We start from the raw sequence: 57,671 nt of genomic DNA, 5'->3' as shown, positions 1-57,671 counted from the left end.
TATAATAAGAAATATTGACAAAGATTTTATCTGTTCAAAGACTTTATTTATGTTTAACTTTTCTCGTTATAATTTTAATAAAGAAAATTTATTACGAAAAGATAAAAATAAACCACATAATAAAACAGAAAACCGTGGAAAAGTTAATAATTGTCGAACAATTATTTAACGTAATATTGAATTTCCAAATATTAAAGCAATAAATGTTTTTGGTCATCTAGAAGGAGATACTATAGTTGGTGAAAACCATAAAATAGCAATTATAACTTTGGTTGATATATGATTTAAAACATCAATCCTGTTAGTAACTAAATACTAGCAAAAGCAAAGATGTCATAGAAAGTATAATAAAATTTATTTTAAACAAACCACCTGGCACAATAAAAACAATTACATTTGATCGTGATAAAGAATTTAATAAGTGAAAAAACTTTAAAATATTTATAAAATAAAAGTTTATTTTGCTTATGATGGTTGTCCTGGCTAAAGAGAATTAAACGAAAATAATGTAAATTATTAACCAAAACAAAAAAACTGTTGAACGTTTTTTAATATGTTTAACGTTTTTTAATTTGTTAAATTAACTATACTTTGTTCTAAAAATTTAAATGTTTTCTTCCCAATAATGACTTTTTTCTCCGTTTCACCACTAATTTGATAAATAATTTTATTAAACACACCATTAATATCAATCCCAATTATTTGTGATAACATAATTTCTTCATCTAAAAAGAAAAATGTTGTTTGATTCAACTTAATTCATAGACTATTATTAACTAACGTATGAACAATTAAATAACTTAAAATTAAAGCATAATTACAAATTGCAATAATAAAAAATAAATAAGCAAAAGTATCTGAAATATCAGTTAAAATCATTAACAAAATATAATCAATAATAATAAAAATATTAATCGGTGTTAAAATAACATAAATTGTAATAAAAATAAAAAGGATCATTCCCTTTCATTTACATTCTTTAATACTATCCTTATTTTCTTTTTGTTTTTTATAATTAAGGAAAAATAAAGTATGAAAAGTATACAAAGTTAACATTAAAATTAATAAAAAAATGATAATAATATGCATTTTCATTACCAAATTATCCTCCTTTTTCTTGCCATGCTTTAAAAATTATTATTGATATTTTAACATCATTTGTTATAAAACAATAAATTTTTTCAGATGTACTAATAAAAAAACCAAGTTGATAAAATCCATTCCAATTAAAAACACTTGGTAGGGCAAAATTGATATCTTTTAATCGAATTATTACATTTTGATCTTTAGTTTGTCACAACACCAAGTGTTGATTTGTTACATAAAGTGTTCCGGCCATGGTTTCCCTGCTCCTATTTGTGGTTAAGTTTAAATAACCAGCCAGGTTTTCAACATAATATTTATTTTGCATTTGTTGACTTAAATAATAAGCGTTTTGTTTCTTTTCTTTTTTCTTAGTGATTTCATAGCCACTAATTGTTGCTTGATAATAACATGTTTCATCTTTTGGCAATTCATATTTAATTTGTACTTCATTTAATGGATCAGTTAATAATGGTTGATTATCATCAATCATCTTTTGTAGTTCATGTTTTTTTTGTTTAAAATGCTTAATTTTTTGTTGTTGGAAAAAAGCTAAAATAAGCACAATAATGGTACCGCATCCTAAAATACTTCCAAATAAAATAAAAGCAATTAAATAACTATTGTTCATTTTTTTTCACACCTTATAAATTAGATATGGTGTTTCTAACCCTTTTACAATGATTATAAAGCACTTTTTGTTGCATATATAAATACCCACACACCCAAAAGCCCCCCCTCCTGGACACCTGACACAATAAAAGAAGAAAAAATAATATTATTAATGCAAAAGATGCTTAATTCAAGATTGTTAATTTGTGTTAACGGTCAAATCGTTGTAATCTTCTCATTAATAATTAAAATTCGTTGGTTCGTAATAAACATATGACCATTTTGAAAAGGAATTTGACCATTTCTTTATTTTTTACCATTTCCATAACCAACACTAATACCATTTTCAAATGGAATAGTATATTTTGAGTGGATTTGACCAGCATTCTTTTTCGTTTACCCTTGGCGGTATAAGTTGTTACTGAAATATTGCTAAAAAACTTTTCACCAGGTTCTAACTTAGATTTAACAGCAATTTTCTTGTAAAAGTAAGTTTGCTAATTTATTATTAATATATTCCTGATTTTCCAATTCTAATTGTTTATAAATTTCAAAAAAAGTTGTTTTTTCTTTTGATAAAATCGTCATAAAAAACCACTAAATATAATTAATAAACTAAGTAAAAAAACAATTATAATTAACCCTGCGATTGTCATTTTCATCAACTTCCTATTTTAAAATATTAATGCCATTATTAAAATTATTAATAAAAGTTTGCAACATTAATTCTTCTGCCGAATTTCATGGTTGTTCAAAGCGATTATAATAATAAATATTAATTAAATCTTTTGTTTTTTGGTTAAATTTATCATAATATTTTTTATCAATTAAAAAATGGGTTCCTTGGTTAATGATAATACTTGAAATATAATTTTCTCATTGTTTTTCATTTTTATTCTTTTCGTCTCATTTGGCAAAATAAATATTAAGGATTCGATTATTTTTATGATAAATAAAGTGGACTTCCCCTTTTTTATCCTTATTAACTAATCATGCGTATAAAATTTTATTTGGCAAAAAGGGATTATTTGGCTAATTAATTGCTTGAAAAGTAATTGGTGTTAATTGAACTAATAAAATATCATTAAAAACAAGCGAATTAATTGGCTTTGATAAAATAATTTTTTTAGTAACATATCTATGTTGTTGATTGTTTAAATTGTTAAGTAATCATGATAACTCGAATTGATAAATTAAAGATAATTTCATAAGACGACGAAGTTTAATCGTTAATATTACTTGTTCAGCAACACTTAACCTATAATAATAATTAACATATGTTTCATAAAGCTCTTTATGATCAATTAAATTATCATTTATATTAATTAATAATGCTTCTAGTTGTGGTGCTAGGACCTTGTCTGTTTTAAGATACTCATTAAGATGTTTACAACAAAAAACATTAAAATAATATGCCGTTTTATCATCCTTAGTAGCATCTAAAAATGGTGTTTTAATACTTTTAAAAAAATGCTTTGAATAATAACGATTTAAATAATACCTATTTTTACTAATTTCAAGTGAATACAAGTCATATTGAGAAACTTTATTGTCACAATCTGGCAAAATACATGTTTGTTTAGCACAATTTTTTAAAACTTGTTGATAATGTTTTGTTTCTTGTTGCAAATAAAGTTCTTAAAAAGTCGAATCCCCCACCGCTTGTAAAATTGAAATATATTCTGTTCGGTTTTTAGTTGAACTTAAGACATTTGGTTTGCAACAAACATCATATTTTTCTTTGCTTAAACAAATACATTCTTCATTATCATCAAAAGTAAAAATTGGGCGGTAATGTCGGTGTAAATAATCTAATTGGTTATCATCTAAAAAATAACTTTTTAATAAAGCATCAGGCATCACTTGTTCTGAGTTTTTAAAATTATCTTCTATCTGATTTTCTAATCCTTTTTGCATCGTAAAATACGTCTCCTCTAATTTTATCTTCTAAGTATAGTTATAAACTTATCTAATTAATTTTGCTATAAAAAAACTTAACATCAAAAAAGGAGTGAGTATAAGTAATGAAAATTAATAATCAACAACAAATTTGTAATGTTAATAATTGTCGTAAAGCAATATCATTCATTACCTCGTTTAGAGATTGTTTTATTTCAAATAAGAAAACAACCCTAACAATAGTTATTTTTTGTCGCTTCATCGTACACGATGCCTAAATTAAAAGCATTTACTAACTTGCCAACAACTGCTCTCCCTTCTCTCCCGACTAAATCTCAGCTCCACCACCAATAATTAAAAATCAATGGTTGTTTTAATGGTTGCTGAAATAGTCTCAGTCATTTTTTTCGTTGTAATAAACAACCGACAAGGGCAAATAATCCGGTTAAGATGGCTGGGGTAATCCCAATAAACTATTTAAATAAATTTAAAATATAATCTACTATTGTTAAAGATAAAAAATTATACATTCTCATCCCATCTTGCTAATTATCATTTTGTTATAATTAAAAAACGAGGTACAATTCTAACGGTTTAAATCAACATAACATATTTCCATATGCCTATTATGATTTTATTTTTTCTTAATACTTTGCAATTTGTTTTCCTTTTTTGGTACTAAATGAGCTGCTTGTAAATTTTTGCAAATTTTAGTTAAATTATCGTTGAAAGGTAATTTTAACATAATAAAAATACATCTTAGTTCATCACAAATGAACTAAGATGTATTTTTATTATTAGCAATAATCTATTTTGCTCGTTTCATTGAGTTCATAACTTTTTTAATATCTACTTCCGAAGGTTTTCTCCCCATTTGCATATACATTGCCCGAATTTGTTTTTCAGTAATTGGGGGATTATCACGTAATTGTTTTTGAACAATCTTTTTAGTAATTAAAAATCCTAAAACCCCACCAATAACTAAAGAACCAATCCCAATAATAAGTCCTCCTCATCAAGGCATTTTTATTGTCCTCCTTTTTATCCTAATAATTAAATAATTATTATAACAATTCTTATAATATTTTAACATATTTTTTAAAATAAGTCTTATTTATCCGTGCTAATTTAAAAACCAGGTTAACAATAGCTCACCTCCCTTATTTTACTAAAATTCTTGGCGGGTAACGGGAAACTGCATAATCTGGTTTTATTATTTTAATTTAACGCCTAATTCATCCAGTTGTTTTGCATCAGCTGGACTTGGTGAAGATGTCATTGGGTCAGTTCCCGCGGCATTCTTGGGAAAAGCAATTACATCCCTAACTGACTCACTATTTGTTAAAATCATTGCTAAACGATCAATGCCAAAGGCAATTCCGCCATGTGGTGGTACACCATAATTAAAAGCATTTAAGAATCATCCAAATTTACTTTCAATTTCGGCTTTTGATAATTGTAAAGATTTAAACATGCGTTCTTGGATTTCGCTTTGATGAATTCGAATGCTACCCCCACCAATTTCATATCCATTTAAAACAAGATCATAAGCATCAGCTCGTGCAATGGTGTTGTTGTCTAGTTGTTGATCAAAGTTATCTAAAAAAACTACGGTTGGGGCCGTAAAAGGATGGTGCACTGTTTTATAACGTTGTGTTTCGTCTGATCATTCGTATAATGGTCAATTAACAATTCATAAGAAATTATATTGATTGGGTGGAATTAAATCAAACATTTTTGCTAAAGCAACCCGAACTGCGCCCAAAGCTTGACAAGTAATAGTTTTTTTATCACTGATAAAAAAGAATGTCCCTGTTTGATTGTTACTTTTTTGTAATAACTTTGCTTTTTCTGCCGCACTAAGAACTTTCGACAAGGGCCCCTCTCAATTACTATTTTCTTGTTTAACTCATGATAATCCTTTTGATTTATTTTGTTGGACAATGCGGGTTAATTCCTCAACTTGTTTTTTTGTTACTAACTGGGGAATAAAAATTCCTTTTAAACTCATTCCTTCTTTTAAAGCGGTGGCAAAGATTGTAAAAGTAGTTTTATTAAAAATGGTACTAGCCTCAAATAATTTTAAATCATAACGAGTATCGGGTTTATCAGTACCATATGTTTCAATTGCAACATCATAATCCATTTGAATAAATGGTGTTTTAATATTAACTTGCATTACATCATACATAATTGTTTTAAATAATGTTTCTACTAACTTAATAATATCGTCTCGTTCAACAAAACTCATTTCTAAGTCTAATTGGGTAAACTCTGGTTGACGATCACTTCGTAAATCTTCATCACGAAAACATTTGGCAATTTGAAAATATTGGTCAAAGCCAGCTAACATTAATAATTGTTTAAATAATTGCGGTGATTGTGGTAAAGCATAAAAATTATGTTGATTTAATCTTGATGGTACTAAAAAATCGCGAGCCCCTTCTGGTGTTGATTTATTTAAAATTGGTGTTTCAATATCAATAAATTTATGGGCTTGTAAAAATTGGCGAATGGTTTGAATTAATTGATTACGTAGCATAATTTTTTGTTGCATTATTGGTCGGCGTAAATCTAAGTATCGATACTTCATACGAACATCTTCTAAAGCATCAGTAACATCATTAATAATTAATGGTGGGGTTTGTGCTTTTGATAAAATGGTAATCTTATTAGCAACAACTTCAATTGCTCCCGTTACTAATTCAGGGTTTTTACTTTTACGTTCAATAACAACCCCTTCCACGCCAATAACAAATTCATTACGAATGGTATTAATCATTTCATATTGTTGGTGCTTTGGTTGGACAACAATTTGGGTAATACCATCACGATCACGTAAATCCAAGAAAATAATTCCACCTAAGCGTCTATTCTTCGCTACTCAACCATTTAAAACTACTTTTTTTTTAACATCTTGTAATGTTAATTCTCCGCAGGTATGTGTTCTTTTCATTATTTATTCTCCTTATTTAAAAAGGTAATAATTTTTTCAAATTTAACCTCTTGTTTCTTGTTTTTTTTATATAATTTTTAATTTTAATAACATTTTTTTAAATTATTAATCAATAATAATAATTGCGTGCTTCGCTTTTAACCCATCTAAAGATTTAAACTGTGCTTTAACACTGCGTGCTAAATAATCGCAATCCACTCCGTAAACAAATAGCACGTAACATTAATAAAATAGAAACAGCTAAATGACGCGCGTGATTTGATAAACAAATTAAAAATAAGCATCAAGATATGGTTCATCAGCCAAAGTATAATGTTCTATTCTGATAATGTTAACAATAAAAATTCTAAATCCAACAGTGTGATAATAAAAAACTTGGTTCAAAAGTATGAACCAATTTATCATATCTCTATCCGCCTAATAGGGTTAGTTCTCGTTCTTGTTTATCAATAACAATTTCAAAAACAACCCCTGTATAATAATCTAATCCGCGAACTAGTTTATAATATAAAACAAAAGGGACTTCTAATTTTGTTAAAAGACTTTGTAAGACTTTAAATTCATTATTTTCTTCTTCTGTTTAATAATCATAAATTTTAGGTGCTGTATCAAATTTATTTTTGTCAATCTTACAATCCAATACATGTAAAGGGTTTTTAAACGCGAATTTGACAATCAACACATATAATTCTTGTTGTTGGAAGAAAGCTGTTAAAACAACAAGATACTTTGTTCGCTCAGCACCAATGATTAAATAATTTAATTTTAAGGTTAAATAATTTAATTTTAAGGTTAAATAATTTAATTTTAAGGTTAAATAATTTAACTCAATTGTTTTTAAAAAAGTATACCCAAGTAAAATAACTTCAACATCTAATAAATAGTTCTTGCCTCAACAACTTCAACACTAAACTGATTAAATTGACGTAAACATCCATGTTGTGGTAGTTCATAACAAAACATATTGCCAAGATAAAATAATTTTAATGGTAATTCATATTTCCTATATAATTTATATTCAATAATACTACGAATTACAGGGACTGTTCCTTCTGGTCGTAAAAACAAATTATCGTTCTTTTTTTGTCTAATAACTCAAACATTTCTTTACTAACAATATCTGTTTCAGTTCCGACCGAACGAACAAATAAATTTTTTGCTTCAAAAATTAGCGTTCTAATTTTATAATAATTATATTGCATTGCAAGACTACGCAGCATTAATTATAAGGCACTTAATTCCATTGCTTTTCATAATATATGTCTTCTGTTCCGCATGATTTTTGAATATTCATAATTAATTTTCCTTCTAAATAAAAAACTAAAAAAATGCTTAGGAACGAAAAAAATCGCGGTGCCATCCTATTTTCATTATCTTTTAGTTAATGCACTTTATTGTCAAAATCTATTAAATTTTATCATAATGTTTTCAAAATATTTTAAAAAATTAAAATAGTTTCCACCAACCACTATTTATATGTTAAATTATTGTAAAAATAATTTCTTTCAATTAAAATTATACCTATTTTTAAGAAAAGTAAAATAAATTAACAATTTTTAAATAAGTTAAAAATTAAAAATACTATGAAAATTTAGCAGAACTATTTTCATATTTAAATATTTTTATATTATATTTTTTACACGTATTTATAAAATCATCTGGAAGATCTATTATATTAACATCATATTAAAAAATAATAATCTTAACAATATTTTCCATTAAATTTAATTTAGTTTTATTTTTGCCAAATAATACAGGGTATTCATAAAATAAATTGGTCGTATAAATTATCTTGGGTATTAAATTAATACCTTAAAAATTGTGGAATAATATAACAATTACTTAATTAGATTATATTACTTTCAATTTTATTGTCAATATATTTTTATATTTTTTTAAATTTTTCCACAACAAAAATACATTTTTATTAAAATTATTTAATTTCTTATATGAAAATAATAAAAATATAAGCTTAATTGTAAATTATTATTTACAAAATTATTAACTGAATAATTAAATTTATTTTCATCTAATAGTTGTTCGCTAATATTAAATAAATCAATTTTATTTTTTTAATCCCATCATATTAACATTTAATTTATTTCTAATAGTTTTTTCGCTATAAATTGTTTTTTTAAAAATAGTGCCTTTTAAATAATGAAAAATATCATCCTCCATATGACAACCAACATTATTTCATAGTGTTTGATTTGTGGCTCCTTATTTATTATTTTTAATTAATTTAATAGTTTTATTCAAAAAATCTAATTTAGAATCACTTATAAAGTGTTTACTATATTCTAATAATTGTAATAATTATTCATATTTATCATTATAAAAATAATCAACGGCTTTATGATATGCTTCTCTATTTTCCTTATTTTTATTTTGATAAGGATATAATTTTTTTAAATCTAATTATAAGATGAATTTTATCTATTGTATGATTAGTTTTATTTTTAGGAAAATATTTATACATAAAATTTTTAGTATTTTTAATTAATAATACATCATCACCTAAAATCCATAATTTCAATATTGGGTATCATGTTGTAATGAGTTTAAATTAAAGTAAATAATTTTATAAGAAATGGTTTTAAATTTGCCTCTTTTTTAAAGATAATCTGGAATATTATCCATTTAAAAAACACCTAATTTATTTGCAATTGCAGGTCTTTTACGGTATATTTTTCTTCATCATATCCCAGCCATGTACAGTAGATACTATAGTTGTGTTTTTTTTCTAATTTTTTGTTTTTTTTTTTTTTTTGCATCTAACATTTTCAAATAAGTACCTTCCATTTGAATATATAAAGTATACGGAATATCTATTTTTTTATTAGTTTTATTAACGTAATATTCTTCATCTGTTTTTGCGTTTTTCATAATATTAAATATTGTCATTAAACTAATTTTTACATGTTCCATAGTATTTAAAATATCATTATATATTTTTTTATCAGTAATAAATTATAATATTTTTTCTTTAACATCATTAGTTACTCTTTTCATTTTTCAATTCCAACAATTAAATCTAAAAGAAAAACATATTATTCTTTACCTATTTCTGGATTAATTTTATAATATCTTCTTCTTTTAAAGTTATTTATCCTTTTAAAATTATTACTGTTATTTCAATTTTGTTTTTTACTTTATATTATTTCAAACTTTTATCATTCTTATAATTTTTAAAAATTAATTTAATATAATTTTCTAAATTTTGTTTAATCAAATTGATACTTTGTTTATCTAATAAAATATTATAGTTGTTAAAAAGTTTTCATCAATATTTATCATTTTTTACCATTTTTCCATAGTTTAGGATTTTATTATAAAAAATAATAAAAATGCAAAAAAATAATAATTTTTATTTAGTATGTTACAATTTAAGCGTTAATTATTAGCAAATTAATTTAACTGAAAAAAGTAAAGTAATAGACTGCACCCTAAAAAGTAAGTAAAATAAAAAAAGATTTTACTAAATTTTTATAGGGTAGCATTTTTATATAGCAAGAAAATAACAAAAATATAACAAATATACATCATAATTTATAAAAAAAGTAATTAAGGAAATTAAACAAAAAAGTTATTGAATAGTATCAAAACAATATAATATAAATGCAAATACAGTAAAATCTTGATGAGCAAATCATAAAAAAGGAATTTTAAACACTAAAAAGGGCCAAAAAACCATTTGGAAAAAAAAGATTTAAATTATTACAAAGTTAGGTATTAATTACTAAAAAAGCTCCATGACTTTTACAATTAAGCAAACCAATAATCATCTCTTTTATTAAACAAAATTGTTGTGAATACTCAATAAAATTATTATTAGAAGTAACAGGGTTAAAACGTAGTTATTGAGATAAATATAAAAATTATGACAGTAGCAAAAAATAAAAAAGCAATAAATGATATTGCAAAAGTATATGAAGAAAATTTAAAACAATTTGAATATCGAATAAGTACTAAATATTTAAATGAAGATTATGATATAAAATATAATTCAAAAAAAGTTTTAATAATTATGATTCATAATCAAATACAACCTGAATATATAAGAAAAATGAGAAGAAAAATAAGTATAAACAGAATAAAGAAAAAAGTTTATTACAAATATCCTGATTTAATTAATTGTAAATTCAATGATATAAAAACAAGGTTTTCAATGCTATATACTGATGTAGCATATTTAATTTAAAAAGGAGAAAGATATTATCAATCAACAATTATTGATAAATATACTAAAGAAATAGTTGATGTAAAGTGATCTAAATATAACAAAAATAAATTAGTAATAGATAATTTAAATGATGCAATTAATAAAATAAAATTGATAAAAAAGATCTGAATGACATAATAATTCACCTCAGATCACGGATATCAATATAAATTCGCTATTTATCACGATAAATGTTTATCTAACGTAACGGTATTATAATTTCAATAAGGGAAAATTACCACTATGCAGATAATATTGTTATAAAAAGTTTTCATTCATTACTTAAGAAAGCTACAATAAATAAGAAAATATATAATTCACACGAAGAATATATAAAAGATGTTATAAAATGAAATACATGGTATTCAAACCATAAAGAAAAAGATATACTAAAAAATAGTAAATACTTTTTATTAGTACTTACTAAAATGGGTGTAGTCTTTTTACAAAGTAGTTTTTTATTACAAAATTAAGGGAACTATTTGCTATAAATTAGGATTAGGATAGGTTGATAATTATGATAATTAAGCATAAAATATTAACAAACATATGGGAAAGAATGAAAAATGATAACAAAATTATCGTTAAAAGAACAATTTGAAATTTTACCAAACAAACCAGGGTGCTATTTATTTTACAATAGTTATCATCAAGTATTATATGTTGGCAAAGCAAAAAATTTACGAAGTCGGGTTAGTTATTATTTTAATAAAGTTTATAATTACAAAACAACTCGCTTAATGCAAAAAACTGTGCGCTTAGAGACAATCATTACCAAAACGGAAAAAGAATCGTTAATTTTAGAACACAACTTAATTAAACAATATAAACCAAAATATAATATTTTGTTAAATGATGATAAACATTACCCGTACATTGTTATTACTAAAGAAAAAGATCCCCAATATTTATATGTCCGTAATATTCGTCAAAAGTACAACCATTCTTACGGACCATTCCCAGAAGGCAGTCACGCCCGAGAAATTATTAAAGTTTTAGAGCGATTATATCCGTTGCGCCGTTGTAAAATGAAAATAAGGAAACCTTGTCTTTATTATCATATTAATCAATGTTCTGGTGCTTGTTTTAAAGTGGTTCCACCGGAATATTACACCAAGATGATAAAAAAAATTCATACTTTTTTTAAGGGTAATTTTACCGAAACAAAAACATTGTTAGAAAAACAAATGTTACAAGCGGCAGATAATTTACAATTTGAAGAAGCACAAAAGTTAAAAGTGTTAATTCGTAATTTAGATTGAACATTATCATCACAAATGGTTGAAATGTTAAATCAAAAGGATGATTTAGATGTGATTAGTTTGTATCAAACGGAAAAACACTTAGTTTTAACAACCTTATTTTATCGAGCGGGTAAATTAAGTTATAAAGATTATGAATATTATCACCTTGATTTTCCCAAAGATTGTCAAAAATTATATAGGTTATATTTACAAAATATTTATCAAAAAAATATTTTGCCAACAAAAATTATTGTTAATAAAAAGATTGCTTTACCAGAGTTAAATTTATTGTTTAATAATCATGTTTATCACCCAAAAACACAAGTTGAAAAAACTATTATGCAATTAGCAACCACCAATAGTTATGAATCTTATTTACAATATCAAACAACGGCGCAACGTGAATTTAATAATGCGGAAGTTTTAAAAGAATTACAAACATTCTTATTATTAAAAGAATTGCCATATTTAATTGAAATGATTGATATTGCAAACATTAATGATGAATTTGTCACAGGGGATGTAATTGTTTATAAAAATGGTCGCCCATCTCGGAATGATTATCGAAAATATAATTTAAACATCCCTTATCAAGATGATACACATCGTATTGCGGCAGTTGTGGCGCGACGTTATCGAGAAAAATAATCGAGGAAGAGCAACCCCTGCCTAATTTAATTATTATTGATGGTGGGATTCAACAAGTTAACGCTTGTTTAAAAGAATTAGCAGCGTTAAATTTAACGGTCCCCGTTATTGGTTTAATTAAAAATAATAAGCATAAAACGGATCATTTATTAAATTTAAATAAAGAAAAAGTATCATTAAATAAAAGTAGTCGATTATTTTTGTTTTTAACAAGAATGCAAGATGATGTTCATCATTATGATATTACTAGTTTTCGCCGCCGCCAAACAAAAGCTTTAACAACAAGCATTTTAGAAACAATTCCGGGGTTAGGTAAGCAGCGGATTACATTATTAAATCGGCACTTTGAAAGTATAAGGGAAATGCAAAAAGTAAATTATGATTAATTGTACAAAATATTACATAATAAAAAACTTGTTGAAAATATCCAAAAATTTTTTGAAGATTTTGGCAAATAATATTTTTGGTTATAATGATGTATTATTCATTATTATTATGTTTTTAATAAATTTAACCCAATTAAAATACAAATTATTTTTCACTTACGATTAAATGATAACAAAATTTATAAAAAATTCAATTTTTTAAAAATATAATTTTTAGTTGAAGAAATAATTTATAAATTTATGAATTTTTACAAACTAAAAAATACTTTTTAAAGTTATTACTGATTTTAAAAGGTTTTTTATTTTTTATAAAACATGAATTGTAAAATTAAATGGAACAGTTAAACAAATAAAAATATTGTGTTAAAATCCAAATTTAAAAAATGTATAAGTTCCGATAAGTTGAATCATATTTATATTAACTTTCAAATAAAATATAATTATGAAGAAAGTAAGAATATAAAAATAGGAAGAAATTCATCGTTATATTAATTTAAAAAAATTGTTTTACTTTATCAAAATGGCAAAACCATTCTTGAAATTTTTAAGGAATATAAGGTGTCAAAATCATCTGTATATCAGTGAATTGAAAAATTTCATAATTCTGGATTTTTTAAAGCAAAAAATAATCGCACTGTTGAAAAAATTAACTGATTGCCTTGCGGAAAGAATTAATCTAATTACGAATGGAAAAACAACCTTTTAAAGCAAGCGGTGCTAATGGTTGATAAAAAATAGAAATTATTAACAATAATAAAGAAAAATATTCCATGCGAAAAATTGGTCAAATAGGATCAAAATTAAAGATAGCAAAATCAACATATTACTATCAAATTAATAAATGTGGCTATTGTTGATGTTAATAATTATGAACAAAAAGTTATCAGCGCATTTAAGCTAATCGCCAAAATTTATAGAGATTGTAAAGTTAAAGATTTTTAATCATAAAGATATTATCTTATCGCGAAGAAAAATTCGCCAAATTATGATTAAAAATCAGTTAGTATCTAAATGCACCAAATTTAAAATATTGTAATCATAAGTTGGTGGTTAATAACAACGAAATTAGCAACGTTTTAAACTGTGAATTTAAAAAAAAAATATAAATAATAAACAAAAAAACAACCCAATGAAGTTGTTGTTAGTGATTTAACATATGTTCAAGGTGGTGCTAAATGACATTTGACATTATCCTTTATTTGTTGATTGACTTGTTTAATCGTGAAATAATTGGCTATAGTGTCGAGACAAACAAAACAGTACAACTAGTGCAAAGAAACCTTCTATTCAATTACAATACCATTAAAACAAATTACGTTATTTCATAATAACTGGAGTAATGAATTTAAAAATAAAATCATTGATAATACCTTAAATATTTTTAACACCAAACAATCATTAAGCAATAAAAGGGGGCTATCCTTATGATAATGCTGGGGCTGAAACAATTTACAAAAGTTTTAAAAAATAATTTGTCAAGAGGCAAAAATTTATAAATTTAACCCAATTAAAATACAAATTATTTGACTTTGTGCATTGATATAACAATATTTGAATTCATGGTAGTTTAAATTATTTAATACCTGTTGAATTTAGAAAACAACAGTCCATATAAAAAGTGTCTTAAAATTGGTTGTTAATCCAAAGTAAGTAATATATTATTCCACAATTTCTAATATATTAATTAAAAAACCCCTAAATAATACATACAACCAATTTTGCAATACCAACCAAATCCCTTTATTTTATATATATATTAGCATAAGTTTTATACATTTAAATAATTAATTTCCAATTCTTGGTACATTGCCGTCATCTTTGCTGCTGCTTGTTCACTTGTTTTATCTATACAAACAAAATAAAATTTTATTTTCGGCTCTGTTCCGCTGGCACGAACACCAAATCAACTACCATCTTCAAAATAAAATTTTAGTAAATCTTGTTTTGGCATTTCATGTAATCCCGCTAAATAATCTTCTTTATTTGTACATTTAATTTGAAATAAACTAGTAATTGTTTCTTGGCGTAGTTTCTTTAACATATTATTAATGATTTTTTTGCCATCAATTCCATCACGAACTAAGTTAACTGTTTTACAATAAAAATAACCAAACTTATTATATTGCTCAACTAAGACATCATATAATGTTTTTTTTTGCTGATGATAATATCAGCAAGCCTCTGCCAATACTAATGATGATTGAATCCCATCTTTATCACGGGTAATGTCTTTTAAAACATAACCATATGCTTCTTCAAAACCAAATAAAAATTGTAACCCTTTCGCTTGCGCTTTGCTCATTTGGTCACCAATTCATTTAAAACCAGTTAATGTTTTAAATACTTGCACGCCATAACTTTCCGCAACTTTATCTGATAAATTACCAGTAACAAAAGTATTATACATAACACCATTTGGGGGTAATGTATTTTGCTTTTGATAATGCGAAAACAAATATTCAATTAAAACTGGGGCTGTTTCATTTCCAGTCATTAAATAATATTTATCATCCTTAATCTTAATGCCGATTCCTAAGCGATCAGCATCGGGGTCATTCAAAATAATAATACCAGCCTTTACTTTTTTGGCATATTTTAATGCTAAATCATAGCATTCTGTTAATTCTGGATTTGGTTTTGGAGCAAAGGTAAAATTCGGATCATTAGCAAATTGTTCCTCAACAATAACAACTTCGTAGCCACATTCTTCTAAAATTCGTGGAGTCCATTCTTTACTTGTCCCATGCAAATTAGAAAAAACAATTTTAATATTGCGTTTTTGTTCTGGATAAAACTGCATCGCTTTAACATCAGTAACATAATTTTCCTCAATTGCTTTGTCAACATAAGTAATTAAACTTGCATCACAGTGTAAAACCAAAGTAAAAACTTCTCCCTTAATTTTCAAATAATTTTCGCCAATAACATCTGTTGCTACAGGTAAAAATTGCGACCCATTGTGATCATAAATTTTATAACCATTATATTCCCGTGAATTATGGCTTGCTGTAATAATAACTCCTGCAACGGCTTTTATTTTCCGAATTGTATATGAAACAACAGGAGTTGGCCGAAGTTCATTGTTGGCAAATAAAATTGCTTTAATATTATTACTTGCAAAAATATAAGCAACTTCTTGGGCAAATTCAGTTGAAAAATACCGATTATCATGACCAATTACAACTCCTTTTGTTTTTAAATCATCTGCAGCGTAAATTGTTTTTAAATAAGCCATAAAGGCTAATGTTACTCTTCGAATTGTATATAAATTAATTTTTCCAGTTCCTGGTCCAAGCAACCCCCGCAAACCTGCTGTTCCAAATTCTAAATCATCTGAAAAAGCAGCAAGTAATTCTGGTTCCGACATTTGCCGAAATTCATTTGCTAAAATTGGGTCTAAATTTTTAGCATTTTTTCATAAATTTAAATTATCTAAATATGACATTTTTATTCTCCTTTAAAATAACCTTTTAATAAATAATTTTATTTTATAATATTTTACTAATAAATTACTAGTAAATTATAATTATTTTACATAATATTGCATTAAAAATTATCTTTTTAATAAAAATTAAATTAGATTGGTAATTCAAAATCATAGATTTTTCCTTCAATAATATAAATTAATGTTTCGGCAATATTAATAATGTGCGTCCCTGCTCTTTCAATTGAACGTAACTGCTGCATTGTTAAAGTTATTACTTTAATCTCTTCTTTTGTTTTTGCTTCCCGAATTTTTTCAATTAATGCATCATTCTCAACTCGATAAATTTTATCTAATTCAGCATCATATTTTAAAATATTATAGGCCGATTCAATTCGTTCCTCTTCAAAAATATTTGATACTTCTGTTAACATTTCAATCACTTTGGCAACTAATTTTTTTAAAAAACTAATTAACTTGTTTGAAGGTTTATATTTAATATAATAACGACAAATACTTTTTGCATAATCCGCAATTCGTTCAACTTCCTTAACAATCAAAATAAAACCAACTATTCGACGTAAGTCCCTTGCTACCATTTGTTGTTTTGCAATTTTTCATAATGAAACTTCAATGAAAGCTTCTTGCATTTTGTTAATTGTTTCATCAGATGAAATAACACTTTTACCAAGTTCAATATCGTTTGTTTCTAAACATTTAACCATATCATCGTATTGATTTTTTGTCATTGCAATCATATCAATAATCATTTGTTTTGTTTGTGCTAAATCACTTTCAATTTTAACGCTCATATTTTGTCTTCTCCCACTCATTATTATTCAAACCGACCGGTAATATAATCTTCTGTTTTTTTATTAGCCGGACGGGAAAAAATAATCTTAGTTTTATTATATTCAATTAACTTTCCTTTTGCAAAAAAAGCAGTATAATCAGCAACTCGTGCTGCTTGTTGCATATGGTGGGTCACTAAAATAATCGTAAAATCTTTTTTTAAATGCATAATTAATTCTTCAATCTTTGATGTTGAAATAGGATCTAAAGCGCTGGTTGGCTCATCCATTAATAAAATTTTTGGTTTCATCGCAATTGCTCTGGCAATACATAATCGTTGTTGTTGTCCCCCAGACAAAGCAAATGCTGAGTCACGTAAATTATCTTTTACTTCACCTCATAATGCTGCGCACTTTAAACTTTCTACAACAAGGCTATTAACTAATTTACGGTCACAAATCCCTTGGTTACGAGGACCATAGGCAACATTGTCATAAATTGACATTGGAAATGGCGACGGCTTCTGAAACACCATCCCAATATCAGTTCGTAATTTAACAACATCTGTTTCAGGACTATAAATATTTTTTTCATTAATTAAAATTTCACCTTTAATAACAGACTTTGATTCAACATCATTCATTCGATTAAATAATCGTAACAATGTTGATTTCCCTGATCCTGATGAACCAATAAAAGCCGTCACTGTATGTTCTTTAATTTTCAATGAGATATTAAAAAGGGCTTGTTTGTTTCCTTTATAAAAAAAGTCAACATGTTTTACTTTAATTAAATAAGGATTATTATCTGATGAGTCAAATGTTGGATTTTTAATAATTATTTTTGGGTCCATTATTTTTTTCCTTCTTATCTACTTTGTTTTTTGGATTACGTTGCTTTTTCTTTATTACAAATTTCTTTCAAAAATTATGTAAATGTTGCTTTTGCTGAAAAAAGTTTTCTTTTGAAAAGAAAACTTTTAAATTATTGATTATAATTTTTCGCTTTTGATTAAATCCTATTGTAATATAATTTGGTGCAAATTTCTTGCCAAGAATATAAGCTAACGTATTTGATAATCAAATTAAAACCATAATTGCAAATGATAATTCAAACATAATTCGCATTGCCCCTGCTGTTGATCCTTCTTTTGACAACATTAAGATTTGTGTTGTCATACCTGCTCCTGGCGACATAAAACCAGCAATTGGCAAACGAACCACCGTTCCTAAGGTTAAATAAACTGGGGCTGATTCACCAACAACCCGACCAATTGCTAAAATAATAGCGGTAATAATTCCTGGCATTGCATTTGGTAACACAACTTTAATTGTTGTTGATGTTTTATTAGCTCCTAGGGCTAATGAAACATTCCGGAGCGAATCCTCCACGCCAATTAAAGCATCTTCAATACTACAAATCATAATTGGTAAAATAACAATCGTTAATGTTAAACCAGAACTTAGGGTGGATAATGGTAAATGACAAACACCGATAAAGAAGGCTAAGCCAAATGTTCCATAAATAATACTTGGTGTTGATGATAAAATATCAATTGCAAAACGTACTATTCTAGCAAAAACACTACTTGGTCGCGCATATTCATTTAAATAAATTGAAACCATTAAGGATAATGGAATTGCAAAGATCATCGCACAAATTACTAACAATAAGGTAATTAGAAAAGTAGCAAGAATTCCAGCCCCGCCATCAAATGTTGAAGTGGAAATTAAATCACTTCATACCACACCAAATAATCCTTTTCAAATAATTGTGGCCAAAATAACTAATGTAAAAGATACCACAATTACCGTTGAAGAAATTAAAAAGAACACGCCAATCCCATCTTTAAATTTTTTAATTCCTCTTGTTTTTTCAATTCGTTGATAAAATAATTTATTAATTTTATTGGCATTATATGCTTTACTTAATCGTAAACCCTTTGTTGCTTTACGAGTATGATAATTTCGTTTTCGATTATGAAATGCTTGTGAAGAAATAATAAAAATATTAATCACACAAACAACAATAAATAACACCAACCCTATCGCATATAAAGCTGATTCATGCATTGGTCCAGAATTTTCTAACATTTCTAATCCGATTGTTGATGCTAATGTTGCAATTGAAGAAAAAATAAAATTAATAAAACCATTGCCAAGTTTTAACCCATCTGGTGCATTTCCGGCAATCATCATAACAGCCATTGTTTCCCCTATAATACGTGCGACTCCCATCATAATCGCGTTAATAATTTTAAATCAAGCTGAGCGTAAAACAATTCGATAAGTAGTATGCGTTTTACTTAACCCTAAGGCTAACGAACCAAAGCGATAAGAATCTGGGACATTTTCTAACGCATTAATTGATAATGAAATCATAATTGGTAACGCCATAAAAGCTAACGTAATTGATGTTACCAATAAATTTGATGTAGCTGGTGCTCCCATTCACATAAATAATGGCCCTAAAATTGCTAAGGCAAATAACCCAAAAACAATCGAAGGGATCCCTGCTAATAATTGAATAATCCCAATAACCTTACGTTTAATGTTTGGTCTTAAATATTCTGAAATATATAATGAAGAAAAAATTGTTAAGGGAATTGTAAATAATAATGTAATTAACATCACAAAAAATGTTGCAATAATAATCCGTCAAATCCCAAATTGACTATTATTAGCATTTCAAGTTTGTCCAGATAAAAATAATCAAAAACCCCCTGGATAGTTTTGAAAAAAATAAACTGATTTATAAATAATAAAGCCAATTAACGTCAATAAAATTAAGATTGTTAAAATAGCAAAAAAATAAATCACGATTTTTGAAATAAAATCAATAATTTGTTTTCGTCCCCCAAAATTATTAGTAAAACGAACTTTACATATTTGTAATTTTTTTAAAAGAGGTTGTTTTTCCTTTTTCGTTGTTTCTCTCTTCTCCATTATTAATTCCCCATTCCGTTATATTCATATCCACGATATAACTGATATTTTTCAGGAAATCTTTCGACAATAATATCTCAAAGACTTTTATAATCTAGATTAAAATTTCAAGGTACTTTTTCATTATCAGTTTTTTGCTCACTTTTGGCAAAAGTTGTATTATTATTGTACTTTAGAAATAAAATATCATCAAATGATAATGGTTCTTCCCCTTCTTTTATATATCAATATGCGGCATCATGTTCCGTTAATTTAAATGTTGAAACATAGTATGGATTATAATCACCATTCCGTAATTTTGGTTTTGTTTTTGAATACGGCAATGGGTCTAATATTCAAGCAATAAAAGATAAGACTATACCAAATTGCTTGCCTTGATAATTAATAATTCCAGTAAAAGGCCTTGTTAACGAATAAGCAGGATTAAACTCATAATTATTATCAATAATTTTATACGGTAATTCTGGTTTTGTTGTTTTATTACCAATAACACTGGCAATTGTTTTTTTTCCTAAATTTTCATTATTAATGATTTCACGAATATATGAAAAAGAAATATAACCAATTGAACACGGGACTGTTGCAATTGCTTGATACATTGAACCGCTTGATGATGCAACTTGGTTTGTTTCGTAGTTTTTGCTTTTAATTATTTTTGATTCAAAGAAATCTCTTGTTCCGCTACCAGATTCACGAGTTAAAGTATAAAATTTATTTTTCTTACCAGTAGAACAAACTAATTGATCACCAAAAGCATCTTGTCAAGTAAAATTGCGGTTATTATAAATTTGACAAATCAATTTTGTTCCTTCTCCACCATCAAAACTTTTAAACTGTAGTGATTCTTGTTCTGGTTTAATTTCACAACCAATTGGCAAATGATAAATCAAAGCAATATAATCACGAGCAATAACAAACCGTCCAATCCTTTCATCTTCTCATAATTGTCGAGCATTACCCTGATTATCGCCTGGTTGTGGGGTTGAAGGAATATCTTTTGATAAAAAACCAAAAGCATAACTATGATTTGTAACACCAACCCGCGCAGCAGCGCTTCCTAATGAATTATATAAGATATCTTTTTTATTATCACGTTTATATTGTTCTGTAACATTTGCCATTATTTGGACTACCGATGTACTTCCACCAGCAACAATTACATTACCCGCAACCGCAATTGTTCAAATAATAATTGATATTATCAAGACTAAAACTAAACAAATTAAAGTAATCATTTTATAGTTACTAATATCTTCTACTAAACGCTTAAAAAAAATCTTCTTTTCACCAACAACTTTAATAGATTCGTTTGGCTTCATTCGTTAAGTTTCCCCCTGTTTATAATATATGTTTTTACTATATTCAACTTGTTTACGTTAATTATATCAAAAAAATAAAAAATCATAAAATAATCTTATGTTTTTTTATATTCAAGTTTATTTTCAAACTCTTGAATCATTTCCACTGCCTGTTGTAATTTAATTCCAACAATTTTTGTAACACCTTTCTGTTGCATTGTTGCTCCATATAATACATCACAATATTCCATTGTTCCCACTCGATGCGTAATAACAATAAATTGTGTTTTTTCAACAAAAGTTCAAATATATTTAGCAAAACGTTCAACATTCGCTGGATCTAATGGCGATTCGGCTTCATCTAAAATTACTAACGGAATTGGTCGAACTTTTAAAATTGCAAATAAAACCGATAAGGCAACTAATGATTTTTCCCCTCCAGATAATAAATTTAAATTATTAATATTCTTCCCTGGTGGGGATACTTTAATATCAACGCCAGTTTCTAATAAATTATCTGGTTTAGTATAAATGATTTTTGCTGTTCCACCACCAAATAATACTCCAAAAGTTAACGGTAAGTTTTCATTAACCTCTTTAATTGTCTTATCAAATTGTTCTTCCATAACGCGGTCCATTTCACCAATTGATTTTAATAAATTTTTAACAGCATCATTGGCATCATTATATTCATTACTTATAAATTGAAAACGAGCATTTTCTTCTTTATATTCGGCAATTGCCTCTAAATTAACATTCCCAATTTGTGTTAAGTCGCCGCGTAACTGTTTAATTTCATCCCGAATTATATCTTCATTATCAATAACCTTCAATTCTAATGTTTTAGCATAATCATATGTCATTTGATATTCTTCTGTTAGCCTTGTTAAATTTTGTTGAATTTTAACATTAATAATTGATAAATCGATATTAATTTTACTAATTTGATCTTGTAAAGCAAATATATAATAACGTTTATCTCCAATCTGATTATTAAGATCATTAATCATCAACGATTGTTTATCTTTTAAACTGCGAGCAACATTTAATTGTTGTTCAATTTTAGTTTTTAGAAGATCTTTTTGTTTGATTTGATCTACAACATTAAGGGTTGCTTTGTTTTCTTCAATTTTTGTTTCATCAATATTTTTTGATGTTAACAATTGGTATTCATTCTGTAATTTCGTTTGATCACGCATGATAATTTCAACTTGGCGTTTACCGGCCCCGATTGAAGCTTGATTTTCGACAATAACTTCATTAATTTCATCTAATTGACGGCTAAGAAGGTTTAATTGTTTTATAACATGATGTTGTTCTTCTGTTCTCATTGCTATTTTTTCATTAAGAATGTTAAGTTCTTTTTCTGGATTAATAATTGTCATTCTTGTTCGGCACACCCCCCCTGTAACAACTCCTTGCGGGCGCACTATTTCACCATCTAACGTTACAATATTATGACGATACTTTGTTAATTTTCCAATTTCTTGAGCATTATCAAAATCAACACAAATCAAATAACGACTTAAAAGATAATCAATGGCAACCCGGAACTCTTTCTTCACTTTAACTAAATTATTCCCTAATCCTAAATATCCCTGCACTGATTTAATAACAAATTCTTCATCACTGCTAAGATAACGCGGAGTAATTACATCTAAGGGAATAAAAGTTGCACGACCAGCCTGGCTTTGTTTTAAATATGAAATTGCTCGTTTCGCACTATCAACATTTTTAACTAAAATATCTTGTAAATGACTACTTAAAGCAGTTAAAATTGCTTGTTCATATTTTTTGTCAACATTAATAATATCTTGAACTAATCCAATAATTCCGGGTAAAACGTTTTTATTATTAACAATATTTTTAACCCCTTCATATAAATTATCTTGGTTCTCAAAATTATGTTGGGTACGTTCTAATTCACTTTCTAAGCGAATAACTATTTTATTAATTGACCCCAATTGTTCATTCAATTCGGCATGTTTGGAATTAAAAGATTCGCGTTGCATACGATACTCTTGTTGTTGGATTTCTAAACTTGTTAATTTCTCTTGTTCATTTTGCAAATTAACTGTCAATTCATTATAGTCATTAATCATATTAGTAATTGTAATATCACTATACGACATTTTTAATGCAGCCTCTTTATTATCTAATTCAATTTTGTGAATTTTTAAATCACCAATTGCTGAAATTAAAATTTGAAACTCTTTACCCAAAACATTAATTTTAGTATCCAAACTGAAATTTTCTTTGTTTAATTCGTTATACTCAATTTCTTGATTCTTTAATTTTCGATCAGCTTCTTGTTTTGTACTAACAATTTTTTTTTGTTGTGAACGTAATTCTAATAATTTGTCATTAAAAAAAGTAATATCTTTCACTAAAACAGCTAATTCAATCTGATTTAATTTATCTTTTAGGGTGGTGTATTTTAATGCTTTCTCACTTTGTTGTTTTAAAATTGGTAATTTTCGTTCAATTTCATTTAAAATATCTTTTAAACGTACTAAATTTTCGTTTGAACGCCCTAATTTTTTTAAAACTTCTAATTTACGCAGTTTATACTTTGATACACCCGCCGCTTCTTCAAATAAGACACGACGATCTAATGGCTTTGCTTCCGCAAAAGCATTAATATTTCCTTGAGAAATAATTGCAAGCGATGATTTTGTTAAACTACTATCCATAGCAAAATCCTGAATATCTTTTAAACGAACAAGTTGCTTATTAATAAAATATTCATTTTCACCAGTTCCTCGAAAAACACGACGTATAATTTCAATTTCATCATAATCCATAGCAAAAATCCGTTGTGTATTATCAAAAATCAATTTAACCTCCGCCATATTTAATGGTGGTTTTGTTTCCGAACCATTAAAAATAACATCTTCGCTGTTACCTCCGCGAAGCGATTTAATTGATTGTTCACCCAAACATCAACGAAGAGCATCATTAATATTTGATTTTCCACTTCCGTTTGGTCCAACAATTCCAATCATTTCGTGATCAAAATTAACTATCAGTGGATCAGCAAAAGACTTAAATCCAAATGCTTCCAATTTTTTCAAAAATAACACTAATCTTCACTTCCTTAAATTTCCAAATTAATAAACCAAATTATTCTTTATTAATTATTATATAAAAATACATTATTTTCAACTAAAATCAACAAAATCATTAAAAAGAAGAAATTTATTACAAATTTTTTATTTTTTAAATTTCCTTTTTAGGGTTATTTTTAATTTTTTTATTGTTTGTTGCTTTCTGTTTTTTTTCTTCTTTTCGCGTTTTAATTAATAACTTTAATTTCTCTCATCATTGAAAGCCGTTATTTTGATGATCTGGTAATAGTAAATTTAAGAAAATCCCAGCAAAAGCCGCTAAGGCTACGCCCGTAAATTGTAAATTACCATTTCCAACATTAAAATTAAAAATTGCGCCCCCTAATCCTAACACTAACATAATCGCTGTGACAAAAACATTTTTCATATTATTATAATCAATTTGGTTATTAATTAAAACCCGAATACCGTTTGTCGCAATTAAACCAAACATGATCATGCTAATGCCACCCATTACTGGAGAAGGCAACATTTGAACTAATTGATTAACCGGAGCAATAAATGATAAGCCAATTGCAAACAAAGCAGCTAATCCAGTTACTCAAACCGAAGCAATTCGGGTTATTCCAACAACAGAAGCATTCTCCCCGTATGTTGTATTTGCAGGTCCACCAACGAACCCATCGAAAATAATTGACACCCCATCCGCGATTAATGTTCGATCCATTCCTGGATCTTTTACAAAATTTTTGCTGGTCATTTGTCCCATACTAATATGATCACCAATATGTTCTGCAATTGTAATAATTGCTAAGGGACTAATTGCTAAAATAGCTGGTCCAATATTACTTCCTTTTAAATCTCAAATCTTTTTAAAAAATGGATATCATTGTCATTGACTTGAATCGGTAATTTTAGATGTATCTAAAATTTGATATTCCGGTCCAATTGAAAAATGCAGAATTACACACAGTAAGTATCCAGCAACAACACCAATAATAACTGGTACAACTTTTACAAAACCTTTGCATTTTAATGCAATGATTGTTGTTACTAAAAAAGTAAAAACAGCAATACCAATGCCGATTCAATGAGAATAAGACTGTTTTCAAGCTGTTGGATTAAAACCGGCATTATTAATTGCGCTTTGTGCAACAGACATTCCGATAATAATGATTAACGGTCCCACAATTACTGCCGGAAGAATTAGTTCTAAAAATTTATTACCAATAAAACACACTAATACACCAAAGGCAATATAAATAACTCCAACCATCATTACCGCAATAAAAACAGCATTTCCATATAATGGGTAGCATGTACCCATCGCTCCCATATACGCAAAAGAGCTCCCTAAATACATTGGAACTTTTGCGGCAGTAATTGCGATATAAATTAAAGTCCCAACCCCCGAACAAAACAACGCCATTGCAATGTTCATAACTTCAACACCAGCCGTTTGATTAATAATTAACGGCACTAATACTGTTGAACCAAACATTGCAAAAACATGTTGTAACGATAAGATTGATCATTGTAAAAAACTTTTTGGCCGATCATGTGGTCCTAATAATAATTTAATATTATTGTCAACTAAACCGATTTGTTCTTTTTTTATAATTTTATTCCTCCTTCTTTTCTTAAAATTGCATAAAAAACTAGTTTGTAATATTACAAACTAGTAAATTGAATTATTAATATTAATTATTGTTTTATTTTGTAGAATATTAAAGATATCAAAAATAATATTATTTATTTGTAAACAAATTTTAAATTCTTTCATCAAATCAATTTGCATTTTATACCTCAACATTCCTGCTATTAATAATAGCAGTCCTTAACTGGATTGGCAACCTTTTTAAGACACTTTTAATATGTACTGTTGTTTTTTTCTAAATTAAACAAGTGTTAAATGAGACATCTTGTGTGATGAACCGGCAAAAAACAAATTATTGTTAGGTTATTTTTTTTATTTTTATATTAAAAAACATAAATTTAGTTGCATTATTGATCGGATAATTATTTTAAATTTAGAACTTTTATTATAAAAACAGATTTTTTACTGTTTTACCTACACAAAATAAAGGATATTTTTATAAATTTCTTTTCAAATAAAGGTATTATTCAATCAATAATGCAACTATCAAAATTAATATTTTAATGCTTAAAGATTGATAACTCATCTATGGCACGAAGCTTTAAAAAATTGTGAAAGCGAATAGATTTACTCCTATTTATTTCTTTAATTTTCGGTAAGATTAATCCCTTGCTGAAATGTCAGAGCGCATGTTTTTTGGTTTTTTTTCATTAAAGAGTGCTGCTAAACTGAAAAAAAACAATATCGGACACTAAAAAAAACAAGATGGTTGTAACTCCAAAAAATTATTTTATTTATATAAAGTTATCTAAGAATAGATTAAGTTATAGTTAATAACTGGGTAAACTGTTTGTTTATTCCATGTTGGATAAACTTTATCTCTAAATATAAAGTTTTAGTATCGCCACCCACCACCTCACTTCAGGAGTGGGTGGTGGGTGGCGATTTAACTAATTAAATAAAAATATAAATATTCTTACTAAATATCAAAATATTAACCAACAAAAGGATTTTCTGTTTATTTATCTTTTTAAATAAACAGAAAGGAAAAGACTACAATCATTTTAGTAACTACTAATAAAAATTACTTACTATTTTTTTAATTATATTTTTTCTTTACGATTTAAATACCCTGTTGGATAGGTTCCAATAAGTTGGAACATATTTATGTTGATTTTAAAATAAAATATGGCAAAAAATCCACAAAGAATATTTGGCGATATCGCTAACAAAGCAACACAAAAAGAGTGTGAAACATTTGACCAATGATATTTATACAAACTTATCAACAAAAATTTAGTTGAGAAGCTTTATTTGCGTGAAAAGAAGCCAATAAATTTGGTTTAACATACAAGAAAAAGAAAAATATTAAATACAATGAAGGTTTGAGGACGGACGGACAAATATTTAATACCGATGATAATTTATTAAAATACTCAACGGTGGAATTTGAAGATGGAATTGTTGAATTAGATACTATTTTAACTTTTGCTCGTAAATTAGACCCCGTAGAAAGTGATTTTAATCCCCTAATCTTTGGGCTGCTGATATTGAGCAAGCAATGGACACTGAAGTTGCATACAAACGCAATAAAATTTTAGATATTATTAACAAAGGAACAGTTACCACTATCCAAGGACAAAAAGCAGATGATACAAGTGCTTTACAAATTCATGATGAAATTATGGATAAAATATATGAAAATGGCTTTACTCCATCAGAAACAGTTGTTTTAGGTTCGGATGATTTTATTCGTGGCATTCGCAATAAATTACAGTTGCAACTTGGCGCAAATGATCAAATAAATAGCATAATAACAAAAAGCGGGGCAATGAAAAATGTTGAAGGAACAACATACTATGTGGTTCCTAAAAAATTACCAATTATTAATAAAGATGGTTCATAAAGAACGATTGAATTATTATCAAATGGTGTTAATATAATTGCCTTTAAATTTAGTAAAAAATATGACCCGCTTATATTATACGCAAAAAAGACCACACTCCGTTAAGAGTTGGGGCGGCGGCATTAGGAACTGGGATGGTAATACTTTAATTATGGAAAGAGTTTTTATATTTAGATGGTGCTGTAACTGAACCTAAGGTAATTATAAACATATTGTTGTAAAAATTGATATTAGTTGTTGGAATTAATAAATCAGATAAACCAACCGTTCATATCTCATACCAAACAAAAACAATATCCGAACAATTAAAACCACAATTTAAAGCCGTTGTTTTAAAAGCAGTAAAAACCATAAATAGTTCTTTAACTAAGGGTGATTTTGATTACTTTTTTGAAAGTAAAGGTGAAGAATGATCAATTAATATTACAAATGATAAAATTGTTAGAGTTCAAATCGAAGGTAAAAACAACGCTACTGGTCAAACAAAGTCAATTGAAGTAGTAATTAAAAATTCTTAATATTACTAAAAAATAGTACTTTTTAGTATTAAAAATGCCAATTGGAGCAAGGAAAACATCTATGATTTATGCTGTTAAAAACTCCAACCAGATTGTCTGCTAAGCAAAAAGAAAAAAGTTTTGGTTTACAATTATTATAATTTTAGAAATACAAGTTTTATCCCTTGGTTTATCAATTTTAACGGGCGGAGTTGCTTCGGCTGTTGGAGATTAGAGGCAAGATTATCTAATTTTGCTTCAACATTTATCTCATTTGGAATAGAAACATCAACCGATTTTGCCGTAAATCAAATATATGATAGTTTAAACTTCCGAAGTGACAGCAAAAGTACTGTCTTAAATTTATTACCAGAAATTAGTGGTGTTGGTAAATTAACGCGCGCTGCTCGAACAACGATAATTTTAAAATTAGCCAAAAAAACTAAATTACTGGAAAAATTAGGGGTCATAACTACTAATAACTTAGAAGATGTTGTCAGACAAGTTGCGGGGCAAAAGGTTTTATCGGATAAATTAATATTTGATTTTACAAAGCGGGCTAATAATGAAACTTTATTATATACAATTGGAAAATTAGCCGTAATGACTTTTATAAAGGTTTTAACGATTATAAAATAAACACAATTAATAATTTATTAAAAATTGAAAAAAACCTTCAAAAGATAAATCCGACGTTAGTTCAAAAAATACCCAACATAAATGAAAAAATTGCTAATAAATGATTGTCTGAATATGGATTAAATCTTGATAAAATAAGTAAAATTAGTACTAACAAATGATATAACATTATGGTTAATATCTTTATAAAAAGGTGTCGGTAAAAACTTATTATTAAATGTTAATTTAATGCATGGTAGCAAAATATATCATAATAAATTATTAAATATCTTGCATCAAACACCAATTAAATTAAATAAAATTTAAATCATTTAAACCCAAATTTTTATCTTCAAAAAGTAACTAAAAATTATTAGCCCCAATTGAAAAACAAATAATTACGATTAAACAAAAAGTACTTAGTAAAATTACCGAACAAACTAAAAAAATATTATCTAAATTTGAAAATAATGCTATTAAAAAAGGGGGGCAATTATTACCTTTCGCTTATGGTTATGATGTTTTTTTAGCAATTAAAATTGTTCCTTTATCTATTTTCGAACGAAGTTACTTTAACAATATATTATAAAAACCATAAATATACTCCAATTGTTGTTATGACGACTTTAATAAAAGCAGAACAGTTTATTTTAACAAAAGAACCATTTGTATATTATATGCATAGTTAGTGATTTATTGGTTGAGGTTTTACAAAAACAAGTTTGTTTAATTTAAGTTTCTTTTGCACTACTTGCTTATCAACAAGTAATAAAATATAATTTTAAAATATATCGAACAATTGCTAATATATTAAAATTGCAAGAACAATTGCAAAATAACTTTAATAAATATAAACTTGTACAAATACCAGAAGATAGCGCATTTATTAGTTTATTGGGTAATGGAATACCATTTAAAATATACAAGCAATTCAAAACAAATCAAGATTTAAGCAAAATAATTAAAACAAAAACAATGTCAAGTAGTAAAAAGTTTATCTTAAATAAAATCAAAACAAAAAGAAAGCAGTAGTGATAAGGAGATGATTAAATGTTAAATGAATTATGAGCAAATGTTACTTTGGAAAATTATAATAATTTTAATCCAATAACAGGAAAAAATATCCAAGTTCCCATTCGTTATAATAAATTATTTAAAGGTGATGTCGAATTATGATTTAAAACTTTTGCCTTAAGGGCCCAAAATATGAATTAATCATATTTAAACTATCCATTTTCAAAATTAAAGTTTGAAACATTTAAAGACCCGTTGTTAAAGAAAATTTGTATTAACATGGTGTTTATTGCGGTTGAACATTGAACATTTAACCATATTTCGATTGAATTATTTACTTCGGCAAATATTAGTGTTGGTGATATTAATTATTCTTCACAAAATGACCCGATGGCAACATAACAAGGTTTATTACCTACTTATGTAAAATCACTGATTAATCTAACAACTTTAAAGAAAATGTTTCATTCTTTTCAAGAAGAAGGTATTGATTTAACAATGATAGATTTATAAGCATATTATTATACTCAGTTAGAAGTTGATTAATTACTAGATAAGATTGTTATAGAAAAAATTAAAGATGAAAAACTTGCAAAAATAAAAGAAAAAATTTTAGAAGAATTAAAAAAATAATTGTTATACCAGATGCGCCAAATTGAGAACAAGTTGACATTGGTGATTTTGTAACAAATAATGATCATTCTTCTTATGACATTAAAAATTATGATAAAGATAAGTTATAGTTATCAAGTTTTTGTTCAAAATGATGAAAATAACCCATTTGGTGGCTATGTCGATATAGTTACAACACATCATAAATTTACATTTTATGTTAAAGTCCCAATTAAAACAAATGATAGATTATATTTTTTGTATCATTTTTTCAAGGAAAAATTATATCATATAAGGATAAGCGTGGGACACCCGATAAAATTAAATCATTGTATTTTCAAAGAAAAAAGCAAGTTAGAAAGGAGATGTTATTATGCAGAAATTAACCATTAAAGATGCAATTATGTTTTTTAAAATATTTGAAATTTCATCATTGTTTTTTATTGCAGGAATTATTATTTGTTTTATAGGACCAACTAATTTATGGGTTGGTTGACCTACATATGTAATTATTGGTGCAATGCTTAATGGTTTTGGAATTATTGTTTTAATTATTGAAACTATTCGGTTTATCAAAACACATAAAAAAGAACAAAAACAAGACAGCATTGACGGATGTTATTAAAAAAATGAAACAAAAATAAAAAAGTGCTTTAAATGGGGTTGTTATCAGCAAAAAAGAAATTAAAAAATAGTTATGATATTGATAGTTATTATCTTAATTTAGCATCAACAATTACTAATCGTAAAAAATGTTACTGTTCAAAAACATAATGATATTTTAGAAAAAATAATTTGTGAAGATAATGCTAATTACCAATCAACAAATAAATTTTTAATTAATTAATAACTTTTTAAAAATGCAGGACTTTACTAATAATAATTGGTATAATTAATATAAAAATTAATATGAATGGTTGTGGTGCATATTTTATTTTTGCTAATAATTCAAAAACTTAATTTTATTACGATTGATTTTTACAATGATCAGTATTATTAATTAGGTAATTTAGTGTTTTGTACTTTTTATTATGACCCTTATATTAAAATGATCAGAGTATTTTTATTACTGAAAAAATTTAAAATTGATGCTATAACTAAACAAGTTAAAGTTATTAGAACATTAAAAATAAAAATGTAGTACTATTACTGATTTATATATTGATGATGCTAAATAAAATAATTATACATCATTACAAAGAGAATAAATATTACCAATTGATTTTATTACAATTGAAATTATTCCTAATAATCCCAATTTTGAGCCTTCCGCTCGTTATGGCAAGCAATTTGCTAGTATTTTAGATATTATTGCGGAAAAGATAATGTTAGACCCATTATTAAATAGTGGTAAATTTACCATCAACACCAATGGAGTAGCTGGGTTGTTGACCAAGAAATTAGTAAAATGTTGGCCTCATTTATTGAAAATGACTTGTTATTAGTTTAAGGTGACCCGGATAGTAATTTTCAACCAGTCGACTATATCGCGGGCATTTTTAAAGATGAACAATTAACTAAAATATATGATTGATTATTAACTAATTACTATAAAATAAATCGCCATCATGTACCATCTATTACAAAGGGAGTACAACAAACCCAAGCGGAAGTTGTGGTGTAAATATTCAAACAAACGCCCCTTATGAGCAAATGATATATATTATAGAAATTAAATTAACGGAATTTATTATTAAATTAATTAAATATGATAATGCGATTTTAAATAGTAGAACATTTAATATCAAAAATATTGATGAGTTAATTATTGATGTTCACTTACCAGTAAATGCGACTTTAAACAGACAAATAAAAAACAATGAAACTATTATCCAATATGTCTTATGAAAAAGGAGGACAAGAATAATGTTAAAACCATCGGAAAAATGTTGGCACAATTAGCAGAAAATAATGAACCAATTGATTATTCAATTGAAAGTATCCCGTTGGATTTTGCTAATCAATCAAAATATAGCAAGTGTAACCATGATTTAGAACAATTATTTATTGAAAACCGTGCTAGAACCTTGTATATTTATAAAATTATAATAATCTTGTTAAGAACAAAGCAAAAACCAAATTTAAACTACTCTCAAAATAGCGTTAAATAGGTTTTATTGATAAAGATTAATATATTAAAATAACTGGTTGTGAAATTAGTGATTTTAATTTTAAATTACAAATACAACAAAAACACCACAATCCAAGATAATAGTACAAGTTATGTCATGATTGATGAAAAAGATATCTTAATTAATGATATTTCAAAACAAGACAAAGTATTTTTAGAGGAATTAGACTTAAAAATAGTATCTATCAATGAACCCATTACCGAAGACAATAAAAATGAATGTTATATCATTGAAGAATATAAACGCCCTTATTCGCCCGATGGGGTTAATATTATTAAATCTACTCATTTAGTTAAAATAACTGACTTTAAATGAAAAAATCAAAATAGCATTCATTTAGTATTACAAAAATCATTGCCCGAAGATACACTATTTACTGGGATTGAAATTAAGTATCCTAAATCAATATTATTTGGTAATATTAAGTGCTGGGATAATATCAAGGGTGTTTATTCTTTTTATCCATCACCAATCGTTGAAAATGCTAGTTTGATGCCTTTGTTATCCATACCTATTGAAACAAACCCTAATGTGCGAATATTTCAATATTGATTTACCGAAAGTTTTTTGCTGTAAAATATAGTACAAAAATATATTCAAAGAAAAAATGTTATATATTTATTACCTAAAAATGGTTTATAACAATTTTTATTAGATTTTTTAACCTTTCGCTATAATTATAATAGAAAATTTTAATATGCTAAATATGATTAAAAAAAATAATCCTATAAATGATAGTGCTAAATTAAGACAAAAATTCAAAGGACAAAAACCAAAAAATGTAATTGATGGTTTATTTGAAAAATTAAAATTGGATAATCAAACCCTTATTTAAGGGTAGGTCTGCCAAAAAAAAATTAAACAAATTATATATATGCTTTCAAATTACAAATATAGTAAATATGCAATAAATAAAGGTTATAATGATAATGTTAAATTGTTTTGGCCTTATTATTTTGAATTAATATCTAATCAACAAAAAGAAAACGAATATTGAACATTTAAATAATATAAAATTGAGTTAAATTCTTCATATTTTAATTTTAATAAAACTGGTTCTAAAATAAATTATTGATAAAATGTTTATCATGATAATAATCCATTTTTAAAACAAGATAATAAATATTATTTTGTTGTATGGCGTGGTGATAAAAATGATGATTGAAGGATTGTTAAATTTCAAATTAATGAGGAACAACGAGAAAAACAAATATTAGAAGAATATAAAAATTTTAGACTTATTCTTCATAATCAAAAAGTCTTGTATATTATAGAAATTGCTAAAAGGGGTATTCTGTGAGATAGAGAAAATTTTGATTATATTAAATCGGTTTATCGTTGAAATCTTTATACAGATATTCCTGATTTGGATGTAAATAATAAAACAGGTGAAATAAAAATTAAATAATAAATATAAAAAAACCATTTATTAAAGAGTGCACCCATTTTAGTGATTACTGATAAAAAGTATTTACTATTTTTTAATTATATCTTTTTCTTTACGATTTGAATATAAATTATTTCATTTCATAACATCTTTTATATATTCTTCGTGTTAATTATATATTTTCTTATTGATTGTAGCTTTCTTAAATAATGAATGAAAACTTTCTATAATAATATTATCTGTACATCAGTAATTTTTCCTTATTGAAATTATAATACCGTTAGATAAACATTTATCGTGATAAATAGCGAATTTGTATTGATATCCGTGATCTAAGGTGAATTATTATTCCATTCAGATCTTTTTTTATTAATTTTATTTTTTAATTGCATCATTTAAATTATCCATTACTAATTTATTGTCATTATATTTAGATCACTTTACATCAACTATTTCTTTAGTATATTCATCAATAATTGTTAATTGATAATATATTTCTCCTTTTTCAAATTAAATATGCTACATCAGCATATAGCATTGAAAACCTTGTTTTTATATCATTGAATTTACAATTAATTAAATCAGGATATTTGTAATAAACTTTTTTCTTTATTTATTCTGTTTATATTTCATTTTTATTTTCATTTTTCTTACATATTCAGGTTATTTTTGATTATTAATCATAATCCTTAAAAATTTTTTTAAATTATATTTTATATCATAATCTTCATTTAAATATTTAGTAATTATTCGGTATCCAAATTGTTTTAAATTTTCTTCATAGACTTTTACAATATCATTTATTGCTTTTTTATTTTTTTTTGCTACTGTCATAATTTTTATATTTATCTCAATAACTACGTTTTTACCCTGTTATTTCTAGTAATAATTTTATTGAATATTAACGACAATTTTGTTTAATAAAAGAGATGATTATTGGTTTGCTTAATTGTAAAAGTCATGGAGCTTTTTAATAATTAATACTCTGTTTTATAATATTCTAAATCTCTTTTTCTAAAAGAGATTTAGATCCTTTAGGAATATTTAATTTCCTTTTTTTTTTATGATTTACTCATTAAGATCTTTCTGTATTTTAATTTAGATTACATTGTTTTGCTGCTATTCAACAACTTTTTTGTTTAATTTCCTCAATGATTTTTGTTCTAAATTCTGATGTATATTTGTTATATTTTTGTTATTTTCTTGCCATATAAAAATGCACCCTTTATAAAAATTTAATAAAATATTTTTTTATTTTACTTACTTTTTGGGGTGCATTTTTATTAAAATGGTTTTTTTATATTTATTATTTAATTTTTATTTCACCTGTTTTATTATTTACATCCAAATCAGGAATATCTGTATAAAGATTTCAACGATAAACCGATTTAATATAATCAAAATTTTCTCTATCTCACAGAATACCCCTTTTAGCAATTTCTATAATATACAAGACTTTTTGATTATGAAGAATAAGTCTAAAATTTTTATATTCTTCTAATATTTGTTTTTCTCGTTGTTCCTCATTAATTTGAAATTTAACAATCCTTCAATCATCATTTTTATCACCACGCCATACAACAAAATAATATTTATTATCTACATTATTAAATGGTTTTTCTTGTGACGCTATTCATTCTAAATTGTTTTTAATATTTTCATCTGTTGTATTTATTTGTTTTTCTTTTTTTAGTTTTTCTAATTGTTCTTTTGTATATTCGTTTATTTTATGTTTATTATTACAAGCAACTAAACTTGTTGTGCTTGTTCCAATTAGAGTAATTGTTCCTAAAAGACTTAATATTTTTTTCAATATTTATTTCTCACAAATAATTATTATTGTAATGGAATAGCTTTTCCAATTTCAATATGATGCATAATTATTCCTTTTTTACTTTTGATATCATAAGAAAAATTTATGCTATAATCATTATTCATTTTTATTTTTGAAGGCAAAATTTTATTTTCTGATAAATTAAGCATAGCATCCTTAATTGAAGTATAAACTGTAGTTTTATTGTTATTTTCATCAATAAAATCTGTGCTAACATTACCATTAACTTTTTGAAAAACATTTAAAATAAATTGTATGTTATTATTTCATAATTTATTAGAAATTGAAATTTTATTATGTGGTGGAACTTTCGCTAGTTGAGCTGTAACAGTTGTTGCTGTGGTATTTGTTGTTGTTTTAATTTTTGTATTATCATAATTTGAATAATCTGTTATAATATAATTTTTTGATCCTCCTCATTTATATTCATATCGAACTTCATTTTTTTCTTCTCCCACAAACGTTATACCGGCTGAGCAACCAGCCCTTGCAGTAACTTTATTATTTATATTTCAACTTAAATTATCAGTTTCTGATGTTAAATTTGATTTAAAAAATCCATTCATTTTTTGAAATTTATTTGTTTCTGTAAGTTGTTTAGAACAAGAAATGGTATATTGTATTTGTTCTATGTTGCTGTTATTTATAAACGTTGAACTAGAATCTTTACACGCACTTTCAAGGTTTTGTTCTGAATTAAATATTTTATTTTTTTGTTTTTTTTGATAAAAAACATTAGATAATATTAAATTTTCTAAATTAATATTTAAAATTTGTTTAATTTCAAAATTAGGATTTTGTTTTTTATATTGTAAATATAATCATCTTTTTACATGTTCTTTCATATCGTTAATATAAGATTCAATTAATACAAATGTCTCATATTCATATAAAATAACCTTGCTTGAAAAGATATAAAATTTTTTACTATTATCAATAGTATGATTTGGGGGTACAGTTATTTTAAATTTAGTATTTTTATCATTACTATCAATAATTATATTTTTACTATCATTATCTAAATTATATTCATATACTTTTCCTTCTGAAACACAGTATTCTTTTTTAAATAAAAATTGTAAATTATTATCAAAATCATCATCTGATGATTTATAAAAGGAATAAAAAACTTTTATTACATCTATTTTTGTGCTTATATTATTGTATTTATTTTTTTTATTAGATGATATTAAAATTAAATTATTATTATAAATTCTTGTATAATCATTTACAAATCCTTTAAAAACAGCTGCGTCGCTTGCGCCTAAATCATAATAAAAAATAATTTTTAAAAGACCAGAACAAACAAAAAAAGATAATTTATTTTCTCTCTTTTTTATTCTATTTAAATTTTCTAAATTATTTGTTTGTTGATAATTAATATCACTATTTATTTTTTTTTGATAACTACTAACAGCAATTGTTGTTGGTACAGCAGTTCCACTAATATTTGATACACTTAATAAACTTAAAAATTTTTTCATATTTTTATATTTTTCTTTCTATCATCTTGAAACCATCTTGAAACTTTTTATTGAAAAATTATATAAAGATCTATTGATATTATATATATATATATATATATATGCAAGCACTTTTATGTATGTTATTTTTAAAAGAGATATTTATTTAGAATGATTATTATTGTAATTATATTATGACACCCAGCTGGACTCATGATTATTTTCATATATTTGTTAAAAATTACTTAAAGTTTAAAAATTTTTTGCCAGCCTTTTCAAAATACTTGGAAAAAATTATAAGCGTTAAACGAATAATTTTATAAAGATTACCCAAATTTATTTCAAAGAACCTTAAAACTTTTTTTAACTTGAAATTTAACTTGAAATTAACTTGAAATTTAAAAATTAAAATTTAATATGCCCCATTGACGGACAAGATTGGAGGGATTGTTAAAATGGCTTATTTAAAGCCTATTCAGGTTTATAATTTAAATAAAGGTGAGCACAGGTTAAATTTAAAAAATATCGTAATATTGATATTGTTAAGTTAGATATGAATATTAATTATAAAATTAATAATTATATTCCTTGTCGTAAGTGTGTAAGTTGTAAGTTAGATAATGCTAAAGAATGAATTATTCGTTCTGCTTTAGAATGTAAAAGTTCAAAAAATAATTGATTTATCACTTTATAACTTATTATGATGAGTTTATTCCTGTTAATGATCAAGGTTTTTACTTGTCAACATTATGATTTAAGTAGATTTATTAAATCTTTGCGTAAATTTTTTGAGCGTAATAATATATTTAATATTAAGTGTTTAGCTAGTTCAGAATGTGGCTCTCGTACGAATAGACCTCACTATCACCTTTGTGTTGTTTTTGATTTACCGTGAAAAAATAATGGGTGTTTAAAAATCTTCAGTTAACTGGTGAGAGGTATAATTTGGGTTATCCTTATTTTGTTAGTAAATTAATTGATAAAATTTGAAGTAAAGGTATTCATAAAATAAGTAGTGTTACTTATCAAAGTGCTGGATATGTTGCTCGATATACTTTAAAGAAAGTTAAAAAGTTAGATTATGAAAAATTATGTATTGAACCTGAAAAGTTATATATGAGTAAGGGAATTGGCAAAAAATATTTTGAAGAAAATAAGAACATATTTATCAATTTTATGTTGTTAATTTGAATACTGATAAAGATTTAGTGGGTTACAACATCATCGTTATTTTAATCGTCTTTATGGAAAACAGAATAGTCAACATTTAGAGGAAGTTTAAAAAAATCGCATTATTAATGCAAAATTTAATTTGGTTTATCATGTTAAAAATTCTGGTATATGGTATGTTAATTTATCAGGCAATAAACAACATGTTCTTAATAAAAGAATTAAGAGTTTAAATCGTGTTGTTAACGATAAAAAATAACATAACTTCAAGTTTATTATACATGAAAGGAGGAATTGTTAAAATGGCATTTCGTAAAAAAGTAAAAAATACTGCATCGCATCGTCGTTATTTAACAAATACTGCTCGTACTGTTCGTGCTGCTAATTTGTTTCGTTCGACATCTCGTAGCGGAATTAGGTTTTAGTTTATGACATCAGGAATGTGAATTATTGTTATTATTTTGATAATTGTTATTGTAACTCTTTTAAGTTTTATTGTTAGTTTTTTGAAAAAAACTAACAATAAAACTTAAAAGAGTTACTTAATAATAAAAAAGATAAAAATTAAGATGAGGAATAAAAAAAGAATTTATATTTTTTTATTATTGTATTTAAAAATTTATGTTCTAATTTCTTAGAAATGGGAAAGGAGAATTATATGTACTATAATTCTCCTTTCCCATGGTATATTGTATACGTACTCCTTTCTTAATTATTTTGAAATAAGAAAGGAGTTTTTTATGTCAAAAATAATGTTTAAAGATGTAATTGTGTTTTTGAAAATCTTTGGAATTTCATCATTATTTTTTGTAAGTGGAATTGTTATATTGATTATTAAAACAATAAGGTATATTAAAACTCATAATAAAAATGTACAAAAAGATTTAGATATTTTAAAAAATTATTTAAATAATACTGGTTATTTGTCTTTGGTTAAATAACAAAAAATGAAAAAAATATGAGAAAAATTTATAGTGAATTTAATAATGTTTCTAATTCATCTGTTAGTGATGGTTATTAATATAATGTTTATGAAAGATTTGTTAATGAAAATACTTGTGAAATTTCTTTGATAGTTAGTAAAACTTTAGATTTGTATTCTGAAATACAATAAGCTGGAATTGGTACTACATTAAGTGAACTTATTGATCGTTATGAAAATGATGAAATTTTAGATTTTAATTTTCGACAAGGTCAATATCTTGATTTATTAAAGTTACCAGCTTCTGTTATGGAAACTTTAAATTTGTTAAGGGGTATGGAAAATTTAGATGTTATTAATGATTATGTTAGGTCTTTAAATGGTAATGGTTAAATTGTTAAAGATGATGTTTTAGATAATCAGATTGTTTTTAGATGTTAATAAGAATAAAAATGAATTTGATTTAAAATAGAAAGGTAAAAATTAAAATTAAAAAAAATAAACTAGTTTATGGTTTTCATAATACTTTGGATAAGTCACCTCAACATTATATGTTTACAAAAAATAGTAAACTTACTACTGCGTTTAATGCCAGGGATTTAGTACCTATTTATTTAGATGAGATTTTGCCTAGTGATAATGTTTTAAGATGAATATTAATACTGTTATTCGGCAAACTATACTTTTTTTATATTAAAGCCTGTTATGAGTGTTGATAATATTGATGTTTTTGCTTATTTTGTTCCTAATCGGATTATTTGAGATGATTTTAAAAAGTTTTTTGGTGAAAATAATGATCCTTGAGCTGTTATTGACGATGTTTTAATTCCGATTATTAAAGATCCAAGTGATGTTTTTGTTGTTTTGAGTTGAAAGTTGGTACTATTGCTGATTATATGGGTTTTCCTCTGTTAATAAGGAAAGGTTTAGAAGTTAATGCTTTACCATTTCGAGCTTATACGTGAAATGTTAATGATTGATTTAGAGATCAAAATTTACAATCAGTATATCACATTAATAAATCTAGTTCTGATGGTAGTGGTTCTAATGGTGATAATTATATTAGCGATTTAGAGTTGGATGGTAAGCCTTTTATTGCTAATAAGTATCATGATTATTTTACAAGTTCTTTGCCTAGTCCGCATAAAGGTTCACATATTACTTTAAATATTGGTGGTAAAAATCCTATTGTTACTTACGATAAAAAAGTTATTAATGGTAAACATTCATAGTTAATGTTTACTCGTTCTGATGGTCAAAATTGGAAAAAAATGAAAACATTGGAACTATTGGTTTTAATACAAATGATAAAGATGATTATATTACAAAATTTTATTTACAAAAAGATAATAATGCCTAATTGTAAAGTTAAGTGCAACTAAATTATTTTTCTAACCAAATATTCGATTGGTGAAAGATAATTTAGTATTTTTCTTGGTCTATGGTTTAAAGACAATATAAATTTATGAACTGCATTTTTCGTGGTATTTGAAAAATTAAATTTTTTAGGAAATTTTTCTCTAATTAACCCATTAGTATTTTCATTAGTACCTCTTTGTCAGGGTGAATATGCATTAGCAAAATAAATTTTCACATTTAAATTTTTTTCAAGTTGTTGTCAATTAGCAAATTCTTTACCTCTATCAAATGTTATAGTTTTAACAAGATTATTTGGAAGAATTGATAAATAATGGCTAATGTTTTCGTTAATAACTTTAGTAGTTCTATTTTCAACTAACATTGCTAAAGTAAATCTTGATGTTCTTTCAACTAAAGTTATTAAACATGATTTACTTTTACCTCGCGATGATACTATAGTATCACCCTCTCAATGGCCAACAGTTATGCGATTATTAACATTAACATTTCGTTCTTTAATTGATTTACCATTAAATTTACCGCGATTTTCTTGAGATTTTCGTTTCTTACCTTTTCTTCTTAAATTTTTATTAGTAACCTTTTCAAGTAATCCAGAATAAATTCAATTGTAAATTGTTTTAAAACTAATAATTCATTCTTTATGAAAATTTTTAATTCTTCCATAAATTTGTTCAGGCGATCAACCTAATAATAATTTTTGTTGTACATATTTTACTAATTCTCTATTTTTAAACTTATGAAAATAAACATGTGATTGTTTTCTATTTTCTGCTTTATTTTGTGCAATTAATGAAAAATAATGATTATTATCTTTATTTCTATTAACTTCTTGAATAATAGTACTAATACTTCGATTAAGATTTTTAGCTATTTCACTAATTTTTAATTTAAATTTCAATTGATTCTCAATATAAATTCTTTCATCTATGCCAAGATGTTTATATCCCATATAAAAAACTCCTTGCTTTAATTTTTCTAAAATAAACTTAGCATCATGAAATTTTTATATGAAATTTTTTGCAATTTTATTTACTTGCACTTACAAGTATAATTTAGCAATATTATAGTTAAAAATCCTGTTTATCCAAGTAATTTATATGCTGATTTATCACAAGCTACTGGTATATAAATTAATAATTTACAAACAAACTATTGCTTATCAACAAATGTTGGAAAAGAACGCCCGTAGTGGTTACACTAGATATATTGAGTATTTTCTTTCTCATTTTGGTATTAATTCACCAGATGCTACTAAACAGCGTGCGGAGTATTTAGGTGGTTATAAAAATCCTTTAAATATTAGTGCTGTTTCTCAAACTTCTAGCGCTGTTGATACAAGTGCTTTAGGAAATTTAGCTGCTTTTGGTGAAACTGGTATTCGTCAAAGTTTAATTAATAAAACTTTTTTTATAACATGGTTATTTGATTATTGTTGCTTGTGTAAAATATGAACATTCATATCAGCAAGATGTTGAACAGTTATGAACGCGTCCGTGTTTGTAATGATGTTTATATAATCAAATATTTGTAAATATTGGTGAACAACCTATTAAGAATAAAGAGATTTATTTTAGTGGTGATAAAAAAGTTGATGATGAAATATTTGGTTATAATGAAGCTTGAGCTTCTTATCGTTCTAAGTTTAGTAAAGTTACTGGTATGATGCGTAATGTTGATAAAAGTTTAGATTATTATCATTATGCTGATAATTATGTTCAGTTACCTAAATTATCTGTTGAGTGATTACGAGAAGATAAAAGTAATGTTGATCGCATAGTTGATCGCATACTTTAGCTATTATTAAGTCGACTGCTGATATGACTCAGTTTCAATCTGATTTTTATTTTGAAGTTAATCATGAACGTTCAATGCCAGTATTTAGTATTCCTGGTATTGATAAAATTTAGGATGAATAAATTTAAATGAATAATTGAATAGATAATGTAAAACAAGGTTGAGGAGATGGCGACGCTATTGGTGCTATTATTGATTATGCTACTGGTAATGTTGTTGGTGATATCTTAGTAATAGGTCAGAGTTCAGCGCGATATCAAAATCAATTGAATCGTTATTTTCAAGAGCGTATGTCTAATACACAATGACAGCGTGGAGTTGAAGATATGAAAAAACAAGGATTAATCCTTTGGTTTCTGCTGGTGGAAGAACGTCTTCATCTGTTCCTTTAGATTCTAATGAAGCAGGTGGACAGTCTGTTAATGCAATTACTGGTATAGCTTCTAAATATTATTGGATCCAGCGCTAGGTTATTGGTTGATTTATCTGGTGTTAAAGTTGGTAATATGCAAACTTATTTATATGAGCGTAATTTGAAAAATTTGATTGTTACGACTTCTAAGTCTATTAAGTAAAAAATTATTTGAGCCGCCAAAAGCGGTTTTTGTGCAACGTGGCATATTTCTTTTGATTTGTAAACCATTTATTGTAATCCATTTTATCACAAAAATTTTTGAAAACCAACCGCTCAACCAAAACCTCGAAAAATTATAAAATATAAATTTTTATATATCCATTTTAAAACGATATGAATAAAAACCATAAAACAAATCATCATATTGGTCATGATAAATTTTACTATCAGGTGGTGTTTGTTTTGCTATCGCTAAACCTTAATTAACTAATACATTTATCTAAAAATGGGAGGTCATCTAACATTCCATAGATTTTGCCCTGCACAAACATTTTTCTTATTCATGTTACCCGATTGATTATCCCAGCTTCTTTATTAAGTGATGTTTGATGCTTTTTAGCTTTAAACATTTTAATTTTATAACCTAAATAAGGGGCAATATCTTCTTGTAATTTTTGCATAAAGTCGTGGGCATTAATATCATAATGAAATGTGGCAAGCTTCAAAGCCATCAAATTTATCAAAAGTATTAATTATTCATTGGCCGTAATATTCGACTATTTCATTTAAATTAATGACGTTTTTGGGGGTAATAACGTTTTCGACAATTAAATACTGATCATATTCATTATTTTCATTAATTTTATAACCACTAAATAAAAATACCGTATGATCAACACCACCATTAGCATAATCAACACCAATTACATAACTATCAAATTGATACTGTTTTGTATTGATATTATAAAAATCTTGCAAGTTATATTATTGGATATATTTACGATAATTTCGTAAAACATAAATGCTGGGGTCATTATCGTTATATTCAAAACCATAATATTCTAATTAAAATAAATCAGGTCGTTTTTCTTTGTTTGTTAAAACAAGTTTTTGGAGAATATCCGGAATTTTATTTCAAACAGCCCCCATTGTTAAACGCAAATTAAAAATTCCCAAACCATTAAATGCTTGTTTGTTTTCTGAATATACTTGGTTGTGTTCTTTTAAAATATTTTGCATTTTTTCATTTAAAGGTAAATACGGCGTGACAAACTTTTCATAAAAGACATGTTATTTATCAAAAGGATTAAAAGTAAATTGGTTAGCATATGTTTTATGAAAATATGTTGTTATGGTGCTGTATTTTTTTGTCATATTATCTAATTCTTGAAATGCTCAGGGTAATTCTTTTACTGCAATAGAGGATTATCTAAATTATATTGTTCGTTGCCATTTTCATCAGTATATTTTTCATAAGACACTTTTAAACTTTTTGAACGAAACATTGAAACTCTTAAATTATTATATCTTTTATCTAGTTCTTTATCCGTTAAGATTTCTTTTTCTTCGGCATGGATCATTTCATCAGTTCAAGCTGAGATAATACCACTGCCTTTACCAACTTTTCCATAATTTTATTGCCATTCGCATAGCCCGCAAAAGTAATGCGAATACCACTAGGAAAAACAATTTCACCACCCTCTTTAACATTTTTCGGTCAAACACAATGCCATTTTTTCATTGTCCGGTCCGATATCAATCCCATATTTATCATATAAGTAATTACAAACATTAATGGTATCACCAAAGGTGGTGTCTTCGTGAGTATTGGCATATCTTCGTAAAATAACCGACGAAGCATCGGTAAAATTACAAGCAAAAAATAACTTTTCTGCTAAATTATTTCAAGTTTTATTAGTCCCGCGTCCAGCTGAAACAAAATTAAAAAAACAGGGTGAAGTAAAATATCGAGCATAACTATAACCCACAAAATCTTTAAATACTTCTCAATCAAAACCAAAATTATAGTCACTAAAATTGCAATCATATTTTTTGTTTAAATGTTCGTAGCCTATGTTTCGTTTTTTGTTATTAATGTTTATAAATTTATACATAATAATAATTTTCATTTTACATTACATATAAATTATATTATAATTTATATGTAATGTAAAATGAAAGGAATCAATAAAAATTAAATTAAAAATATTTAATCATTTTACTTTTAAAGAAAGAGCGATGAAGAGTGCACCCATTTTAGTGATTACTGATAAAAAGTATTTACTATTTTTTAATTATATCTTTTTCTTTACGATTTTAATACCATGTATTTCATTTTATAACATCTTTTATATATTCTTTTTGGTAATTATATATTTTATTATTGATTGTAGCTTTCTTAAAAAATGAATTAAAACCTTATATAACAATATTATCTGCACATCAGTAATTTTTCCTTATTGAAATTATAATACCATTAGATAAACATTTATCGTGATAAATAGCGAATTTATATTGATATCCGTGATCTGAGGTGAATTATTATGTCATTCAGATCTTTTTTATCAATTTTATTTTATTAATTGCATCATTTAAATTATCTATTACTAATTTATTTTTGTTATATTTATATCACCTTACATTAACTATTTCTTTAGTATATTTATCAATAATTGTTGATTTATAATATCTTTATCCTTTTTAAATTAAATATGTTACATCAGTATGCACAGTATACAGTGATGATATAATGGATAATTAACAACCCTTTTTAGGACACTTTTATATGATGAACTGTTGTTTTTCTCTAAATTAAACAACTTTTTTGTTTAATTTCCTTAATGATTTTTGTTCTAAATTATGATGTATATTTGTTATATTTTTGTCCTTTTCTTGCCATATAAAATGCCCCTTATAAAAATTTAGCAAAATCTTTTTTATTTTACTTACTTTTTAGGGTGCAGTCTTATATTAAAAAAATTTATTATAATTTGATTCATTAAAAAATGGTTAATCTAATATATCTAAAATAGCAAAAATATTGCATAAAAGCCGTCATAAAATTATGCGAGAAATAAAAAGATTAAAAAACAACAATTACGATCATAAATTAGCAGATAATGGCTATTGAAAAAAGAAAAAAATGTATTAAACACATTATATTTTCAGATAAAGAATTAAGATGATTAGATAAAAAATTTAATAAGTACCATGATACATCAGAACAAATTTGTAAAAACTATGAAAAATAATTTGGTATTAAATTTCCTATATTTGTTAATATTTTATATAATTATATTTGTTATAGTTTTTTAAATTTATCAAAAGAAAATTTATATTTTCATGGTAAAATATTTAAAACAAAAAATAAAAAAGATAACCGTGGTAAAATTACTAATTATATAATTATTAAATAAGCAAAACATGATAAATATAAATTTGGTTGATTTAAAATGGATACAATAGTTGGTAAAGATCATAAATTTAGTTGTTTGGTCTTAACAGAAGAATTAAGCAAAAAAACTTTTTGTAAAAAATTAAAAGAAAATTCAGTAATAGAAGTTACAAAAGCAATTAAAAAAAAAGACGTCTTTAATTGTTGTTACACACTCTTAAAAATTAACTATTTTCATTTTATTTTAAAAAAAATCTTTTTATTGAAATAATAAAATTGGTTTTCTTTAAATTTAAATTTTGATACTTCAATTTTCTTAACTTCTGGTTTAATTTTTAGTTCATCAAAAGTAATGAAATCATTAACATCAATGCTAAAAATTGTTGTTTTTTGTTCATTAATATGGGGATAAAAATTATTTCAAATTGTTTTAATTGCCGCGGTTTTTTCAGGAGAATGAATAACCTCATTTAATAAAATACCAAAATTTTTTTTTGTTAATGTTAAATCAGCAATATTATCTTGTTTTGTTATCTCTAACGTTGTTTGTTGTAAAATTTTACTTAAATCAATTTTGAAAGTTTGATTAACAATCAAGTAATCAATAAATTTATTCCCGACTGTTGGTAAAGCAACAATATTAAAACTGTAATTTATAATTTCGGGATATTTTTCGACTTGTTCATTTATTTTAAAATATTTTAACTCAAAATATTTTTCAAAAACCTCATTTTCATATCCTAAAAATTCCATTACTTTTGTTTCAATTACTTTTGGCAATTTATCAGAATAATTATCTTCACCAATAACAATATTATTATTAAAATACTTTTCAAATTTTCATGTTTGCAAACTATGAAAATCAACATATTCTTTTTCGTACATAAAACCATTTTTACGGAATTTTCGCGACGCTCCTCACTGCGCATAAATTGCTAATCCTAACCCAATGACCACAATTAAAAGTAAAACTGTATAATCTAATACCTGATGATTTTTAATAAATAAAGTTGATAAATCATCTCGTTGCGTTTCTAAGACAAAACGAATTAAATTCCATAAAAAGAAATAAAAACCCGTTTGCACCCCGCTCTTTGTTATTAAATAACCCTCCGGATTATTTAATTTTGTTAAAGCAACACTATCATTATGTAATCATTTTTTAATCTTATCTTTAAAAGTTAGTTTCTCTTTTCGGTTAAATTGACTTTGTGTTGATTTTGACATTTCATCTAAAGCTTTTTGGTTTGGCACATAGTTAAAGTATGCTTTATCCCATACTTCTTTTCATGTCATTTTATCAGGTTTAATATATTTCCGGTTAAAAAAGTGAATAAAATTATATTTTGAATTAAACGGATATTCTTTGGGATTTTTTTTTCATGGTTTTTTACTAAATAATTGCCCAGCAAAAGGAATGAAAAAAGTAATAAATAACCATGCTAAAAAATTGAAAAATGATTCATATAAAAAGATTGGTTGACGGAAAACAATCTGACCACCATCAATTTCTGGTGATAAACCTTGTAATTGTCATGAATTATCCCGAATAAACGCCGGTAATCAACGTAGCGAATCATATGAAGTAACACTTCCTAATATCTCATGATTAAAGAAATTACCCCAACGTCCCAATACTTGCCCTAATAAAATATTTGGAATAATACAATCAGTATAAATCCAAAGGGAAACATTTGCTTTCCGACCAACAATGGCAAAAACAATTAATCCTGTAATTGTGCCAAATAAGACACCGCCGTGAATGCTCATTCCTGCTTTTCAAAAAGCAAATAAAGATCAAAAGGAAACATCATCGGGATATAACACTCAAGGGTGATTAATATCATTATTAAATTTACCAAAAAAACTAGCTCCTAATAATGAAAATGGAATAATAGCAAAAATTGACCAAATTAATGGATCAATTGGGACTTTTTTTATTTTTAACCGAATAAAACAAGCTAAAACCGAGAAAATCATTCCCAAGGTAATAAAAACAGCATACATATGAATTCACCCCCCATATGTAGCTAAAATATGGTGTGGCGTATTATTTGACGTAATTCACCCTGGATTTGGAGGACTACTTGTTAATAAAATACTATTCATTTAATTTTTCGCTCCTTTATGTAAATTGTAAATATATCCAAGATGGATTGGAAATCCTTTTTATGACATTTTTATATGGATTGTTGTTTTATAAATTCAACAGGTATTAAATAATTTAAACTACCGTGAATTATAATATTGTTATATCAATGCACAAAGTTAAATAATTTGTATTTTAATTGGGTTAAATTTATAAATTTTTGTTACTTGATAAATTATGTTTTAAAACTTTTGTAAGTTGTTTCAGAAATAACATTATCATAAGGACAACCTTTATTGTTTAATGATTGTTTTATGTTAAAAATATTTAAGGTATTATCAATGATTTTATTTTTAAATTAATTACTCCAGTTATTATGAAATAACGTAATTTGTTTTAATGGTCTTGTAATTGAATAAAAGGTTTCTTGCACTAGTTGTATTGTTTTATTTGTTCGAGAACTATAGCCAATTATTTCACGATTAAACAAGTTAATTAACAAACAAAGATAATATCATTTAGCACCACCTTGAACATATGTTAAATCATTAACAACAACTTCATTGTGGGTTTGTTTATTATTTTTAAATTAACAGTTTAAAACATTGCTAATTTCGTTGTTATTAACCACCAACTTATGATTACGATATTTTAATTTGGTATATTTAGAGATACTAACTAATTTTTAATCATAATTTGGTGAATTTTTCTTCGCGATAAGATAATATCTTGTAAAATTAAAAAAGCTTTAATTTTACAAGATCCATAAATTTTGCGATTAGCATTAAATGCGCTGATAACTTTTTGTTCATAATTATTAACATCAACTATAGCCACATTTATTAATTTGATAGTAATATGTTGATTTTGCTATCTTTAATTTTGATCCTATTTGACCAATTTTTCGCACAGAATATTTTTCTTTATTATTGTTAATAATTTCTATTTTTTTATTAATTATCAGCACCGCTTGCTTTAAGGGGTTGTTTTTCATTATAATTGGATTAATTCTTTTTGCAAGGCAATCAAAGTTCATTTTTTCAACAGTGTGATTATCTTTTGCTTTAAAAGATCCAGAATTATGAAATTTTTCAATTAACTGATATATAGTTGATTTTGACACCTTATATTATTTAAAAATTTCAAGAATGGTTTTACCATTTTGATAAAGTAAAACAATTTGTTTTTTAAATTCATATACCGATGAATTTCTTCCCCATTTTTATATTCCTACTTTCTTCATAATTATATTTTATTTGAAAATCCACATAAATATGGTTCAACTTATTGTAACCTATCCAAACATTAATGTAAAGGATTAAATAATCTTTTTTTATTTCTATTCTTATTCAATTGTGCCATGGATTTTGATGTAATATCAGTTTTGATGTAACATCATAAATAACCCGATAAGTAACCCAATTAATTTCATGCACCTCACTAACAATTCGTGATGATACTTTTTCTAATAAAAATTTGAATGGTAACCGACTTCAATTTAATGTCATAAAATCAATTATGTCAAAACTACGAACAAACAACCATATAACAACCATATGTATGAGCATACCCCGTCACCCCAACTGATTGAACAGTAAATAAAACAAACAAAGGATTGCACAACTTGATAATATAAATAATATAAATCTGTTTAATATAATTCATCAATAAAAATTTAATCAGCACTTTGTAATAAAGATAATTTTTAAGTCGTAATTTTGACAATAATGCGAGCTGCTAAACCTGGTTCTGGAAAGGATGTTTATAAACAAATTTATGATCAATTCCTAATGCCTCACCATTTCATCGTACTTCGTGTTTAGATATAATTCACGTAATGGTTAAATTAATTAAAATTGTAAATCTTTTGGTGATACTCCAATAATATTATGTGATTTAATTGTTGCAGAAGGTCCCTTTGCCGATAATGATTCATTTACATCATAATAAATTGTTCTTTGCCCTAACCATTTAAAATTTTGTATTTTCCTTGTTGCTTCATTAAAAATTTCAATAAATAAACTACCAATAATTTTACGCTTTTGTTCAGGATTAATAACCCTTTTAAATCAGTTAAAAATCTTTCTTGAGCATCAATTTTAATAATATTTAACTTAAATTTTTCTTAAAATTTTTGTAAATCATGTCAACCACCGTCTTGACGTAATAAACCCTCATCAATAAAAATACATGTTAATTGGACCCTGGTTGCTTTTTTATGTAATAAAAAGCAAATACAAACACTATAATCAACCCAACAGATAATGCTAAAACAACATTATTGATACCAACTTTGACTTTAATATCAACGGTTTATTAAGTAATAAATTCAGAAATTTTCCATTATGGTTAACAAGGCATCCTGTAAGATAAACTAACAAAAAGCAAATTATTGTTAGATTATTTTTTTTTTTTTTATTTTTATATTAAAAAACATAAATTTATTTGCATTATTGATAAGATATTATCTTTAAATTTAGAATTTTTATCATAAAAATAGATTAAACTATGTTTTCCTTACACAAAATAAACGATATTTTCATAAATCCTTTCAAATAAAAGTATTTATTATACGATAAATAATGTAACTATTAAAATTAATATTTTGATGATGAAAGATGAATAACTCATCTATGACACGAATCTTTAAAGAAAGTGTGAAAGAGATGGATTTACTCCTATTTTCCTGAATTGTAAAAATTAATTGGATTTAATACAAAATATTTAATAAAGTGTCCCAAATATATTTACAATTCAGGAAAATATTAAATAAATTTATTAGTTAAAATTTAATAAATTATTTTTAGCGTGCTTAAATATACTTTAAAATAAGATAAAATTACAAAAATTTATTTTTTTTGAAAAATGATTGCAATTTATTAAAAATATTTTATTATTAATCTAATAATATATAAATTTGTCGTTTGTATCTACACGGTGCCTATATAACATAAGTTAGATAATTTTTAATTAATATTTACTTAAATTTAAAAAAATTATGTAAATATATGTAAATATTAATGAAAAAATTTTTATTTTATAATTTCCTAAAAATATCATCAACATTTTCCGTGATTTGGGCGTCATTTTTAATAAAACCGTTGTTTTTATTAGCATCAGTAATTTGAACCGTGAAACAAAAAACTTCTTTATCATCATTTTTAGCTAATGCCACAACCCGATTAAGTTTCATCATCTAACGTTGATTGAACAAATTATAACATCATCCATTAAACCGGTAATCAAGCTATAAAATTCATACTTCCTTTTGTTCATACTATTTTGATACACTTCAGAAATAATAATTTCAAATTTCGTATTAGGATATGTGTTAATCGTTTCCTCACAATTGTTAATATTTCGAAGAATTAAAACACTAATTCCATTAGCAATATTTCCAACAACACATTTGTTAATTCTTTGTTCGGAAATAACAATTAATGTTATTTTCAGCTTTAAGATTTTCTTTATCAACATTTTTGTTGTAACTAACCCTTTTTTATCTGATGTTGTTGTTCCAAAAATTGCTAATTTATGTTTGTGTTCATTCAAAACCGTAAAATTACCAATATAAAATAAAAAAAGGCAGACGATAAATCTCACATAATACTTTGGAATATTATCGATCAATATTCGTAACCATACTAGCGTGTTATTCTTGTTTCAACATTAATTAAATCTTCATAAACAATTTTTTGTTTCTAAGGATTGATAAATTTTATTCCAATCACCATCATATTTTAAAGCAAAAAAAGTAAAACTTTATGTATATTAATTCCTTTTTATATTAATAATGAAAAATCTTATTAACATAAATAATATAAAATTGGAAGTTTTACTTTCTTAATTTTTATTTATTAATAACATTATTTTTATCATCGCTTAAGAAACATGCTGATAAGTCTTCCAATGCAAAGATGTAATTACGTGCGTTTGTAATGCTAATAAATATTTTTTAGTGCCATCGCCTTTATTATTTTTAAAGTGATATAAAGAATATACTTAATCAAATTCAAGCATTAAATTATTTCTCATTACTCTCGCTAAAATAGAAGCTGCTGCGGGATTGTTTGAGAAATCGTATTACCTTTTTAAATAATTACATGTAATGGTTACATGACAGGATAAACAACAGATAACTTTTCAGCATCAGTTAAAATTAAGTTTGGTTTAACTGTTAAATTGTCAATTTCCTGTTGCATTCCAATAATACTTGATTGCTTTGAATTTAATTTTTCAACCATTTAAACGGAAATAATTTAAATTGTATAACTAATTGCAATAGTTATAATTATAATTTCAGCAACTAACTTCGCGTGTTTGAATACTGTTAACTTTTTACTATCCTTAATTTCAAGCATTAATATATTCCGATGGCAAAATTTTGCACTAACAACTAGTGGTCCGTCAAACAACCCGGCAGTCCGTTTCATCAGTTCCTGCCATAACAACTAGCTTCGGTATCGTTTTAAAACCTCTTATTCAAATTTATTAATCGAATGTTGTTCCGCTTGCTGGGGGAAATTCAAACGACATTAACCCAAATTTATTATTTCATAACTTGTTGAGAAAGTCAGTAACAATATTATTGACATTGTCCTCATCAACTTTATTAAAGCGATTTTGTTGCATTATTAATAATAATTGAAAAAGATCACTTTCATCTGCTATTACAAAATTGTCCATTGTTGTCAAATGATATTCTTTTGCTAATAAGGAAAAATAATGTTGTTGCATTCATTTAATTGCTGCTAAACAAATTTCTTCTTTTGGCAAAATGTCTTCTTTAATTGAGTGAGTAAAAGCTAAATTTAACGCTACTTGTGAATTTTCAATTTTTGGTCATAAAATCCCTGGGGTATCAACTAAATCAATTTGCTGATTTAATTTTAATCATTGTTGTCCTTTTGTTACCCCCGGTTTATTTCCAATCCGGACGGAATTTCGCTTCACTAAGGTGTTAATAAAAGTAGATTTCCCAACATTTGGAATCCCGATTACCAATACTTTTATTTTAGGGTTTTTAATTCCCCGTTTTTTATCGCGTTCCATTTTTGGGGCACAAACAAAATTAATTTTTTCAATAATTAATTTTGTAATATTAGCATGTTTAATATCCAAAGGTAAAACAGCAATTTGCTGTTGCTGATAATAATTAAGTCACGCCTTAATCGCAACTGGATGTGCTAAATCTTTTTTACTTAAAATAACTAACTTTGGTTTTGAACCACGTAAGTTATCAACTAACGGATTTGACGAGGAAAACGGAATGCGACTATCAACAATTTCAATCACCAAATCAATCAATTTACTTTGTTCGTCAATTTGTTTAATTGCTTTTGCCATATGACCAGGAAATCAATGAATATTTGTTGTCATCTTCTTTTCCTCCTTTCGCTAACAATTTTTTAAGTTCTTTAATTTAAGTTATTTAATTTTAAATAAAAATTATTTAATATAATCTTCAACTAATTCTAATGAAACGACAAGATTTCGCTTCCCTTTTTGAATATCTTATAAATTTAGTACAGGGTAATAAATTATCAGTTGTTTCCCATCTGGTAAAGTTAAATTAGTTGTCATTATCTTAATAAATTATTTAACAAGTTAATTTACTGATGTTTTTTTGAGGACGAACATTGTATACTGTTTCTAATTTATCTGATGGCATAAATTATTCGGTGTGTGATGTCTTGTTTAAATAAATATTTATTTATTAAAGTAAAACTAACTAAGAAAAAGACAAATTTATCTTTTTTAACTAATTTAATTATAGCATAAAATTACAAAATTGCAAAAGAAAATCATAATCCAAAAAAATTATTATTTATGGATAGGTTCCGATAAGTTGGACCATATTTATATGGACTTTCAAATAAAATATAATTATGAAGAAAGTAGGAATATAAAAATAGGAAGAAATTCATCGATATATGAATTTAAAAAACAAATTGTTTTACTTTATCAAAATGGTAAAACCATTCTTGAAATTTTTAAATAATATAAGGTGTCAAAATCAACTATATATCAGTTAATTGAAAAATTTCATAATTCTGGATTTTTTAAAGCAAAAGATAATCACACTGTTGAAGAAAAATAAACTTTATTGCCTTGCAAAAAGAATTAATCCAATTATAATGAAAAACAACCCTTTAAAGCAAGTAGTGCTGATAATTAGCAAAAAATAGAAATTATTAACAATAATAAAGAAAAATATTCCATGCGAAAAATTGGTCAAATAGGATCAAAATTAAAGATAGCAAAATCAACATATTACTATCAAATTAATAAATGTGGCTATAGTTGATGTTAATAATTATGAACAAGAAATTATCAATGCATTTATTATAATGCCAATCGTAAAATTTATTGGTCTTATAAAATTAAAGCTTTTTAAATTAGAAAGATATTATCTTATCGCGAAGAAAAATTCACCAAATTATGATTAAAAATTAGTTAGTATCTAAATGCACCAAATTAAAATATCGTAATCATAAGTTGGTGGTTAATAACAACGAAATTAGCAACGTTTTAAACCGTGAATTTAATTAATAAACAACCCAATGAAGTTGTTGTTAATGATTTAACATATGTTCAAGTTGGCGATAAATAACATTATCTTTGTTTGTTAATTGACTTGTTTAATCGTGAAATAATTGGCTATAGTGTGTCGAGACAAACAAAACAGTACAATTAGAGCAAGAAACCTTTTATTCAATTACAAGACCATTAAAACAAATTACGTTATTTCATACTGACTGGAGTAATGAATTTAAAAATAAAATCATTGATAATATCTTAAGTACTTTTAACACCAAACAATCATTAAGCAATAAAAGCTATCCTTATGATAATGCTGGGGCTGAAACAATTTACAAAAGTTTTAAAAAATAATTTGTCAAGAGGCAAAAATTTATAAATTTAACCCAATTAAAATACAAATTATTTAACTTTGTGCATTGATATAACAATATTCGAATTCACAGTAGTTTAAATTATTTAATACCTTTTGAATTTATAAAACAACAGTCCATATTAAAAGTGTCCTAAAAATTGTTATTAATCCATAAAATATGAAAAATAGCAACAGTATGAAGACACTTAAATAGACGTTAATTTTAATATTTCTTTTTTAAAAAAGATTATAAAATTATCGTAAAAATTAATTATTCAAATAATATGAAAACACATATTTATAATAACTATACCAACTATTCCTTTTTATGATAAAATAAATATTAATGATGATAATAATTATGTAGAATAGAGGAGAAAGTTTGATGACGATTAGTGATCGTAAAATTGTAAAAAAACACGGAAAAATAGCAGATAAAATTATGATCTTAGATGCAACGATGCAAGCGTTGTCAGACGATGCATTACAAGCAAAGACGGAAGAATTTAAAGATAAATTATCCAATGGAGAAACATTGGATGATATTTTAATTGAAGCATTTGCAGTTGTTCGTGAAGCGGCGCGTCGGATTATTGGTTTACATGCTTATCGTATACAACTAATTGGGGGAATTGTGCTTCACCAAGGTGATGTTGCGGAAATGAAAACCGGAGAAGGAAAAACTTTAACTGCGTTAATGCCAACATATTTGAATGCTCTAACTGGCGATGGGGTTCATATTGTTACAGTTAACGAATATTTATCAAGACGGGACTCAGAAATTAATGGGCAAGTTTTTAATTTTTTAGGTTTAACTGTTGGTTTAAACACACGCGATATTACAAAAGATGCTAAAAGATCAGCTTATAGTTGTGATATTACCTATACAACTAATGCTGAATTAGGATTTGATTATTTACGTGATAATATGGTAAAAATTTATAGTGATAAAGTCCAACGAAAATTAAATTATGCAATTATTGATGAGGCCGACTCAATTTTAATTGATGAATCAAGAACTCCGTTAATTATTTCGGGAGGACAACAAAATCGAACACCGCAATATCAAGCAACTGATCATTTTGCAAAATCATTATCACGTGATACTTACTTAAAAATTGATTTAGAGACAAAACAAGTTTATTTAACATCAGAAGGAATTGCCAAAGCAGAAAATATTTTTTCAATTAAATCTTTATTTGATATTAAAAATACAGAATTATATCATTTAATCTTGAACGCTTTAAAAGCTAATTTTGTTTTTAAAAATGGTGTTGAATATGTTGTTAAAAACCACGAAATTATTTTAGTTGACCAATTTACAGGTCGTTTAATGCCGGGTCGTGCTTATAGTGATGGTTTACAACAATCATTACAAGCTAAAGAGCGTGTTGATATTGAACAAGAAACGGTGACAATGGCGACAATTACTTACCAAAATTTTTTTAGATTATATAATAAATTAAGTGGAATGACCGGAACGGCAAAAACAGAAGAAGAAGAATTTATTAAGATTTATAATATGCGGGTAATTCAAGTTCCAACTAATAGTCCGTTGATTCGCCGAGACGAAGCGGACTATATGTTTGCTAATCGTGATGCAAAAATGCAGGCAATGATGAAGGAAATTGTTACTTTGCATGAAAAAGGTCAACCAATCTTAATTGGGACAACTTCGGTTGATTCATCAGAAATTGTTTCGCATTATTTACAAAAAGCTAATTTAAAATTTAAAATGTTAAATGCCAAAAACCACGAACATGAAGCCGATATTATTGCAAAGGCTGGTAAATGGGGAGCTATTACTTTAGCAACAAATATGGCTGGACGAGGGACCGACATTAAATTAGGTGATAGTGTCCAAAAAATTGGTGGTTTAGCAGTTTTTGGTGTTGAAAGAAATGAAGCTCGTCGGATTGATAATCAATTACGCGGACGGGCAGGACGTCAAGGTGATCCTGGGTTTTCACGTTTCTATGTTGCAACGGATGATGAATTAATGATTCGCTTTGGTTGTGATCGTTTACGTCGTGTG

At 25.7% G+C, this 57,671-nt stretch carries 63 protein-coding genes and 2 pseudogenes (1 of these 65 only partly in view); 28 read left to right on the top strand and 37 right to left on the bottom strand.

The window, feature by feature from the left end; genetic code table 4:
* Window positions 1-567: 567 nt before the first annotated feature.
* The 11 genes from ACE38S_RS06340 to ACE38S_RS06290 form a co-directional block, all read right to left on the bottom strand.
* The gene (locus ACE38S_RS06340) at window positions 568-1,095 is read right to left on the bottom strand and encodes a hypothetical protein (protein ID WP_374696874.1); all 528 of its coding nucleotides are present in this window, start codon (window positions 1,093-1,095) and stop codon (window positions 568-570) included.
* A 7-nt stretch (window positions 1,096-1,102) separates the two neighbouring features.
* Window positions 1,103-1,714: a hypothetical protein gene (locus ACE38S_RS06335; RefSeq protein WP_374696873.1), complete on the bottom strand. Its 612-nt coding sequence runs from the start codon at window positions 1,712-1,714 to the stop codon at window positions 1,103-1,105.
* 650 nt (window positions 1,715-2,364) lie between these two features.
* Complete coding sequence (locus ACE38S_RS06330) at window positions 2,365-2,712, bottom strand: hypothetical protein (RefSeq protein ID WP_374696872.1); 348 nt, start codon at window positions 2,710-2,712, stop codon at window positions 2,365-2,367.
* Window positions 2,713-2,727: 15 nt separating this feature from the next.
* Window positions 2,728-3,324: a hypothetical protein gene (locus ACE38S_RS06325; protein ID WP_374696871.1), complete on the bottom strand. Its 597-nt coding sequence runs from the start codon at window positions 3,322-3,324 to the stop codon at window positions 2,728-2,730.
* Between the two features lie 9 nt (window positions 3,325-3,333).
* Window positions 3,334-3,612, bottom strand: coding sequence for a hypothetical protein (locus ACE38S_RS06320; RefSeq protein WP_374696870.1), 279 nt, complete (start codon window positions 3,610-3,612; stop codon window positions 3,334-3,336).
* A gap of 52 nt (window positions 3,613-3,664) precedes the next feature.
* Window positions 3,665-3,856: a hypothetical protein gene (locus tag ACE38S_RS06315; protein ID WP_374696869.1), complete on the bottom strand. Its 192-nt coding sequence runs from the start codon at window positions 3,854-3,856 to the stop codon at window positions 3,665-3,667.
* A gap of 546 nt (window positions 3,857-4,402) precedes the next feature.
* On the bottom strand, window positions 4,403-4,618 hold the full coding sequence (locus ACE38S_RS06310) for a YneF family protein (RefSeq protein ID WP_374696868.1): 216 nt from the start codon (window positions 4,616-4,618) through the stop codon (window positions 4,403-4,405).
* Between the two features lie 189 nt (window positions 4,619-4,807).
* Window positions 4,808-6,550: an aspartate--tRNA ligase gene (gene aspS, locus ACE38S_RS06305; RefSeq protein ID WP_374696867.1), complete on the bottom strand. Its 1,743-nt coding sequence runs from the start codon at window positions 6,548-6,550 to the stop codon at window positions 4,808-4,810.
* An 873-nt stretch (window positions 6,551-7,423) separates the two neighbouring features.
* On the bottom strand, window positions 7,424-7,618 hold the full coding sequence (locus ACE38S_RS06300; protein WP_374696866.1) for a hypothetical protein: 195 nt from the start codon (window positions 7,616-7,618) through the stop codon (window positions 7,424-7,426).
* Window positions 7,585-7,770: a hypothetical protein gene (locus ACE38S_RS06295; RefSeq protein ID WP_374696865.1), complete on the bottom strand. Its 186-nt coding sequence runs from the start codon at window positions 7,768-7,770 to the stop codon at window positions 7,585-7,587. The genes ACE38S_RS06300 and ACE38S_RS06295 overlap by 34 nt, the downstream gene beginning before the upstream one ends.
* Before the next feature lie 1,504 nt (window positions 7,771-9,274).
* A complete protein-coding gene (locus tag ACE38S_RS06290) occupies window positions 9,275-9,478 on the bottom strand; it encodes a hypothetical protein (protein ID WP_374696864.1) in 204 nt (67 codons plus the stop codon).
* Between the two features lie 952 nt (window positions 9,479-10,430).
* On the opposite strand from ACE38S_RS06290, the gene ACE38S_RS06285 reads away from it, so the two are divergent.
* The 5 genes and pseudogenes from ACE38S_RS06285 to ACE38S_RS06265 all read left to right on the top strand — a co-directional run bounded on the left by ACE38S_RS06285 (window position 10,431) and on the right by ACE38S_RS06265 (window position 14,378).
* Window positions 10,431-10,751, top strand: a complete 321-nt coding sequence (locus ACE38S_RS06285; protein ID WP_374696863.1) for a hypothetical protein — start codon at window positions 10,431-10,433, stop codon at window positions 10,749-10,751.
* 587 nt (window positions 10,752-11,338) lie between these two features.
* Window positions 11,339-12,664, top strand: coding sequence for an excinuclease ABC subunit UvrC (gene uvrC / locus ACE38S_RS06280; protein WP_374696862.1), 1,326 nt, complete (start codon window positions 11,339-11,341; stop codon window positions 12,662-12,664).
* Window positions 12,604-12,849, top strand: a pseudogene (locus tag ACE38S_RS06275) (hypothetical protein); the annotation flags it as partial. The gene uvrC and the pseudogene ACE38S_RS06275, both read left to right, overlap by 61 nt.
* Window positions 12,850-12,864: 15 nt before the next feature.
* Entirely contained in the window at window positions 12,865-13,050 is a 186-nt protein-coding gene (locus tag ACE38S_RS06270) for a hypothetical protein (protein WP_374696861.1), read from the top strand.
* 1,175 nt (window positions 13,051-14,225) lie between these two features.
* Window positions 14,226-14,378 carry a hypothetical protein gene (locus ACE38S_RS06265; RefSeq protein WP_374696860.1) on the top strand — a complete coding sequence of 51 codons (153 nt, stop codon included), beginning with the start codon at window positions 14,226-14,228 and terminating at the stop codon, window positions 14,376-14,378.
* 440 nt (window positions 14,379-14,818) lie between these two features.
* Here ACE38S_RS06265 and ACE38S_RS06260 read toward each other — a convergent pair whose 3' ends face one another.
* From ACE38S_RS06260 to ACE38S_RS06230, 7 genes are all read right to left on the bottom strand, one after another.
* Entirely contained in the window at window positions 14,819-16,495 is a 1,677-nt protein-coding gene (locus ACE38S_RS06260; RefSeq protein WP_374696859.1) for a phospho-sugar mutase, read from the bottom strand.
* 131 nt (window positions 16,496-16,626) lie between these two features.
* Window positions 16,627-17,307, bottom strand: coding sequence for a phosphate signaling complex protein PhoU (phoU, locus tag ACE38S_RS06255; RefSeq protein WP_374696858.1), 681 nt, complete (start codon window positions 17,305-17,307; stop codon window positions 16,627-16,629).
* Between the two features lie 2 nt (window positions 17,308-17,309).
* The gene (gene pstB, locus ACE38S_RS06250) at window positions 17,310-18,119 is read right to left on the bottom strand and encodes a phosphate ABC transporter ATP-binding protein PstB (protein ID WP_374696857.1); all 810 of its coding nucleotides are present in this window, start codon (window positions 18,117-18,119) and stop codon (window positions 17,310-17,312) included.
* Entirely contained in the window at window positions 18,097-20,211 is a 2,115-nt protein-coding gene (pstC, locus tag ACE38S_RS06245; RefSeq protein ID WP_374696856.1) for a phosphate ABC transporter permease subunit PstC, read from the bottom strand. The genes pstB and pstC overlap by 23 nt, the downstream gene beginning before the upstream one ends.
* Before the next feature lie 2 nt (window positions 20,212-20,213).
* The gene (ptsS, locus tag ACE38S_RS06240; RefSeq protein WP_374696855.1) at window positions 20,214-21,530 is read right to left on the bottom strand and encodes a phosphate ABC transporter substrate-binding protein; all 1,317 of its coding nucleotides are present in this window, start codon (window positions 21,528-21,530) and stop codon (window positions 20,214-20,216) included.
* Window positions 21,531-21,625: 95 nt separating this feature from the next.
* Window positions 21,626-24,592 carry a chromosome segregation protein SMC gene (locus ACE38S_RS06235; protein WP_374696854.1) on the bottom strand — a complete coding sequence of 989 codons (2,967 nt, stop codon included), beginning with the start codon at window positions 24,590-24,592 and terminating at the stop codon, window positions 21,626-21,628.
* A 136-nt stretch (window positions 24,593-24,728) separates the two neighbouring features.
* Window positions 24,729-26,147 carry a uracil-xanthine permease family protein gene (locus ACE38S_RS06230; RefSeq protein ID WP_374697166.1) on the bottom strand — a complete coding sequence of 473 codons (1,419 nt, stop codon included), beginning with the start codon at window positions 26,145-26,147 and terminating at the stop codon, window positions 24,729-24,731.
* A gap of 1,292 nt (window positions 26,148-27,439) precedes the next feature.
* Here ACE38S_RS06230 and ACE38S_RS06225 point away from each other — a divergent pair.
* The 11 genes from ACE38S_RS06225 (at window position 27,440) to ACE38S_RS06175 (ending at window position 33,529) form a co-directional block, all read left to right on the top strand.
* Complete coding sequence (locus tag ACE38S_RS06225) at window positions 27,440-27,775, top strand: hypothetical protein (RefSeq protein WP_374696853.1); 336 nt, start codon at window positions 27,440-27,442, stop codon at window positions 27,773-27,775.
* Window positions 27,736-28,080, top strand: coding sequence for a hypothetical protein (locus ACE38S_RS06220; protein ID WP_374696852.1), 345 nt, complete (start codon window positions 27,736-27,738; stop codon window positions 28,078-28,080). Before ACE38S_RS06225 ends, ACE38S_RS06220 begins: the two co-directional genes overlap by 40 nt.
* Window positions 28,081-28,304: 224 nt before the next feature.
* Window positions 28,305-28,598, top strand: coding sequence for a hypothetical protein (locus ACE38S_RS06215; protein WP_374696851.1), 294 nt, complete (start codon window positions 28,305-28,307; stop codon window positions 28,596-28,598).
* Window positions 28,599-28,718: 120 nt separating this feature from the next.
* Window positions 28,719-29,216: a hypothetical protein gene (locus tag ACE38S_RS06210; RefSeq protein ID WP_374696850.1), complete on the top strand. Its 498-nt coding sequence runs from the start codon at window positions 28,719-28,721 to the stop codon at window positions 29,214-29,216.
* A gap of 795 nt (window positions 29,217-30,011) precedes the next feature.
* Window positions 30,012-30,227 carry a hypothetical protein gene (locus tag ACE38S_RS06205; protein ID WP_374696849.1) on the top strand — a complete coding sequence of 72 codons (216 nt, stop codon included), beginning with the start codon at window positions 30,012-30,014 and terminating at the stop codon, window positions 30,225-30,227.
* 18 nt (window positions 30,228-30,245) lie between these two features.
* Window positions 30,246-30,410 (top strand): hypothetical protein, encoded by a 165-nt coding sequence (locus tag ACE38S_RS06200; RefSeq protein ID WP_374696848.1) that lies wholly within the window; start codon window positions 30,246-30,248, stop codon window positions 30,408-30,410.
* 54 nt (window positions 30,411-30,464) lie between these two features.
* Window positions 30,465-30,611 (top strand): hypothetical protein, encoded by a 147-nt coding sequence (locus tag ACE38S_RS06195; protein ID WP_374696847.1) that lies wholly within the window; start codon window positions 30,465-30,467, stop codon window positions 30,609-30,611.
* Between the two features lie 583 nt (window positions 30,612-31,194).
* The gene (locus ACE38S_RS06190; RefSeq protein ID WP_374696846.1) at window positions 31,195-31,446 is read left to right on the top strand and encodes a hypothetical protein; all 252 of its coding nucleotides are present in this window, start codon (window positions 31,195-31,197) and stop codon (window positions 31,444-31,446) included.
* 1,028 nt (window positions 31,447-32,474) lie between these two features.
* The gene (locus tag ACE38S_RS06185; RefSeq protein WP_374696845.1) at window positions 32,475-32,723 is read left to right on the top strand and encodes a hypothetical protein; all 249 of its coding nucleotides are present in this window, start codon (window positions 32,475-32,477) and stop codon (window positions 32,721-32,723) included.
* Entirely contained in the window at window positions 32,708-32,932 is a 225-nt protein-coding gene (locus tag ACE38S_RS06180; RefSeq protein ID WP_374696844.1) for a hypothetical protein, read from the top strand. Before ACE38S_RS06185 ends, ACE38S_RS06180 begins: the two co-directional genes overlap by 16 nt.
* A gap of 39 nt (window positions 32,933-32,971) precedes the next feature.
* Complete coding sequence (locus tag ACE38S_RS06175) at window positions 32,972-33,529, top strand: hypothetical protein (protein ID WP_374696843.1); 558 nt, start codon at window positions 32,972-32,974, stop codon at window positions 33,527-33,529.
* Window positions 33,530-35,003: 1,474 nt separating this feature from the next.
* Here ACE38S_RS06175 and ACE38S_RS06170 read toward each other — a convergent pair.
* The 3 genes from ACE38S_RS06170 to ACE38S_RS06160 all read right to left on the bottom strand — a co-directional run bounded on the left by ACE38S_RS06170 (window position 35,004) and on the right by ACE38S_RS06160 (window position 37,658).
* Entirely contained in the window at window positions 35,004-35,174 is a 171-nt protein-coding gene (locus ACE38S_RS06170) for a hypothetical protein (RefSeq protein ID WP_374696612.1), read from the bottom strand.
* Between the two features lie 472 nt (window positions 35,175-35,646).
* Window positions 35,647-36,153: a lipoprotein gene (locus ACE38S_RS06165; protein WP_374696842.1), complete on the bottom strand. Its 507-nt coding sequence runs from the start codon at window positions 36,151-36,153 to the stop codon at window positions 35,647-35,649.
* Between the two features lie 23 nt (window positions 36,154-36,176).
* Complete coding sequence (locus ACE38S_RS06160; RefSeq protein ID WP_374696841.1) at window positions 36,177-37,658, bottom strand: hypothetical protein; 1,482 nt, start codon at window positions 37,656-37,658, stop codon at window positions 36,177-36,179.
* Between the two features lie 885 nt (window positions 37,659-38,543).
* Here ACE38S_RS06160 and ACE38S_RS06155 point away from each other — a divergent pair.
* The 5 genes from ACE38S_RS06155 (at window position 38,544) to ACE38S_RS06135 (ending at window position 40,961) form a co-directional block, all read left to right on the top strand.
* The gene (locus ACE38S_RS06155) at window positions 38,544-38,846 is read left to right on the top strand and encodes a hypothetical protein (protein ID WP_374696840.1); all 303 of its coding nucleotides are present in this window, start codon (window positions 38,544-38,546) and stop codon (window positions 38,844-38,846) included.
* Between the two features lie 263 nt (window positions 38,847-39,109).
* The gene (locus tag ACE38S_RS06150) at window positions 39,110-39,232 is read left to right on the top strand and encodes a hypothetical protein (RefSeq protein ID WP_374696839.1); all 123 of its coding nucleotides are present in this window, start codon (window positions 39,110-39,112) and stop codon (window positions 39,230-39,232) included.
* 315 nt (window positions 39,233-39,547) lie between these two features.
* Window positions 39,548-39,748, top strand: coding sequence for a hypothetical protein (locus ACE38S_RS06145; RefSeq protein ID WP_374696838.1), 201 nt, complete (start codon window positions 39,548-39,550; stop codon window positions 39,746-39,748).
* Window positions 39,749-40,434: 686 nt separating this feature from the next.
* The gene (locus ACE38S_RS06140) at window positions 40,435-40,644 is read left to right on the top strand and encodes a major capsid protein (RefSeq protein ID WP_374696837.1); all 210 of its coding nucleotides are present in this window, start codon (window positions 40,435-40,437) and stop codon (window positions 40,642-40,644) included.
* On the top strand, window positions 40,626-40,961 hold the full coding sequence (locus ACE38S_RS06135; protein ID WP_374696836.1) for a major capsid protein: 336 nt from the start codon (window positions 40,626-40,628) through the stop codon (window positions 40,959-40,961). The genes ACE38S_RS06140 and ACE38S_RS06135 overlap by 19 nt, the downstream gene beginning before the upstream one ends.
* Window positions 40,962-41,107: 146 nt before the next feature.
* Here ACE38S_RS06135 and ACE38S_RS06130 read toward each other — a convergent pair whose 3' ends face one another.
* A complete protein-coding gene (locus tag ACE38S_RS06130) occupies window positions 41,108-42,058 on the bottom strand; it encodes an IS30 family transposase (protein WP_374696835.1) in 951 nt (316 codons plus the stop codon).
* 148 nt (window positions 42,059-42,206) lie between these two features.
* On the opposite strand from ACE38S_RS06130, the gene ACE38S_RS06125 reads away from it, so the two are divergent.
* The 3 genes from ACE38S_RS06125 to ACE38S_RS06115 all read left to right on the top strand — a co-directional run bounded on the left by ACE38S_RS06125 (window position 42,207) and on the right by ACE38S_RS06115 (window position 43,295).
* Entirely contained in the window at window positions 42,207-42,626 is a 420-nt protein-coding gene (locus tag ACE38S_RS06125; protein WP_374696834.1) for a major capsid protein, read from the top strand.
* Window positions 42,619-42,903, top strand: coding sequence for a major capsid protein (locus ACE38S_RS06120; RefSeq protein ID WP_374697165.1), 285 nt, complete (start codon window positions 42,619-42,621; stop codon window positions 42,901-42,903). Before ACE38S_RS06125 ends, ACE38S_RS06120 begins: the two co-directional genes overlap by 8 nt.
* A gap of 128 nt (window positions 42,904-43,031) precedes the next feature.
* Window positions 43,032-43,295 carry a hypothetical protein gene (locus tag ACE38S_RS06115; protein ID WP_374696833.1) on the top strand — a complete coding sequence of 88 codons (264 nt, stop codon included), beginning with the start codon at window positions 43,032-43,034 and terminating at the stop codon, window positions 43,293-43,295.
* Window positions 43,296-43,740: 445 nt separating this feature from the next.
* On the opposite strand, the gene ACE38S_RS06110 is transcribed toward ACE38S_RS06115, so the two are convergent.
* From ACE38S_RS06110 to ACE38S_RS06085, 6 genes are all read right to left on the bottom strand, one after another.
* Window positions 43,741-43,989 (bottom strand): hypothetical protein, encoded by a 249-nt coding sequence (locus ACE38S_RS06110; RefSeq protein ID WP_374696832.1) that lies wholly within the window; start codon window positions 43,987-43,989, stop codon window positions 43,741-43,743.
* On the bottom strand, window positions 43,952-44,236 hold the full coding sequence (locus ACE38S_RS06105; protein ID WP_374696831.1) for a hypothetical protein: 285 nt from the start codon (window positions 44,234-44,236) through the stop codon (window positions 43,952-43,954). Before ACE38S_RS06105 ends, ACE38S_RS06110 begins: the two co-directional genes overlap by 38 nt.
* Before the next feature lie 87 nt (window positions 44,237-44,323).
* Entirely contained in the window at window positions 44,324-44,497 is a 174-nt protein-coding gene (locus tag ACE38S_RS06100) for a hypothetical protein (protein WP_374696830.1), read from the bottom strand.
* A gap of 170 nt (window positions 44,498-44,667) precedes the next feature.
* Window positions 44,668-44,838 (bottom strand): hypothetical protein, encoded by a 171-nt coding sequence (locus ACE38S_RS06095; protein WP_374696829.1) that lies wholly within the window; start codon window positions 44,836-44,838, stop codon window positions 44,668-44,670.
* Window positions 44,808-44,999, bottom strand: coding sequence for a hypothetical protein (locus tag ACE38S_RS06090; protein WP_374696828.1), 192 nt, complete (start codon window positions 44,997-44,999; stop codon window positions 44,808-44,810). Before ACE38S_RS06090 ends, ACE38S_RS06095 begins: the two co-directional genes overlap by 31 nt.
* Entirely contained in the window at window positions 44,962-45,372 is a 411-nt protein-coding gene (locus tag ACE38S_RS06085) for a hypothetical protein (RefSeq protein ID WP_374696827.1), read from the bottom strand. The genes ACE38S_RS06090 and ACE38S_RS06085 overlap by 38 nt, the downstream gene beginning before the upstream one ends.
* Before the next feature lie 1,005 nt (window positions 45,373-46,377).
* Here ACE38S_RS06085 and ACE38S_RS06080 point away from each other — a divergent pair.
* Window positions 46,378-46,509, top strand: a complete 132-nt coding sequence (locus ACE38S_RS06080; RefSeq protein ID WP_374696826.1) for a hypothetical protein — start codon at window positions 46,378-46,380, stop codon at window positions 46,507-46,509.
* 371 nt (window positions 46,510-46,880) lie between these two features.
* Here the strand turns inward: ACE38S_RS06080 and ACE38S_RS06075 are convergent, their stop codons facing one another.
* From ACE38S_RS06075 to ylqF, 9 genes are all read right to left on the bottom strand, one after another.
* On the bottom strand, window positions 46,881-48,761 hold the full coding sequence (locus ACE38S_RS06075) for a prolipoprotein diacylglyceryl transferase (RefSeq protein WP_374696825.1): 1,881 nt from the start codon (window positions 48,759-48,761) through the stop codon (window positions 46,881-46,883).
* Window positions 48,762-49,099: 338 nt separating this feature from the next.
* Window positions 49,100-49,243 carry a hypothetical protein gene (locus tag ACE38S_RS06070; protein ID WP_374696824.1) on the bottom strand — a complete coding sequence of 48 codons (144 nt, stop codon included), beginning with the start codon at window positions 49,241-49,243 and terminating at the stop codon, window positions 49,100-49,102.
* Window positions 49,244-49,419: 176 nt separating this feature from the next.
* Window positions 49,420-49,578 (bottom strand): hypothetical protein, encoded by a 159-nt coding sequence (locus ACE38S_RS06065; RefSeq protein WP_374696823.1) that lies wholly within the window; start codon window positions 49,576-49,578, stop codon window positions 49,420-49,422.
* Window positions 49,559-49,864 (bottom strand): hypothetical protein, encoded by a 306-nt coding sequence (locus ACE38S_RS06060; RefSeq protein ID WP_374696822.1) that lies wholly within the window; start codon window positions 49,862-49,864, stop codon window positions 49,559-49,561. Before ACE38S_RS06060 ends, ACE38S_RS06065 begins: the two co-directional genes overlap by 20 nt.
* A gap of 1,914 nt (window positions 49,865-51,778) precedes the next feature.
* A complete protein-coding gene (locus ACE38S_RS06055) occupies window positions 51,779-51,937 on the bottom strand; it encodes a hypothetical protein (RefSeq protein ID WP_374696816.1) in 159 nt (52 codons plus the stop codon).
* On the bottom strand, window positions 51,907-52,293 hold the full coding sequence (locus ACE38S_RS06050) for a hypothetical protein (RefSeq protein WP_374696815.1): 387 nt from the start codon (window positions 52,291-52,293) through the stop codon (window positions 51,907-51,909). Before ACE38S_RS06050 ends, ACE38S_RS06055 begins: the two co-directional genes overlap by 31 nt.
* 560 nt (window positions 52,294-52,853) lie before the next feature.
* Window positions 52,854-52,985, bottom strand: a complete 132-nt coding sequence (locus ACE38S_RS06045; RefSeq protein ID WP_374696821.1) for a hypothetical protein — start codon at window positions 52,983-52,985, stop codon at window positions 52,854-52,856.
* A 15-nt stretch (window positions 52,986-53,000) separates the two neighbouring features.
* Window positions 53,001-53,174, bottom strand: a complete 174-nt coding sequence (locus tag ACE38S_RS06040; RefSeq protein WP_374696820.1) for a hypothetical protein — start codon at window positions 53,172-53,174, stop codon at window positions 53,001-53,003.
* A gap of 58 nt (window positions 53,175-53,232) precedes the next feature.
* Entirely contained in the window at window positions 53,233-54,120 is an 888-nt protein-coding gene (gene ylqF / locus ACE38S_RS06035) for a ribosome biogenesis GTPase YlqF (protein WP_374696812.1), read from the bottom strand.
* Between the two features lie 914 nt (window positions 54,121-55,034).
* Here ylqF and ACE38S_RS06030 point away from each other — a divergent pair.
* The 3 genes and pseudogenes from ACE38S_RS06030 to secA form a co-directional block, all read left to right on the top strand.
* A complete protein-coding gene (locus tag ACE38S_RS06030; RefSeq protein ID WP_374696811.1) occupies window positions 55,035-55,190 on the top strand; it encodes a hypothetical protein in 156 nt (51 codons plus the stop codon).
* A gap of 460 nt (window positions 55,191-55,650) precedes the next feature.
* Window positions 55,651-55,791, top strand: a pseudogene (locus ACE38S_RS06025) (IS3 family transposase); the annotation flags it as partial.
* A gap of 230 nt (window positions 55,792-56,021) precedes the next feature.
* Window positions 56,022-57,671 carry the 5' portion of a preprotein translocase subunit SecA gene (secA, locus tag ACE38S_RS06020; RefSeq protein ID WP_374696819.1) on the top strand. 744 nt of this gene lie beyond the right edge of the window, so only the first 1,650 of its 2,394 coding nucleotides appear in the window; it begins with the start codon at window positions 56,022-56,024; its stop codon lies beyond the right edge, outside the window.

This window comes from Spiroplasma endosymbiont of Polydrusus formosus (genome assembly GCF_964263245.1).
GTDB lineage: Bacteria > Bacillota_I > Bacilli_A > Mycoplasmatales > Mycoplasmataceae > Spiroplasma.
The sequence above is the reverse complement of the archived record's forward strand: the minus strand, read 5'-3'. Positions and strand labels throughout refer to the sequence as shown.